Source organism: Duganella sp. Root198D2 (genome assembly GCF_001428585.1).
Lineage (GTDB): Bacteria > Pseudomonadota > Gammaproteobacteria > Burkholderiales > Burkholderiaceae_D > Rugamonas.
In genome coordinates, this window is record NZ_LMIC01000002.1 from 57,672 (window position 1) to 111,493 (window position 53,822).

The 53,822-nt window shown below is 62.1% G+C and carries 60 protein-coding genes (2 of these 60 cut by a window edge); 31 read left to right on the forward strand and 29 right to left on the reverse strand.

Annotation, left to right across the window (positions count from 1 at the left end; all coding sequences use genetic code 11):
• The 4 genes from ASE26_RS03130 to ugpQ form a co-directional block, all read right to left on the reverse strand.
• Positions 1 to 411, reverse strand: partial view of an electron transfer flavoprotein subunit beta/FixA family protein gene (locus ASE26_RS03130; protein ID WP_055936748.1) — the 5' portion only. The gene continues 339 nt to the left of window position 1, outside the view; 411 of the gene's 750 nt are visible here — the first part of the coding sequence; it begins with the start codon at positions 409 to 411; the stop codon falls past the left edge of the window.
• Between the two features lie 147 nt (positions 412 to 558).
• Complete coding sequence (locus ASE26_RS03135; RefSeq protein WP_055936746.1) at positions 559 to 786, reverse strand: sulfurtransferase TusA family protein; 228 nt, start codon at positions 784 to 786, stop codon at positions 559 to 561.
• A 189-nt stretch (positions 787 to 975) separates the two neighbouring features.
• A complete protein-coding gene (gene alaS / locus ASE26_RS03140; RefSeq protein WP_057245576.1) occupies positions 976 to 3,591 on the reverse strand; it encodes an alanine--tRNA ligase in 2,616 nt (871 codons plus the stop codon).
• An 87-nt stretch (positions 3,592 to 3,678) separates the two neighbouring features.
• Positions 3,679 to 4,431: a glycerophosphodiester phosphodiesterase gene (gene ugpQ, locus ASE26_RS03145; protein WP_057245577.1), complete on the reverse strand. Its 753-nt coding sequence runs from the start codon at positions 4,429 to 4,431 to the stop codon at positions 3,679 to 3,681.
• Between the two features lie 70 nt (positions 4,432 to 4,501).
• On the opposite strand from ugpQ, the gene ASE26_RS03150 reads away from it, so the two are divergent.
• Positions 4,502 to 5,728 carry a CaiB/BaiF CoA-transferase family protein gene (locus ASE26_RS03150; protein WP_055936738.1) on the forward strand — a complete coding sequence of 409 codons (1,227 nt, stop codon included), beginning with the start codon at positions 4,502 to 4,504 and terminating at the stop codon, positions 5,726 to 5,728.
• Positions 5,729 to 5,866: 138 nt separating this feature from the next.
• Here ASE26_RS03150 and ASE26_RS03155 read toward each other — a convergent pair whose 3' ends face one another.
• Complete coding sequence (locus tag ASE26_RS03155) at positions 5,867 to 6,196, reverse strand: hypothetical protein (protein WP_055936735.1); 330 nt, start codon at positions 6,194 to 6,196, stop codon at positions 5,867 to 5,869.
• Positions 6,197 to 6,269: 73 nt separating this feature from the next.
• Positions 6,270 to 7,469 carry an MFS transporter gene (locus ASE26_RS03160; RefSeq protein ID WP_057245578.1) on the reverse strand — a complete coding sequence of 400 codons (1,200 nt, stop codon included), beginning with the start codon at positions 7,467 to 7,469 and terminating at the stop codon, positions 6,270 to 6,272.
• Positions 7,470 to 7,545: 76 nt separating this feature from the next.
• On the opposite strand from ASE26_RS03160, the gene ASE26_RS03165 reads away from it, so the two are divergent.
• Positions 7,546 to 8,436: a LysR family transcriptional regulator gene (locus ASE26_RS03165; protein WP_055936729.1), complete on the forward strand. Its 891-nt coding sequence runs from the start codon at positions 7,546 to 7,548 to the stop codon at positions 8,434 to 8,436.
• A 38-nt stretch (positions 8,437 to 8,474) separates the two neighbouring features.
• Here ASE26_RS03165 and ASE26_RS03170 read toward each other — a convergent pair whose 3' ends face one another.
• The 4 genes from ASE26_RS03170 to ASE26_RS03185 are packed head-to-tail and all read right to left on the reverse strand — an operon-like array spanning position 8,475 to position 10,942.
• Complete coding sequence (locus tag ASE26_RS03170; RefSeq protein ID WP_055936726.1) at positions 8,475 to 9,347, reverse strand: hypothetical protein; 873 nt, start codon at positions 9,345 to 9,347, stop codon at positions 8,475 to 8,477.
• Positions 9,347 to 10,123 carry a hypothetical protein gene (locus tag ASE26_RS03175; protein WP_055936724.1) on the reverse strand — a complete coding sequence of 259 codons (777 nt, stop codon included), beginning with the start codon at positions 10,121 to 10,123 and terminating at the stop codon, positions 9,347 to 9,349. Before ASE26_RS03175 ends, ASE26_RS03170 begins: the two co-directional genes overlap by 1 nt.
• A 2-nt stretch (positions 10,124 to 10,125) precedes the next feature.
• Positions 10,126 to 10,626 carry a hypothetical protein gene (locus tag ASE26_RS03180; protein WP_057245579.1) on the reverse strand — a complete coding sequence of 167 codons (501 nt, stop codon included), beginning with the start codon at positions 10,624 to 10,626 and terminating at the stop codon, positions 10,126 to 10,128.
• A 22-nt stretch (positions 10,627 to 10,648) separates the two neighbouring features.
• The gene (locus ASE26_RS03185) at positions 10,649 to 10,942 is read right to left on the reverse strand and encodes a DnaJ domain-containing protein (protein ID WP_055936718.1); all 294 of its coding nucleotides are present in this window, start codon (positions 10,940 to 10,942) and stop codon (positions 10,649 to 10,651) included.
• Positions 10,943 to 11,209: 267 nt separating this feature from the next.
• Between ASE26_RS03185 and ASE26_RS03190 the strand changes: the two genes are divergently transcribed.
• The 3 genes from ASE26_RS03190 to ASE26_RS03200 all read left to right on the forward strand — a co-directional run bounded on the left by ASE26_RS03190 (position 11,210) and on the right by ASE26_RS03200 (position 16,243).
• Entirely contained in the window at positions 11,210 to 12,970 is a 1,761-nt protein-coding gene (locus ASE26_RS03190) for a glutamine--tRNA ligase/YqeY domain fusion protein (RefSeq protein ID WP_055936715.1), read from the forward strand.
• Positions 12,971 to 13,090: 120 nt separating this feature from the next.
• Positions 13,091 to 14,875, forward strand: coding sequence for a CHASE domain-containing protein (locus tag ASE26_RS03195; RefSeq protein ID WP_055936712.1), 1,785 nt, complete (start codon positions 13,091 to 13,093; stop codon positions 14,873 to 14,875).
• A 339-nt stretch (positions 14,876 to 15,214) separates the two neighbouring features.
• Positions 15,215 to 16,243, forward strand: coding sequence for a glycine-rich domain-containing protein-like (locus tag ASE26_RS03200; RefSeq protein WP_055936709.1), 1,029 nt, complete (start codon positions 15,215 to 15,217; stop codon positions 16,241 to 16,243).
• Between the two features lie 76 nt (positions 16,244 to 16,319).
• Here the strand turns inward: ASE26_RS03200 and ASE26_RS03205 are convergent, their stop codons facing one another.
• The 3 genes from ASE26_RS03205 to ASE26_RS03215 all read right to left on the reverse strand — a co-directional run bounded on the left by ASE26_RS03205 (position 16,320) and on the right by ASE26_RS03215 (position 17,928).
• The gene (locus tag ASE26_RS03205) at positions 16,320 to 16,562 is read right to left on the reverse strand and encodes a hypothetical protein (RefSeq protein WP_055936706.1); all 243 of its coding nucleotides are present in this window, start codon (positions 16,560 to 16,562) and stop codon (positions 16,320 to 16,322) included.
• Between the two features lie 211 nt (positions 16,563 to 16,773).
• Entirely contained in the window at positions 16,774 to 16,998 is a 225-nt protein-coding gene (locus ASE26_RS03210) for a hypothetical protein (protein WP_156409858.1), read from the reverse strand.
• 45 nt (positions 16,999 to 17,043) lie between these two features.
• Complete coding sequence (locus tag ASE26_RS03215) at positions 17,044 to 17,928, reverse strand: SDR family oxidoreductase (RefSeq protein WP_055936700.1); 885 nt, start codon at positions 17,926 to 17,928, stop codon at positions 17,044 to 17,046.
• A gap of 12 nt (positions 17,929 to 17,940) precedes the next feature.
• On the opposite strand from ASE26_RS03215, the gene ASE26_RS03220 reads away from it, so the two are divergent.
• The 4 genes from ASE26_RS03220 to ASE26_RS03235 all read left to right on the forward strand — a co-directional run bounded on the left by ASE26_RS03220 (position 17,941) and on the right by ASE26_RS03235 (position 21,325).
• A complete protein-coding gene (locus ASE26_RS03220) occupies positions 17,941 to 18,966 on the forward strand; it encodes a CDP-6-deoxy-delta-3,4-glucoseen reductase (protein WP_055936697.1) in 1,026 nt (341 codons plus the stop codon).
• Positions 18,967 to 19,032: 66 nt separating this feature from the next.
• On the forward strand, positions 19,033 to 20,256 hold the full coding sequence (locus tag ASE26_RS03225; protein WP_055936694.1) for an MFS transporter: 1,224 nt from the start codon (positions 19,033 to 19,035) through the stop codon (positions 20,254 to 20,256).
• 13 nt (positions 20,257 to 20,269) lie between these two features.
• Positions 20,270 to 20,914, forward strand: coding sequence for a DUF1345 domain-containing protein (locus ASE26_RS03230; protein WP_055936692.1), 645 nt, complete (start codon positions 20,270 to 20,272; stop codon positions 20,912 to 20,914).
• Between the two features lie 54 nt (positions 20,915 to 20,968).
• Positions 20,969 to 21,325 (forward strand): HPF/RaiA family ribosome-associated protein, encoded by a 357-nt coding sequence (locus ASE26_RS03235; protein WP_055936690.1) that lies wholly within the window; start codon positions 20,969 to 20,971, stop codon positions 21,323 to 21,325.
• A 3-nt stretch (positions 21,326 to 21,328) separates the two neighbouring features.
• On the opposite strand, the gene ASE26_RS03240 is transcribed toward ASE26_RS03235, so the two are convergent.
• Positions 21,329 to 22,102 (reverse strand): helical backbone metal receptor, encoded by a 774-nt coding sequence (locus tag ASE26_RS03240; RefSeq protein ID WP_057245580.1) that lies wholly within the window; start codon positions 22,100 to 22,102, stop codon positions 21,329 to 21,331.
• Positions 22,103 to 22,167: 65 nt separating this feature from the next.
• Here ASE26_RS03240 and ASE26_RS03245 point away from each other — a divergent pair, with 65 nt between their 5' ends.
• Positions 22,168 to 23,142, forward strand: a complete 975-nt coding sequence (locus tag ASE26_RS03245; RefSeq protein WP_055936677.1) for a GGDEF domain-containing protein — start codon at positions 22,168 to 22,170, stop codon at positions 23,140 to 23,142.
• Between the two features lie 65 nt (positions 23,143 to 23,207).
• Here the strand turns inward: ASE26_RS03245 and ASE26_RS03250 are convergent, their stop codons facing one another.
• A complete protein-coding gene (locus tag ASE26_RS03250; RefSeq protein WP_055936674.1) occupies positions 23,208 to 23,768 on the reverse strand; it encodes a DUF5610 domain-containing protein in 561 nt (186 codons plus the stop codon).
• Positions 23,769 to 23,818: 50 nt separating this feature from the next.
• On the opposite strand from ASE26_RS03250, the gene sbcB reads away from it, so the two are divergent.
• A complete protein-coding gene (gene sbcB, locus ASE26_RS03255; protein ID WP_057245581.1) occupies positions 23,819 to 25,264 on the forward strand; it encodes an exodeoxyribonuclease I in 1,446 nt (481 codons plus the stop codon).
• Positions 25,265 to 25,316: 52 nt separating this feature from the next.
• On the opposite strand, the gene pyrF is transcribed toward sbcB, so the two are convergent.
• The gene (gene pyrF / locus ASE26_RS03260) at positions 25,317 to 26,138 is read right to left on the reverse strand and encodes an orotidine-5'-phosphate decarboxylase (protein ID WP_057245582.1); all 822 of its coding nucleotides are present in this window, start codon (positions 26,136 to 26,138) and stop codon (positions 25,317 to 25,319) included.
• 124 nt (positions 26,139 to 26,262) lie between these two features.
• Here pyrF and ASE26_RS03265 point away from each other — a divergent pair, with 124 nt between their 5' ends.
• The 4 genes from ASE26_RS03265 to ASE26_RS03280 all read left to right on the forward strand — a co-directional run bounded on the left by ASE26_RS03265 (position 26,263) and on the right by ASE26_RS03280 (position 29,338).
• A complete protein-coding gene (locus tag ASE26_RS03265; RefSeq protein WP_055936667.1) occupies positions 26,263 to 26,853 on the forward strand; it encodes a LemA family protein in 591 nt (196 codons plus the stop codon).
• Positions 26,854 to 27,069: 216 nt separating this feature from the next.
• On the forward strand, positions 27,070 to 28,017 hold the full coding sequence (locus ASE26_RS03270; protein WP_057245698.1) for a YgcG family protein: 948 nt from the start codon (positions 27,070 to 27,072) through the stop codon (positions 28,015 to 28,017).
• Positions 28,017 to 28,541: a TPM domain-containing protein gene (locus tag ASE26_RS03275; RefSeq protein WP_055936666.1), complete on the forward strand. Its 525-nt coding sequence runs from the start codon at positions 28,017 to 28,019 to the stop codon at positions 28,539 to 28,541. Before ASE26_RS03270 ends, ASE26_RS03275 begins: the two co-directional genes overlap by 1 nt.
• A 32-nt stretch (positions 28,542 to 28,573) precedes the next feature.
• Positions 28,574 to 29,338, forward strand: a complete 765-nt coding sequence (locus ASE26_RS03280) for an SDR family NAD(P)-dependent oxidoreductase (protein ID WP_055936665.1) — start codon at positions 28,574 to 28,576, stop codon at positions 29,336 to 29,338.
• Between the two features lie 140 nt (positions 29,339 to 29,478).
• Here the strand turns inward: ASE26_RS03280 and ASE26_RS03285 are convergent, their stop codons facing one another.
• Entirely contained in the window at positions 29,479 to 30,012 is a 534-nt protein-coding gene (locus ASE26_RS03285) for a hypothetical protein (protein ID WP_057245583.1), read from the reverse strand.
• Between the two features lie 113 nt (positions 30,013 to 30,125).
• On the opposite strand from ASE26_RS03285, the gene ASE26_RS03290 reads away from it, so the two are divergent.
• From ASE26_RS03290 to ASE26_RS03300, 3 genes are all read left to right on the forward strand, one after another.
• Positions 30,126 to 32,009 (forward strand): methyl-accepting chemotaxis protein, encoded by a 1,884-nt coding sequence (locus ASE26_RS03290; protein WP_156398176.1) that lies wholly within the window; start codon positions 30,126 to 30,128, stop codon positions 32,007 to 32,009.
• Between the two features lie 143 nt (positions 32,010 to 32,152).
• On the forward strand, positions 32,153 to 32,551 hold the full coding sequence (locus ASE26_RS03295; protein WP_055936656.1) for a VanZ family protein: 399 nt from the start codon (positions 32,153 to 32,155) through the stop codon (positions 32,549 to 32,551).
• A gap of 75 nt (positions 32,552 to 32,626) precedes the next feature.
• Positions 32,627 to 32,959 (forward strand): hypothetical protein, encoded by a 333-nt coding sequence (locus ASE26_RS03300; protein ID WP_055936654.1) that lies wholly within the window; start codon positions 32,627 to 32,629, stop codon positions 32,957 to 32,959.
• On the opposite strand, the gene ASE26_RS03305 is transcribed toward ASE26_RS03300, so the two are convergent.
• From ASE26_RS03305 to ASE26_RS03315, 3 genes are all read right to left on the reverse strand, one after another.
• Complete coding sequence (locus tag ASE26_RS03305) at positions 32,956 to 33,897, reverse strand: TraB/GumN family protein (RefSeq protein ID WP_082507554.1); 942 nt, start codon at positions 33,895 to 33,897, stop codon at positions 32,956 to 32,958. The two genes, ASE26_RS03300 and ASE26_RS03305, sit on opposite strands and share 4 nt — an antisense overlap.
• Positions 33,898 to 34,029: 132 nt before the next feature.
• Positions 34,030 to 35,523, reverse strand: a complete 1,494-nt coding sequence (locus ASE26_RS03310) for a dipeptidase (RefSeq protein WP_057245584.1) — start codon at positions 35,521 to 35,523, stop codon at positions 34,030 to 34,032.
• Positions 35,524 to 35,527: 4 nt separating this feature from the next.
• Entirely contained in the window at positions 35,528 to 36,241 is a 714-nt protein-coding gene (locus ASE26_RS03315) for an ABC transporter substrate-binding protein (protein ID WP_057245585.1), read from the reverse strand.
• Between the two features lie 55 nt (positions 36,242 to 36,296).
• Between ASE26_RS03315 and ASE26_RS03320 the strand changes: the two genes are divergently transcribed.
• Positions 36,297 to 37,475, forward strand: coding sequence for an MFS transporter (locus ASE26_RS03320; protein ID WP_057245586.1), 1,179 nt, complete (start codon positions 36,297 to 36,299; stop codon positions 37,473 to 37,475).
• Here ASE26_RS03320 and ASE26_RS03325 read toward each other — a convergent pair.
• From ASE26_RS03325 to ASE26_RS03340, 4 genes are all read right to left on the reverse strand, one after another.
• On the reverse strand, positions 37,472 to 37,933 hold the full coding sequence (locus ASE26_RS03325) for a hypothetical protein (RefSeq protein WP_057245587.1): 462 nt from the start codon (positions 37,931 to 37,933) through the stop codon (positions 37,472 to 37,474). The two genes, ASE26_RS03320 and ASE26_RS03325, sit on opposite strands and share 4 nt — an antisense overlap.
• The gene (locus ASE26_RS03330) at positions 37,930 to 38,886 is read right to left on the reverse strand and encodes a DUF6160 family protein (RefSeq protein ID WP_229207279.1); all 957 of its coding nucleotides are present in this window, start codon (positions 38,884 to 38,886) and stop codon (positions 37,930 to 37,932) included. The genes ASE26_RS03325 and ASE26_RS03330 overlap by 4 nt, the downstream gene beginning before the upstream one ends.
• Positions 38,790 to 39,482, reverse strand: a complete 693-nt coding sequence (locus ASE26_RS03335) for a hypothetical protein (protein ID WP_200953856.1) — start codon at positions 39,480 to 39,482, stop codon at positions 38,790 to 38,792. The genes ASE26_RS03330 and ASE26_RS03335 overlap by 97 nt, the downstream gene beginning before the upstream one ends.
• 121 nt (positions 39,483 to 39,603) lie before the next feature.
• Entirely contained in the window at positions 39,604 to 40,116 is a 513-nt protein-coding gene (locus ASE26_RS03340; protein WP_055936636.1) for a DUF6160 family protein, read from the reverse strand.
• A 447-nt stretch (positions 40,117 to 40,563) separates the two neighbouring features.
• On the opposite strand from ASE26_RS03340, the gene ASE26_RS03345 reads away from it, so the two are divergent.
• The 7 genes from ASE26_RS03345 to ASE26_RS03375 are packed head-to-tail and all read left to right on the forward strand — an operon-like array spanning position 40,564 to position 46,822.
• Positions 40,564 to 41,331: a C39 family peptidase gene (locus ASE26_RS03345; protein ID WP_055936633.1), complete on the forward strand. Its 768-nt coding sequence runs from the start codon at positions 40,564 to 40,566 to the stop codon at positions 41,329 to 41,331.
• A 10-nt stretch (positions 41,332 to 41,341) separates the two neighbouring features.
• Complete coding sequence (locus ASE26_RS03350) at positions 41,342 to 42,349, forward strand: transporter (protein ID WP_057245588.1); 1,008 nt, start codon at positions 41,342 to 41,344, stop codon at positions 42,347 to 42,349.
• Positions 42,350 to 42,359: 10 nt separating this feature from the next.
• Positions 42,360 to 43,961 carry an OmpP1/FadL family transporter gene (locus tag ASE26_RS03355; protein ID WP_055936626.1) on the forward strand — a complete coding sequence of 534 codons (1,602 nt, stop codon included), beginning with the start codon at positions 42,360 to 42,362 and terminating at the stop codon, positions 43,959 to 43,961.
• An 11-nt stretch (positions 43,962 to 43,972) separates the two neighbouring features.
• A complete protein-coding gene (locus ASE26_RS03360) occupies positions 43,973 to 44,506 on the forward strand; it encodes a hypothetical protein (protein ID WP_057245589.1) in 534 nt (177 codons plus the stop codon).
• Between the two features lie 15 nt (positions 44,507 to 44,521).
• Positions 44,522 to 45,484, forward strand: coding sequence for an AraC family transcriptional regulator (locus ASE26_RS03365; protein ID WP_055936620.1), 963 nt, complete (start codon positions 44,522 to 44,524; stop codon positions 45,482 to 45,484).
• Positions 45,471 to 46,175 carry a hypothetical protein gene (locus ASE26_RS03370; protein ID WP_055936617.1) on the forward strand — a complete coding sequence of 235 codons (705 nt, stop codon included), beginning with the start codon at positions 45,471 to 45,473 and terminating at the stop codon, positions 46,173 to 46,175. Before ASE26_RS03365 ends, ASE26_RS03370 begins: the two co-directional genes overlap by 14 nt.
• On the forward strand, positions 46,172 to 46,822 hold the full coding sequence (locus tag ASE26_RS03375; protein ID WP_055936614.1) for a hypothetical protein: 651 nt from the start codon (positions 46,172 to 46,174) through the stop codon (positions 46,820 to 46,822). Before ASE26_RS03370 ends, ASE26_RS03375 begins: the two co-directional genes overlap by 4 nt.
• A 13-nt stretch (positions 46,823 to 46,835) precedes the next feature.
• On the opposite strand, the gene ASE26_RS03380 is transcribed toward ASE26_RS03375, so the two are convergent.
• The gene (locus ASE26_RS03380; protein ID WP_055936611.1) at positions 46,836 to 47,399 is read right to left on the reverse strand and encodes a DUF4019 domain-containing protein; all 564 of its coding nucleotides are present in this window, start codon (positions 47,397 to 47,399) and stop codon (positions 46,836 to 46,838) included.
• 12 nt (positions 47,400 to 47,411) lie between these two features.
• On the reverse strand, positions 47,412 to 47,651 hold the full coding sequence (locus tag ASE26_RS03385) for a hypothetical protein (protein WP_055936608.1): 240 nt from the start codon (positions 47,649 to 47,651) through the stop codon (positions 47,412 to 47,414).
• An 81-nt stretch (positions 47,652 to 47,732) separates the two neighbouring features.
• On the opposite strand from ASE26_RS03385, the gene ASE26_RS03390 reads away from it, so the two are divergent.
• Entirely contained in the window at positions 47,733 to 48,482 is a 750-nt protein-coding gene (locus ASE26_RS03390) for an FCD domain-containing protein (protein ID WP_055936605.1), read from the forward strand.
• Positions 48,483 to 48,712: 230 nt separating this feature from the next.
• Here the strand turns inward: ASE26_RS03390 and ASE26_RS03395 are convergent, their stop codons facing one another.
• Positions 48,713 to 49,273 (reverse strand): dihydrofolate reductase family protein, encoded by a 561-nt coding sequence (locus ASE26_RS03395; protein WP_057245590.1) that lies wholly within the window; start codon positions 49,271 to 49,273, stop codon positions 48,713 to 48,715.
• A gap of 59 nt (positions 49,274 to 49,332) precedes the next feature.
• A complete protein-coding gene (locus ASE26_RS03400) occupies positions 49,333 to 50,973 on the reverse strand; it encodes a M28 family peptidase (RefSeq protein ID WP_055937507.1) in 1,641 nt (546 codons plus the stop codon).
• Positions 50,974 to 51,090: 117 nt separating this feature from the next.
• Between ASE26_RS03400 and gluQRS the strand changes: the two genes are divergently transcribed.
• Together gluQRS and ASE26_RS03410 are read left to right on the forward strand one after the other, a co-directional pair.
• Positions 51,091 to 52,008, forward strand: coding sequence for a tRNA glutamyl-Q(34) synthetase GluQRS (gene gluQRS, locus ASE26_RS03405; protein WP_055936600.1), 918 nt, complete (start codon positions 51,091 to 51,093; stop codon positions 52,006 to 52,008).
• A gap of 47 nt (positions 52,009 to 52,055) precedes the next feature.
• The gene (locus ASE26_RS03410; protein ID WP_156398175.1) at positions 52,056 to 52,364 is read left to right on the forward strand and encodes a DUF4124 domain-containing protein; all 309 of its coding nucleotides are present in this window, start codon (positions 52,056 to 52,058) and stop codon (positions 52,362 to 52,364) included.
• An 8-nt stretch (positions 52,365 to 52,372) separates the two neighbouring features.
• Here ASE26_RS03410 and ASE26_RS03415 read toward each other — a convergent pair whose 3' ends face one another.
• A complete protein-coding gene (locus ASE26_RS03415) occupies positions 52,373 to 52,729 on the reverse strand; it encodes a hypothetical protein (RefSeq protein WP_156409860.1) in 357 nt (118 codons plus the stop codon).
• A gap of 206 nt (positions 52,730 to 52,935) precedes the next feature.
• Here ASE26_RS03415 and ASE26_RS03420 point away from each other — a divergent pair, with 206 nt between their 5' ends.
• On the forward strand, positions 52,936 to 53,721 hold the full coding sequence (locus tag ASE26_RS03420) for an alpha/beta fold hydrolase (RefSeq protein ID WP_057245592.1): 786 nt from the start codon (positions 52,936 to 52,938) through the stop codon (positions 53,719 to 53,721).
• 49 nt (positions 53,722 to 53,770) lie between these two features.
• Positions 53,771 to 53,822, forward strand: partial view of a hypothetical protein gene (locus tag ASE26_RS03425; protein WP_055936590.1) — the start only. Its footprint extends 134 nt past the window's final position; only the first 52 of its 186 coding nucleotides appear in the window; its start codon is at positions 53,771 to 53,773; the stop codon falls past the right edge of the window.

The following is a 53,822-nucleotide window of genomic DNA, read 5'->3' on the forward strand; positions in this document are numbered from 1 at the left end:
CCAGCCCAGCAGCGCTGCCAGCATCTGGCCAACCTGGTTGGAGTCGTCGTCGATTGCCTGCTTGCCCAGGATGATCAGTTGCGGTTGCTCTTTATCGGCAACAGCCTTCAGCAGCTTGGCCACAGCCAGCGGCTCCAGCTCAACGCCGGTTTCGATCAGGATGCCGCGGTCGGCGCCAATCGCCATGCCGGTGCGCAGGGTTTCCTGGCACTGGGTCACGCCGGCGGATACGGCAACCACTTCGGTTACTTTGCCGGCTTCTTTCAGGCGGGTCGCTTCTTCCAGTGCGATCTCGTCGAACGGGTTCATCGACATTTTGACGTTGGCGATATCTACGCCAGTGCCGTCGGATTTGACGCGCACTTTCACGTTGAAGTCGACGACGCGCTTGACAGGTACCAGGACTTTCATAGGTGTGCCTTTGAAAAAGAGATAAGTAAAATTAGTGGGCTAGATTATATTGGAATTCGATATCACTTATCGAATAAAAGCACGATCGTGCGTTTTTTAAATACAATCCGGCGCCGAAAATCAGCAACCGGTAGCATACCGCAGTTTTTACTTGCGGCGCATCAAAAACGTAAATTCAGTGCCCTGCTGGATGTGGGACAACAATGCATTGCCAGTCTGCTTGGCAAAGGCCTGGAAGTCACGCACTGACCCTGGATCGGTCGCCACGATACGCAATACCTGGCCGCTTTCCAATTCCGCCAAGGCTTTCTTGGCTTTGAGGATAGGCAGCGGGCAATTCAGGCCGCGCGCGTCGAGGTCCTTATGAAATTCCATGGTCTCGGACTCGAGAGTAAGAGTTTCGCTCATCAATATCTCGCTTCTGTACAACTGGTTCCGACATACTACTCCAATTTTGTGCGTCTGACGCACTGCACCAAAATAGTTAATGTTGCGTTGCAAAATCACAACGACATTGCCATGCCGGAAAGGCCCGCCCTAGTAGGCGCGGGCCCGCAGCAGCTCTTAGATACGCGACTCCACCCATGCTGCAACGCCACCGAGCGCACCTGGCAGTGCGTCCGGATTGGTGCCGCCGGCCTGCGCCATGTCAGGGCGGCCACCGCCCTTGCCGCCCACTTGTTGTGCAACGAAGTTGACCAGCTCGCCTGCCTTGACCTTGCCGACGGAGTCAGCAGTCACGCCGGCGATCAAGCTGACTTTGCCATCGCTGACGGAGGCCAGCACGATGGCGGCGGACTTCAGCTTGTCTTTCAGCTTGTCCATGGTTTCGCGCAGCGCGGTGACGTCGGCGCCTTCCATGGTCGCAGCCAGGACTTTCAGGCCCTTGACGTCGACTGCCTTGTTCACCAGTTCGTCGCCCTGGCCGGAAGCCAGCTTCGACTTCAGTGCAGCCAGTTCTTTTTCCAGCAACTTCACCTGCTCTTGCACGGCGCCGATCTTGGCGGTCAGTTCTTCAGGATTCGACTTCAGCGCGGCGGCAGCTTCATTCAGCTTGCGCGCCATGCCCTGCACCAGCGCCAGCGCGCCTTCGCCGGTCACGGCTTCCACGCGGCGGATACCGGCTGCAACGCCGCCTTCCGAGACGATCTTGAACAGGCCGATATCGCCGGTGCGGTGCACGTGCACGCCGCCGCACAGCTCTTTCGAGGAACCGATGTCCATCACGCGCACTTCGTCGCCGTACTTCTCGCCGAACAGCGCCATGGCGCCGTGCTTCACAGCGTCATCGAAGGACATGTTATGCGACTGGGTCGCAGCGTTGGCCAGGATCTCGGCGTTGACGATAGCTTCCACCTTGGCGATTTCCTCGGCGGTCATCGGCGCATTGTGAGAGAAGTCGAAACGCGCCTTGTCCGGATCAACCAGCGAGCCTTTCTGTGCCACGTGGCCGCCCAGCACTTCGCGCAGGGCTTTGTGCATCAGGTGGGTTGCCGAGTGGTTGCGGATGGTGCGGCCGCGCGCATGCTGGTCCACTTCCGCGCCGACAGCGTCGCCAACCTTCAGCGCGCCGGATGCCAGCACACCGTGGTGGCCGAACACGTCGGCCTGGATCTTCAGCGTGTCTTCCACTTCGAACTTTGCGCCGGCGGCCTGGATCAGGCCCTGGTCGCCCACCTGGCCGCCGGATTCGGCGTAGAACGGGGTGGTATCCAGGACCACGATGCCCTGCTCGCCTGCTTTCAGTTCCTGCACCGGTGCGCCGTTGGCGTACAGGGCGATCACTTTCGAGTTGTGCTGCAGCTGGTCGTAGCCGACGAACTTGTTCTTCTCGCCGCTGTATTCAACATTGGCCGCCATCTTGTTCTTGAACTTGCCGCCTTCGCGCGCCTTGCGCTTCTGCTCTTCCATCGCCAGGTTGAAACCTGCCTCGTCCAGCGTCACTTCGCGTTCGCGGCAGATATCGGCGGTCAGGTCCAGCGGGAAGCCGTAGGTGTCGTACAGGGTGAAAGCGGTGGCGCCATCGAGGTTCTTCGGATCCTTGGCCAGCTGCGCTTCCAGGATCTTCATGCCGTTTTCCAGCGTCTCGCCGAAACGCTCCTCTTCCGCTTGCAGCACCTGGGCAACGCGGTCCTTGGCCTCAGCCAGCTCCGGATAAGCACCGCCCATTTCAGTGTTCAGGTCTGCCACCAGCTTGTAGAAGAATGCCTTGGTCTGGCCCAGTTTATGGCCGTGGCGCAGCGCGCGGCGGATGATGCGGCGCAGGACGTAGCCGTGGCCTTCCGGACCAGGGATGATGCCGTCGACGATCATGAAAGCAGAAGCGCGGATGTGGTCAGCGATCACGCGCAGGGATTTGTTTTCCAGGTCGGTCGCGCCGGTTTCGCGGGCGGCAGCCTTGATCAGGGCCTGGAAGGAATCGATCTCATAGTTGGAGTGCACGTGCTGCAGCACTGCGGCCAGGCGCTCCATGCCCATGCCGGTATCCACGCAAGGCTTCGGCAGCTTGTGCATCACGCCCGCTTCGTCGCGGTTGAACTGCATGAACACCAGGTTCCAGATTTCGATGAAGCGGTCGCCGTCTTCCTGCTCCGAGCCTGGAGGGCCGCCCCAGATGTCGGCGCCGTGGTCGTAGAAGATCTCGGTGCAAGGACCGCAAGGACCGGTGTCGGCCATCTGCCAGAAGTTATCCGACGCGTAGCGCGAACCCTTGTTGTCGCCGATACGGATGATGCGCTCTTTCGGCACGCCGATTTCGTTGGCCCAGATGTCATAGGCTTCGTCGTCTTCGATGTAGACGGTGACGGTCAGCTTTTCAGGCGGCAGGCCGTAGACCTTGGTCAGCAGCTCCCAGGCGTACTGGATCGCATCGCGCTTGAAGTAATCGCCGAAGCTGAAATTGCCCAGCATTTCAAAGAAAGTGTGGTGGCGCGCGGTGTAGCCGACGTTTTCCAGGTCATTGTGCTTGCCGCCGGCGCGCACGCAGCGCTGCACGGTGGTGGCACGGGAATACGGGCGCACGTCCTGGCCGAGGAACACGTCCTTGAACTGCACCATGCCGGAGTTGGTCAACAGCAGGGTCGGGTCGTTGCCTGGCACCAGCGAGCTGGAACGGACAATCGTGTGACCCTTGGATTCGAAGAACTTCAGGAACTTTTCGCGAATTTCAGCAGATTTCATGTCGTAAAAGGTAGGTTGCAGGCTGGTGCAAAGGGTTGATTATACGTGAACAGCCCGCCGTTGCGGTGGGCGTCGGCCTCTAAGCCGCTAGTCGAAGTCCGGCCCGATCAGGTCGATGCGGTCGGTGCAAAAAGCGTCCACGCCGAGGGCGAGGATTTCCCGCGCTCGCTCAGGGGAATTCACGGTATAGCAAAACAGGCCCAGGCCCGCCGCCTTCACCGCCCTCGCCTGGTCCGGCGTGAGGTATTTGTGATTGGTATGGATCGCCACCGCGCCAAGCTCGCGCACCGTTGCCAGCCAATTCGCAGGAATATTATCGAAAAGACAAGCGCGCGGCAGGTCAGGCGCCGCATCACGCGCGGCCGCCAAAGCAGGCATGCTGAAGGAAGACAGCAAAGGCATTTGCGCCGGATCGCCCGCCGCCACTTCGGCGGCAAAGCGGGCACGCGCGGTTTGCGCCACCCAGCGGCCAGTCGCCTCGTCATGGCCCTCCGCCGGCTTGATCTCGATGTTCATCCAGATCTTGTGCTCTTTGCAGTAATCGACCCATTCCAGGAACAAGGGCACGGGCTCGCCGCGGAACTCAGGTCCGAACCAGCGGCCCGCATCCATCTTCGCCAATTCCGCAGCCGTGAAGTTAGGCAGAAAACCGTCGCCGTACACAGTGCGGCCGAAATGCGAGTCGTGCATCACCACACCGATGGCATCGGACGACAGCATGACGTCGAATTCCACCGCGCGGAAACCATAAGCCAGGCCAGCGCGCAGGCCGGCGATAGTATTTTCCGGAGCGAGCGTACCGCCTCCGCGATGCGCAACGATTTTTGGGTAGGGCCACATAGGATTAAGACACTAACACGGTTGGATGCGTTAAGCTAACGCTCCCTGAAAACAGTAGGAAGAAGACAACATGACGCCGAAGGCCCTTGGACACATTCGCGTACTGGACTTAAGCCGCGTACTGGCTGGGCCTTGGTGCTCGCAGAACCTGGCCGACCTTGGTGCGGACGTGATCAAGATCGAACGTCCTGGCGCCGGAGACGACACGCGTGCCTGGGGTCCGCCATACGCCAAGGACGCCTCCGGCGCCGACACCACCGAAGCGGCGTACTACCTGTCCGCCAACCGCGGCAAGCGCTCCGTGACCTGCGACATCTCCAAGCCTGAGGGGCAGGCCCTGATCCGCGAACTGGCCAGGCAGGCCGACGTGGTGCTGGAAAATTACAAGGTCGGCCAGCTGAAAAAATATGGGCTGGACTACGACTCGCTGAAGGCTGTCAAGCCGGACCTGGTGTACTGCTCCGTGACCGGCTTCGGCCAGGACGGACCGTACGCACACCGCGCCGGCTACGACTTCCTGATCCAGGGCATGGGCGGTTTGATGTCCGTGACCGGCGAGCGCGACGACCTGCCCGGCGGCGGCCCGCAAAAAGCCGGCGTCGCGCTGACCGACCTGATGACCGGCATGTACTCCACCATCGCGATCCTGGCCGCATTGACCCACCGCGACCGCACCGGCGAAGGCCAATACATCGACATGGCGCTGCTGGACGTGCAAGTGGCCATGCTGGCCAATATGGGCTCCAACTACCTGAATAGCGGCAAGGCGCCTAAGCGCTGGGGCAATGCCCACGCCAACATCGTGCCCTACCAGACCTTCGCCTGCGCCGACGGCTACATCATCGTCGCCACCGGCAACGACGGCCAGTACCAGAAGTTTGTCGAAGTGGGCGGCCGCGCCGACCTGGCTTTCCACCAAAGCTACGCTACCAATCCGCTGCGCGTAAAGAACCGCGACGAGCTGGTGCCGATCCTGGCCGACATGGTGAAGTCGCAGCCACGCGACTGGTGGATCGAGCAGTTGGAAGCGGTGGGCGTGCCATGCGGCCCGATCAACGACCTGCATGACGTGTTCAAGAACCCGCAAGTACAAGCGCGCGGCATGATGATCGAAACCGACCACCCGACCGCTGGCAAGGTAAAACTGGTGCGCAACCCGATGCGCCTGAGCGCCAGCCCGGCCGAAACCGACATGGCCCCGCCCCTGCTGGGCCAGCACACCGACGAAGTACTGCGCCAAGTCCTCGGCCGCAGCGAAGAAGAAATCGCCACCCTGCGCAGCAAAGGCATCCTGTAAAAGCGATACGGCCGAGCCCGTGTCACACCGTGGGGTCACACCCCAGGTGTGACACGAGCCCGACCGTGCTAAGGAAGAGCCCGTGTCACACTTAGGGTGTGACCCCATGGTGTGACACGGGCTCGGCTGGTGCGGCTTTTAGTGCAGGTGCTGTTTGAAGTCGAACAGTTCGCGGTGCATGTGGTTCACGACGGCTTTCATCTCGGGGGTGACCTGCATGCGCTCGCTGGCGCAGACGCGGCGGGCGCGGGCGCCGAGCAGCTCCATATCGTCTACCAACTTGGGTACGTTGGCGTAGTCTTCACTCACCAGCATTTCGCTGATGTCGTCGGAGCGGCGGTCCAGCTTCTGGATCGTGTCGCGCAGCTCGCCAGTCAGGTGGCGTTCGGCCGATAGTGCTTGCGCGGCCTGGCTCACTGCCATTTGGATGTTGCTGAGCCTGATACGGATTTCTCGATCGTGCATCATGATGATCTCCTCGCTCAAAACGGCACCCAGCGTGCCGGTCGGACTTGGAGATCATTCTCACCCGGCGGTTCAATCACCCTGCCTCAGCTTTGATCTGGCTCAACATTGGCGCAATGGGCGTCAACCGGCGCAAGTGGATAGCAATCGCAACAGCTCCCACCAAACAGCTGGCGAGCAGCGCGACAACTCCAGTCCAGCCCGCCCTCCCCCACAATATCCCCGCAGCCCAGCCGATCACGCTGGAACCAAGGTAATAGAAGAACAGGTACAGTGCCGAGGCCAATGCCGCCCCGCGAGCGCGCCTGCCTACCCAGCTGCTGGTCATCGAGTGCGATGCGAAGAAGGCGAAAGTGAACAAGGCCAAGCCCCCCACGACCAACGGCAGCCAGCTCGACAAGGTGAGTACGATTCCGGCCAGCATCAGGCTGAGCACCAGATAGAGCACACCCTTGCGCCCGTAGCGGTCGGCCAGCTTGCCGGCCCAGACTGAGCTGAAAATCCCGAGCAGGTACAGCAGCGAGATCCCGCCGACCACACTCTGGCGCAAATCGAAAGGCGCGGCCAGCAGTCGGTAGCTGATGTAGTTGTAGGCGCTCACCATGCAACCCATCAACAGGAAAGCCAGGGTGAACAGCCACGGCAGTCCTTCGTCACCCAGGTGCCGGCGCGCTTGCTCCGGCAGTGCGCGCCAACCTCCGGTTGAGGGGCGGAAGCGGCGCGATTCCGGCAGGCTGCGCCAGAACTCGGCAGCCGCCAGCACGCCGGCCACGCCCATCGCCACCAGGGCGACGCGCCACGAGAAAAAATCGCTCAGCACGGAAGTCACCATGCGCCCGACCATGCCACCGAACGCGCTGCCGCTGATATACAGGCCCATCGACAGGCCCAGTGACTCGGGCTCGATTTCCTCGGCGAGGTAGGCCATGGCGACGGCGGGCATGCCGCCCAGTGCAATGCCAAGCAGGACGCGTGCGGCGAGCAATTGGCCGTAGCCACCGGCCAGTGCGCACAGCAATGTCATCAAGGCGGAAATCGCGAGCGCACCAACCATCAAGGGCTTGCGGCCGAAACGGTCGGAGATCGCGCTCGACACCAGCAGCGAGACCGCCAAGGCGGCCGTCGACAGGGAGAGCGACAGGCTGCCCTGGGCCGGCGTCAGCGCAAATTCGTGGGACAGCAGCGGCATCAGCGGTTGTACGCAGTACAACAGTGCGAAACAGGAGAAGCCGCCAAAGAACATGGCGCGATTGGTGGGGTGGCTCAGGGCTTTCATGGTGAATCCATCTTAGGATTGCCCAGTATTACTGTCCAATATATATTTGAGGCGTTATTAATCGCTTCAACATATTATGGAATTGCGTCACCTGCGTTATTTCGTGGCTGTCGCCGAGGAGCTCAGCTTCACTCGCGCTGCCGAACGGCTGCATATCGGCCAGCCGCCCCTCTCCCAGCAAATCCAGGCGCTGGAGGCGGAAGTGGGCGCGCGCCTGTTCGACCGCAGCAAGCGCTGGGTGCGATTGACCGAGGCCGGCAAGCTGTTCCTGGAGGACGCACGGGCTATCCTGGCGCAGTCCGAGCGTGCGGCGGAACGGGCGCGCCGGGCGCAGCGCGGCGAGGCCGGCGAACTGCGTGTTGGCTTCACGTTTTCAACGCCATTCACCCCGCTGTTTGCGCGCACCATCCGCCGCTACCGGCAGCTTTATCCGGACGTGGCGCTCACCTTGCATGAGATGACGACGCTGCACCAGATCGATGCGCTGGAGGCGCGCAAGATAGATCTTGGTTTTGTGCGTCCGCCCGAGGTGGCGTTGCCGGAGCACTTGGCGCTGACTACCCTGCGCCGGGATGCGCTGCTGCTGGTCCTCGCCAGCGATTCGCCGCTGGCGCGCAAGCGCAAGATCAAAGTGGCTGACCTGGCGGAGCTTCCGTGGGTGATGTATCCGAAGGAGTCCGGCGTGGGCATTAATCACGCGATCCTGGGCATGTGCCGGGCGGCAGGCTTTGTGCCGCAGGTGGCGATGGAGGCGGGCGAGGCGGCAACCATTATCGGACTGGTTGCGGCGGGGATTGGGGTGTCGGTGCTGCCGTCGCCGTTCCAGTCGATGCATTTGGAGGGCGTGGCGTTTCGTCCGCTGGATGATGCGGGGGCGGTCACTTCGCTGCAACTGGCGCAGCGGCGGGCGGATGGCGGGGCGCTGGTGGAGGCGTTTGTGCGGGTGGCGCTCGAAGAGAACCGGTAAAACCGGGTCAGGCCCTTGGGTCTGCCCCCAGCCAAGGTTCAGTCGTAGTCGGCGTCGAGCTCGGAGCCGGCGTAGTTTTCCAGCTCGGTCCACAGCGTCTTCATTGCGAAACGCCCCGGCAGCTTTTGCAGTACGGTGCAGGTGCGGCGATACAGGTCGATCCGGTTCAGCAGCACTGCGCGATGCTGCTCCGGTACCGCTGCCACCAGCGCCTCCCAGCCTGCCTCGTAATCCGGCTTGGCTTTGCGCACAGCCTTGACGAAGCGTTCAAACTCTTTCTGGCCGGTGCGGGCGACAATGCGGCCGCCGCCTTCCACCGCGAAGATGATCGCCAGCGCAATCACGCCTTCCGCGTTCAGGTCAGGATCCTTGATCGCGCCTTCCAGGTTATGCCGGCGCAGCCAGTTCGCCAGCCGCACCACGGCCTGCACTTCCTGCCGCTGCTTCAACTGGGTCTGGTATTTGGATGGACCATCCCAGTTGGCGCCCGGCTCGGTAAAGCAGATGTCGAAGAACAGGTCGCGCAGGCGGCGCTGTGCGTACATCGGGTCGTTGTCGTACTCACCGATCAGCGTATCTTCCGGCATCGCCGCCAGGTCCTTCAGCTGGACGAAGCCGGCCTGGAACGCCAGCTCGGCGCCCTGCTCCACCAGGAAGTCCAGCGCCAGCTCGTCGGAGTCGACGGTCAGCAGCTGCTCCAGGCCGAGCGAAACGCCGCCAACAGTCAGGTTGACTGCCCTCTGGATGCCTTCCGCCGTGCGGTTGTTGGTGAACTTGTCCGCCACCATGGCCGTGATGCCGCTCAATTCTTCCGCCAGGACGACGGCCGCATCTTCGCGGTCGTCGCCGGGCAGCAGTTTGATGGCGCGGGTCAGTCGCGGCAGGTTTTCTTTGACGAGTGCGGGCAGCATCAGCCGAAGATCCCCGTGCCGATCGAGCGGCGTGCGCGTTCACGGCCGGTGCCGCTGCGGGTGGTCGGCACTTGCTTGCGCAGCCGGTACAGCAGCTCTTTGGTCGAGCGCTGCAGGTGCTCAGGCTCTTCGTCCGGATCGTCGCTGAATTCAGCATCGGCCAGGTCGGCGCTGTGGCGGAATTCCGGGAACAGTTCGAACAGCGCTCGGTCCCAGCCGTCTTCATTGGCCTTCGCCAGGGCGACGGCAAGCGGCACGATGTCGTTGTCCGACGCGGTCTGGCCGGTCAGGTAGGCGCCTTTCGAAATCACCTCGCCCGCCACTTCCAGCACTTCTTTCGGCGCCAGCGAGAACAGGATCGCGAATGCGGTGCAGCCCCAGTCGGTAGCCGAGGCTTCCTTCAGCAGTTCGGAGCGGCGCTCCTCGTCTTCGGTGCCGAAGACAACGCCGTGGATGTGCGCGAACAGCGATTCGGCGATGCGTTCAGGATCGTCTTCGATCATGTCGTCCGGCCAGGTCGCTGCCAGGTAGGCCAGGCTTTCGGCCCACTGCTTCGGCGGCACCAGCAGCGTCGCCAGCGACATCTTGCCGCCGTCGAAACCGGACATGTGCAGCGCCGTCACGTGCGGCGGCAACTCCTGCAGCACTTCCACCACGGCCAGGTCGCCGTGGGTGTCGGCTGCTTCGGCAAAGGCGCGTTCGGCGTGCTCCAGGGAGCCTGCCAGAACGAGTTCGGTGACCTGCTTGCGAATGGCTGGCAGATTCTTGTCGGTCATGCTCAATCCTCCTGCTGGTCAAAGATGCCGGTGAAGTCGTCGGTTGCGACATCATCCGAGTAATCGTCTTCATCATCGCCCTCGTCGCCTTCAGCCAGGCGGTCGAGCGACGTGTCCTCGTCGTCCCACATGCGCGGATGCTTGTGCAGCAGCGCGGTGATGATGGCCTGGCGTGCCAGGTCGGGGTGGTTCTCTTCCAGCGCTTCCAGCAAGCCTTCCGCCTTCGGGCAGGTGGCTGCACCGAACACGCGGGCCGGGTCGCCGTGTTCGAAGTCTTCGGCGTCGGCAAAAGTGGCCTTCGGGTCGTGGAATTCAATCACGTCCACCAGGGCGAAAGCCATCATGTTCAAATCGTCGATGCCGCCGCCGTTCAGGTATTCGGTGCGCAGGGCTTCGACCATCTTCTTGTAGTTCTTGTGGTCAGGCGGATCGCCGAGGATGCCCTCGATCTGCCCTTCCAGCTCGCGCGCCTGGTAGGCGAACTCTGGGTGTACTTTTCTCATTTGCTGCTGTCTTTCTGTTGATTCAGGCGGCGGGGATCGTCACGCCGTTGACGCTGAAAACGGATCGCCACTGTTGGTAGGCTTCCGCTTCCGGGTCGATGATGATGCGGTGGTGCACACTCTGGTTGTATTCTTCCCGTTTCTCGGGGTCGGACAACACTTCGTAAGCTTTGACGATGGCCTTGAAGCGGGCATCTGCGCCCGGTTCCTGGTTGCGGTCCGGGTGGAAACGCATGGCCAGGGAACGATAGACCTTCTTGATTTCCTCGTCAGAGGCATTAGGCGCGACACCGAGCACATTATATAAATTTTCCATATTGCAACTCCGGGCCGGTTTTTAAACGCGTAAGGACGAATTATCCTATAAAATGCCCTGTTTACGCTGAATATCACCCTAAAACCGGTAAACCTGGGTCTGACCCAAGGGTCAGACCCAGTCTACTCAACGGCTAGCGGTTGGGTTTAAGGCTTTTGATCTTCGTCAAAAGTCAAAGGCCAAGAACCCGAACCCCTGGCGACAGCACAGACAGGGTCAGACCCTTGGGTCTGACCCAGGTTTACCGGTTTTAAACCAAGAACATACATGAGCAACGACAAAAAAACTGCCGCCCCGGCCCCAGCGCCGAATTTCCTGCGCAATATCGTTGAAGCCGACCTGGCCTCCGGCGTCAATAAGCGCGAAGGCCTGCCGCCGGTCATTACCCGCTTCCCGCCGGAGCCAAACGGCTACCTGCACGTCGGCCACGCCAAGTCCATCTATACCAACTTCGGCCTGGCGCGCGATTTCGGCGGCCGCTGCCACCTGCGCTTCGACGACACCAACCCTGAAAAAGAAGAACAGGAATACGTCGACTCCATCATCGACAGCGTGCGCTGGCTCGGTTTCGACTGGAACTACAAAGGCCCGGTTGGCGCCGGCGATCACCTGTATTACGCCTCCGACTACTTCGACAAGCTGTATGAAATGGCCGAATACCTGATCAAGGTCGGCAAGGCCTATGTCGACAGCCAGAGCGCCGAGGAAATGAAGAGCACCCGCGGCGGTTTCGGCGCCGCCGGTACCAATTCGCCTTTCCGCAACCGCTCGGTGGAAGAAAACCTGCAGCTGTTCCGCGACATGAAGGCGGGCAAATACAAGGATGGTGAGCACGCACTGCGCGCCAAGATCAGCGAAGATGCCATGTCCTCGCCGAATATGAATATGCGCGACCCGGCGATCTACCGTATCCGCCATGCCCACCATCACCGCACCGGCGACGACTGGTGCATCTACCCGATGTACGACTACACGCACCCGATCTCGGATGCGCTGGAAAACATCACCCATTCGATCTGCACCCTGGAATTCCAGGATCACCGCCCATTCTACGACTGGCTGCTGGAAACCTTGTCGGAAGGCGGCTTCTTCGCCAAGCCGGTGCCGCACCAGTATGAATTCGCGCGCCTGAACCTGACCTATATCGTCACCTCCAAGCGCAAGCTGCGCCAGATGGTGGAAGAAGGCATCGTCGACGGCTGGGACGACCCGCGCCTGCCGACCATGGCCGGCATGCGGCGCCGCGGCTTCACCCCGGAAGGCATCCAGTTGATGTGCGAACGCACCGGCGTGACCAAATCCGACGGCTGGATCGACTTCGGCGTGCTGGAAGGCGCCGTGCGTGAAGACCTTGACCCAAAAGCACCGCGCGCCATCGCCGTGCTGCGCCCACTGAAGCTGATCGTCGAAAACTTCCCGCAAGGCCAGTCGGTCGAGTGCACCTCGCCGGTTCACCCGCACCACCCTGAACTGGGACATCGCACCTTCCCGTTCACCCGCGAACTCTGGATCGAAGAAGAAGACTTCATGGAAGTGCCGACCAAAGGCTACTTCCGCTTCACCCCTCCTGCCGGCGACCAGCCTGGCGCCCGCGTGCGCCTGAAATACGGCTACGTGGCCGAATGCACCGGCTTCGACAAGGATGAGAACGGCAAGGTCACTGCGGTGCGCGTGAAATACTTCGAAGATTCCAAGTCCGGCACCCCGGGCGCCGACACCTACAAGGTGAAAGGCAATATCACCTGGGTCAGCGCCGAAGCGGCCCTGGAAGCGGAAGTGCGCCTGTACGACCGCCTCTTCACCGAAGAGAAACCGGATGCCGGCGGCAAGGACTTCAAGGAATTCCTGAATCCGAAAGCACTGGAAATCGTGAAGGCTTACCTGGAGCCGGGCTTGAAGGATGCCCCCGCGGAACAGCGTTACCAGTTCGAGCGCCATGGCTATTTTGTGGCCGACCGCGTGCTGTCGCAGCCCGGCAAGCCGGTATTCAACCGCATCGTCACATTGAAAGACAGCTGGGCCAAATAACTGACCCGAACTGTGACAAAAAAGCCGCCTGCGGGCGGTTTTTTATTGTTCGTTTGATTTCAATCAAAGTGGTGTTTTTGCAACTTGACCTTGAAGCATGGAAATTCTTATAGTCAGGCAATGACGCGCTTACAGCTCAGCCTGTTTTCCCCCACCAAGCCCTTGTGGTGGCTAGGCATTGTGCTGTCGCTGGCCGTGGCGCTCGGACTCCATACGGTTGCCACGCGTTCCGTCGAAAGTGAAGCGCGCGCCCGTTTCCACAACCAGGCCCGCAACACGCAGTTCAATATCAACGCCAGCATCAAGGCATATACCGATGTCTTGCGCGCCGCCGCCAGCTATTTCCAGGCCGGCGGCGAAGTCACCCGGGAAACCTTCCACCGCTATGTGCAGGGACTGGACCTCGAGCACAATTACCCGGCCATCGACAACATCAACTTTGCCGAGTACTACACCGATGCCCAGCGCCCCGCGGCGGAAGCCCGCCAGCGCCAGCTTACCGACAACCTTTATCCCTCCTACCGCCTCCATCCAGAAGGAAAACGTCCCGAATACGCGGTGCTGACCCTGATCGAACCGCTGGAAGGGTTCGGCGACCGTTACGGCCTGGATATCGCGGCCCGCCCCGGCGTGGCAGGCGCACTGTTCGCAGCGCGCGACCAGGGCGCCTTGAGCAGCTCCGGCCAGCCCATCCCGCTGCGCAGTGCGCCAAGCCATGTGGGCATGGCAATGCGCATTCCCATCTACCGCAACAGCATGCCCATTACCACGATCGAAGAACGGCGCCTGGCCTGCATTGGTTCAGTAGGGCTGGGGTTCAGCGTACCGCGCCTGGTCGATGCGGCACTGGGTGAAATGCCGGTGCGCACGGTGCGCGTATCGCTGCGCGACAGCAGCAGCATTGGCAAGCCGCCTGCCCAACTGTTCGATAGCCAGCCTAATATGCCAAGGGCGGACAGCGACCATTTCGTTACCGAGCTGCCGGTGCAGTTTCATGGCCGCACCTGGCATGCGCAGTTCAGCGTGCCGAAGCGCGCCTTGTATTCCAGCTTCGACCAGTTTCTGCCCGCGCTGGCGGGCAGCATGGGTTTCGGCGCGAGTGTGCTGATCTATGCGCTGTTCATAACGCTGGCTTCTTCCCGCCGCCGCGCCGTGAAGCTGGCGCGCGCCATGACGCGCGAATTGCGCGACAGCCAGGCGCGCCTGCAACTGTCGCACCATCGCCTGCGCCGCCTCGCTGCGCACGCGGACCACATCAAGGAAGAAGAGCGCAAGCGCATCGCGCGCGAAATCCACGATGACCTGGGCCAGAACCTGCTGGCCCTGCGCATTGAGGCCGATATCCTCGCCACGCGCACCGAGAAAACCCACCCGCGGCTGCATGCGCGGGCACGCGCCACGCTGCACCAGATCGACAACACCATCCGCAGCGTCCGCCAGATCATCAACGACTTGCGGCCGAATGTGCTGGACCTCGGCCTGTCGGCAGCGGTGGAATGGCAGATCGCGCAATTCCGCCTGCGCTCCGGCATCAAGTGCGAATTCATTGAAGATGCCGTGGCCGACCATGGCGTCGACGACCATTGTGCGACCGCTTTCTTCCGCGTGCTGCAGGAATCGCTAAGCAATATCCACCAGCATGCATCGGCCACCATGGTGCGGGTCGAACTGCAACAGATGCACGGCATGCTGCGCATGACCATCAGCGACAACGGCATCGGCATCAATACCGCCAGCCGGCACAAGGCCGGCTCTTTCGGCCTGGTCGGCATCGAAGAGCGCATCAGCCTGCTCGGCGGGAACTGCTCGATCAACAGCCTGCCGCATGGCGGCACCACGGTCAGCATTGCAGTGCCGGTCGGCTACCGGGTGGCGCCTGCCGACGATATGCGCCTCAGCGCTTAGGCGTTTTTACCACTTGCTAAGACTTTACCTGCCGCTGTTGATCCATATCAAACTCCCTTTCCACAGCTCAGCAAAAATGCATTTGTAACATTTGACGGCGCGACAAGCTATTGATTTGAAAGGATCTTCGCCTGTGTTGTTTATTCCGCGCACGTGTAAATTGTTACTTGCATTGCCGGGGGCTAAGTCTATACTTGAGCTAGTTGATCTACATCAACATCTGTGTTCCCAACTCCGAACACACCAGATGCCTGGCACCACAACACCAGCCCCCTAGAACGGCGTCTTCTCTCTCTCAGTCAGTCTTAAATTCGCTCACTTTTAAAGGGATTGTCACTCATGATTTCTGCTGAAAGCTTCAAGGCTATTGCCGATCTGGACCTGGAACCTATCAAGGTGAAACTGATGCACGTGGAGTCCGGCGAGGGCTGGTCGCTGGAAAAGGTCAACGCTACCGAATTCGAATACCGCCGCTTCCTGTACCTGATGAAAATGTTCCCTAACGAGCAAACCGCTCCCCTGATGGACGTCGACATCTTCTGGCACTATCACATCCTCGATACGATGAAGTACTTCATCGACTGCGAGAATGTGTTCGGCTACTACCTGCATCACTTCCCATACATCGGCCTGCGCGGCGAGGACGACGAAGAGGCGCATGAACGCGTAGGTAATCGCATGAAGGAGCTGTATGAAGAAACCTTCGGCGAAGACTATTTCCGTAGCGCCGTTGCTTACTCGGGTCGCGTCGCTGTCGAGGCTGCTGCAGACGGCTCCCAGGTTGCCTACTCGGGCCGCGTGGCAGACGAAACCGGCCAGCAGGTAGCCTACTCCGGTCGCGTTGCCGCCGAAGCTGGTGCGCAAGTCGCCTACTCGGGCCGCGTGGCTATGGAAGCCGCACCGCAAGTAGCCTACTCGGGCCGGGTCGCTGTGGAAGCTGCACCGCAAGTGGCTTACTCGGGCCGTGTCGCAGCCGAAGCCGCACCGAAAGTTGCTTATTCCGGCCGTGTCGCGGTTGCCTACTCCGGCCGCGTGGCGGCTGAAGCTTCGCCGCAAGTGGCTTACTCCGGCCGCGTCGCTACCGAAGCTGCACCGCAAGTCGCCTACTCCGGCCGCGTGACAGCCGAAGCAAAGACGGCCTACTCCGGCCGTATAACGACAGAAGCGAAAACGGCGTACTCCGGCCGTGTCGCAACTGAAGCACAAACCGCTTACTCCGGCCGTGTCGCGGCTGAAGCGCAAACCGCCTACTCCGGCCGCGTTGCCGCCGGTGCCCAAACCGCCTACTCCGGCCGCGTCAGCGCCGAGGCCCAGGCGGCATCGCAATCGCTGTTCTACTCCGCCCGTCCTCGCCTGGCAGGCGCCTGAGCCTGATCGAGCACGCAAATAAAAACGGCCGCACCTGATAACAGGTGCGGCCGTTTTTTTTCGTCCGGACGAAAGCTTAGTGCGCCATCAGGTCGCGCAGTTCACGGATGCTGAAATCGCTGATTTCATGCATGCGGATCAGGATCGTCGCGCCGATAGGCAGCGTGTTGTGACGGATCTTGCTGATCACTGGTGGGGCAACTTCCAGCGCGCGGGACAGGGCTGCGTCATTTTTCAGTTGCAGCTTTTCAATGATAGCGTCCAGGACGCGGTTCGGATTGTAAGACGACGATGCAGTAATTTCTTTCAGAGAGCTCATGACTATACTTTTTCAGTGTGTTGCGTGGTCGCAACAAAATTATTGGCGGAATTTTCGACAAAGAGCGCCAGAAAAAGCCGTTGTTGACGCAATTTTCGGCACACGGACGGTATCATACACCGTTTAATTGCCGTTCGCTTAACGCCGTGAGATTTTGATAGATTCTAGCGCGTAAAGCTGTGCTAGGAATTCATATAGTTTAACAAAAAGACTACTTCTGGTCGTTTGTTGCTAAAGTAAATGGCAAACACAGCCAGGCAAACGTGATCCAGACCAGGGCGGGAGGGAGGTACATCAGGGCCGCGGGCATTGGAGTGTACTCCGAACGCCAGTCAAGGCGGCGCCTGATTTCCTCAGGCGAAGGCGGGGGAAGATGGGCATGGCCACGCTGGGCCAGGTAGGCACGGACTTGCTCCTTGGTGGGATGGCTGTACATGGCGCCCTCCTTGGCAGGCATTGGCACAAGATAGCGCCGGCAGCATCACGGGCGCTTGATGCAACTCAGGGCGGCTGCAACATCCGGGAACCGCAGCCGTACCAGCAACTCCTCCTTCATGCGCCGGTTCGCCAGCCTGCGCGATTCCGACATGAAGGACAACAGGGTTGGCGTCACAGCCTGCGCCAATGCTGCACGATCCAGGCGAGGTGGGCGCGGCAAGCCGAAATGATCGGCCACCATGTCGAAATAGTCCCCCATTTTGAGTTCCGTGTCATCTACCGCGTGATACACACGGTTACAACTTCCTTTGCGTAAGGCCGCCAATACAACACGTGCCAGGTCGTCGGCGTGGATATGGTTGGTGTAAACATCGTCTTGTGCACGCAGCGCGGGAGTACCTTGCTGCAGGCGCTTGAGCGGCAGGCGGTCCGCGGCATAGATACCCGGCACGCGTAGGATGGACAGCCGACCCTGGGCTCGGCGCGCCCATGCCCGCAATACGTTCTCCGCATCGACCCGCCGCAGCGCCCGTGCATTGCGTGGCGCAACGGGCTGGGTTTCGTCCGCCCAGCGCCCGGCCAGGTCGCCGTACACGCCGCTGGTGCTCACATAAACCACTTGCGCCCGGTCAGGTAAAATGGCGGTCACATTGCGGGTGCGCCGATCCAGCCCGCCCTCGCCCGGCGGTGGAGCCAGGTGCACGACCTGGTGCGCCAGCCCGGCCAGGCGACGCAGCGATTCAGGCTGGTCCAGGTTGGCCAGCACCGGCACGGCGCCCGCCGCACGCAATTCGGCAAAGCGCTCGCGCTGGCTGGTCACGGCAAATACGCGGTAATGCGCGCGCACCAAAGGCAGCAAACGCATGCCTACATCGCCGCAACCAATGACCAGCAGGCGCGGCTTGTTGAATTTTTTACTGATTTCCATATTTAAGATTGTATGTCTTTCCAAATTACTGTTCAGCCTAGCGGCCACCAATTCATCTGCGAAGACGACGAAACCGTGTTGGCCGCAGCCATGCGCGCCGGCGTCGGCCTGCCATACGGCTGCAAGAATGGCGCCTGCAGCTCCTGCAAAGGCAAGGTGGTGTCGGGCTCGGTCAGCCACAAATCGCACCAGCGCCGCGCCCTGAGCGAGGAAGAAGAAGCGGCCGGCATGTCGCTGTTCTGCTGCGCGATTCCACATTCCGACCTGGTGCTGCAGGCGCGCGAAGTGGTGGGCAGCGGCGAATTCCCGATCAAGAAAATGCCGACCCGCGTCAACTCGCTGGAGAAATTGGCGCCGGACGTGATCGTGCTGACGCTGCAACTGCCGGCCAACGAGACGTTCCAGTACAAGGCCGGCCAGTACCTCGAGTTCCTGCTGCGCGACGGCAAGCGCCGCGCCTACTCGATCGCCACCGCACCAGAGGGCGGCGCGCTCACCCTGCACATCCGCCATATGCCGGGAGGCTTGTTCACCGACCAGGTGTTCAGCACCATGAAGGAACGCGACATCCTGCGCTTCGAAGGCCCGCTGGGCACCTTCTTCGTGCGCGACGATTCCGACAAGCCGATGGTGCTGCTGGCATCGGGCACCGGCTTCGCGCCGATCAAGGCGATTGTCGAACATGAACGCGCCAGCGGCTCCAGGCGCCCAATGACCCTGTACTGGGGCGGCCGCCGCCCGCAAGACCTGTACATGGATGCGCTGTGCCGCCAATGGGCGCAAGAACTGCCGAACTTCAAGTACGTACCGGTGGTTTCGGACGCCCTGCCGGAAGAAAACTGGAGCGGCCGCACCGGTTTCGTCCACCAGGCCGTGATCGACGACCTGCCGGACATGTCGGGCTACCAGGTCTATGCATGCGGCGCCCCGATCGTCGTCGAATCGGCCAAGCGCGATTTCGTCAAGGATTGCAAGCTGCCGGAAGACGAATTCTTTGCCGATGCCTTCACTTCCGAAGCAGACCTCCAGCAACCTTAAGACTTTCCCCGCGCTGCGTGCCGTGGGGCGCGCGGCGCCCCACGGCTTCCCCAAGCACGCAAACGTATGTCATCCAACGGTTTCTCAGTCCTTCGCCACCGCAACTTCGCCTTCTACCTGTCAGCCCGCCTGCTCGGCACCATCGCCGTGCAAATGCAGAACGTCGCCATCGGCTGGCAAGTCTACGCACAAACCAAGAACCTGTACTACCTCGGCATGATCGGCCTGGCGCAATTTGCGCCCTTTCTGCTGCTGATCCTGTACGCCGGCCACGCCGCAGACCGCTACAACCGCCGCAATATCATTGCCACCTGCCTCGGCGCGCAACTGGTATGCGGGCTGGCGCTGCTTGGCTACACGCACAGCGGCTTCAGCGCCGTATGGCCGATCTTCGCTGTGCTGGTGCTGTACGGTAGCGCTCGCGCTTTCATGAGCCCCGCCACGCAAGCGGTCCTGGTGAACATGGTGCCGACCGAAGATTTCAGCCGCGCCGTGGCGCTCTCCAGCTCCACTTTCCAGGTTGCCGTGATCCTCGGCCCAACGCTGGGCGGCCTGCTGTACATCTATGGGCCCGGCACCGTGTACACCGTCACCTCGCTCATGCTGCTGTCAGCCGTGGTGCTGGTGATCCTCACCCGGCCCGCCCCGCAAGCCACGCGCAAAGAGCCCGCCACCTGGCACAGCGTGCTGGAAGGGCTGCGCTTCGTCTGGTCGCGCCCCATCATGCTGGGCGCGATTTCACTCGACCTGTTCGCCGTCTTGTTTGGCGGCGTGACCGCCCTGCTGCCGGCGTTGGCGCACGACGTGCTGCATGTCGGACCAACCGGCCTGGGCCTGCTGCGCACCGCCCCCGGCGCAGGTGCGGCCATCACCTCGATTGCGTTGGCGTTCTGGCCGATCACGCGCCGTGTCGGCGCCTGGATGTTCGGCGGTGTCGCAGTCTTCGGCATCTGCACCGTCATCGTAGGCTTCACGGACAGCTTCGTCATTGCCCTGGCCTGCCTGCTGGTGCTCGGCGCCGGCGACATGATCAGCGTGTACGTGCGCCACCTGCTGGTGCAGTTCGAGACGCCGGATGAAATCCGCGGCCGCGTCAGCGCCGTGAACGCCGTCTTTATCGGCGCTTCCAACGAACTCGGTGAATTCGAATCCGGCGTCACCGCCGGCTGGCTGGGACTCACGCGCGCAGTGATCTTCGGCGGCGTCGCCACGCTTGCGGTCACCGCTATCTGGGCCTGGCGCTTCCCTATCCTGTCGCGCATGGACCGCTTCCCCCATCACGACAAGTAGTAAGATTTGCCGCATGAGCTACCACATCGTTCGCAGCCGCCCCCACCTGAGCGCCGCCATCGCGGTCGGCGCGCTGGCCGGCGTGTTCCTGCCCTCGCACTGGAAGCCGCTGCTGCGCGTGCTGACGGCCTGGGATATCGCGGTCTGGATGTACCTGCTTACCGTGGGCTGGATGATGATGCGCGCCGACCACCGCGAGGTGAAGCGCATCGCCGCGCGCCAGGATGAACGCGCCGCGACCATCCTGGCCAGCCTGGTCGTCGCCACGGTCGCCAGCATGATCGCCATCAGCAGCGAACTGGCCAGCCTGCGCGATATGCCGGCCAACGAACGCGGGCTGCATTATGCCTTCGTGGTGATCACGCTGGTGGGGTCCTGGTTCCTGGTCGGCACCCTGTTCTGCTTCCATTACGCCCACCTGTATTACAACGTCGAGGGACGCCCGTGCCCCCTGTCCTTCCCGGGCGGAGAAGCCCAGCCGGACTATTGGGACTTCCTTTACTTCTCCTTCACGATCGCGGTCGCCGCCCAGACTTCGGACGTATCCGTGCAATCGTCCTCGATGCGCAAGCTGGTGCTCGGCCAATCCGTGCTGAGCTTCTTCTTCAATCTTCTTATCCTGGGTTTATTTGTGAATATGGCGGCTTCGCTAATGTAGGAGTAAGATTAAATCGCGTGGCAACACGTTTTGGTTAACAAACGGGAGCAGCATATGCAAATCAGTGTGAACACCGACAAAACCATCGAACGTACTGCAGGCCTGGATGACCATGTGAAAGAAGTGGTCCAGACTGCACTCCACCGGTTCGGCGAGCACATCGGACGCGTCGACGTCCACCTCAGCGAAGGCAATGCACAGAAGTCCTCTGACGGCGATATCCGCTGCATGATCGAGGCGCGCGTCAACGGCTACCAGCCGATTGCCGTGACCGACCACGAGGCAACCCTGCATCAATCCATCCATGGCGCAGCAGACAAGCTGCAACGTGCTATCGAAAGCGCATTGGGCCGCCTGAACGATAGCAAGCGCCACACTTCGCAGCCCAACTTCGAAGAGGCTGAGGAATAATCCTTAGTCCGCGGCGGCCAGGCCCTTCAGGTACCGGATACCTTGCAGGGCACGGCTGCCGTACCAGGACATCATTTCCCCATCGACCAACTGTACCGGCTTGCCGATCTGGCGCTCCAGTGCGTCCACGTGTTCTTCCGTGAAGCGGTAAGGCTCGGACGACAACAGCACCCGGTCCACGTCGCGCACCAGCGCATCGCTCCATTGGAAACTTGGATAGCGCGCGTCGCCGATTTCAGGAATCGACCAGCCGATCAGCGCCAGCATGCGCGCGATATAGGTATCGCGCGACACTGTCATCCACGGATCTTTCCAGATGCAGTACAACACGCGCTGCGGACGGCCCGCATGCACTTGCGCCAGCTCACTTTCGAACTCGCGGCACCAGGCGTCCGCGCGCTCCTGCGCGCAGAACACGCCGCCCATCAACTGCACCAGCGCCAGGTTATCGCGCGGTTCGATCGGATGCGTCACCACGATGTTCGGCACGAATTCAGCCAGTTTGTCGACGGTAGGCTTTTCGTTCTCGTCGATGTTTACCACCAGGTGGGTAGGCGCCAGCTTGCGGATCTTCTCGATGTTGACGTCCTTGGTGCCGCCCACTTTCGGGATATCGCGCACCTCGTCCGCGGGATGGATGCAAAATCCGGTACGCCCCACCAGTTGCGGCGCCAGGCCGAGGTCGCACAGCAGCTCGGTAATCGAAGGCACCAGCGACACGATGCGCGCGCTCGGGGCGGCCGCATGGTGCTGGCCGAGGATGTCGGTAAAAGTCATGGGCGATATTGAACCACACTTAGGCTATCATTAACACTGTTGATACCGCAGCAAGAAAGTTCATTTTGAAACCGATTGGCACCTTCGGCGCTTCCGCTTATCAGATCCAGGCCTTGCAGCTGTTCCGCGGCGCCGACAGCCTGCGCATCGCACCGCTGTTGAAAGAATGCCCGATCATGCTGGTCGAACAAGGCGAAGCGGTCGCAGACCCGCAACGCGCCCGTTTCTACATCGTGCTGCGCGGCGCCCTGTCGGTAGCAGCGGACATGAGCACCGGCATGTCCGACGGCAGCACCATCAGCAAAGTGCTGCCCGGCGAGAGCGTCGGCGAACAGGCCGTGCTCGACGAAGAAGCCAACCAGGCCGCCATGACCGCGCTGGAGCAAAGCGAATTGCTGGTGATTGAGTCGGAACTGGCGTGGCAGCTGATCGACGCCGCCAACGGCGTCGCGCGCAACCTGCTGCGCATGCTGTCCTTCCGCATTCGCGCCGCCAATGCGCAATTGCGGCGCCGGCAAAAGCTGGGCGAGTTCTATCGCCAGCTGTCGATGGTGGACGGCCTGACAAGCCTGTACAACCGCGCCTGGCTGAACGACTTCCTGCCGCAACTGATCGCCAGTGCCCAGGCCACGGGCCAGCCGCTGTCGCTGATCATGCTCGACATCGACCACTTCAAGAAATTCAACGACAGCCACGGCCACCTGCAAGGCGACGAAGCGCTGCGCACCGCCGCGCACGTGCTGACCGGCGCCCTGCGGCCGACCGACTTCGCGGTGCGCTACGGCGGGGAAGAAATGATGGTGGTGCTGCCCGACACGAATCTGCAGGTGGCCGAAGTCGTCGCCGGCCGCCTGTGCCAGCGCATGCGCGAAGCGGTCGTCTTCAGCGACATACGCCAGCCGCTGCCGCACATCACCAGCTCCTTCGGCGTCGCCGCTTTGGGCCCGGCCCAGGACGAAACCGCCCTCATCGCCGCCGCCGACGCAGCGCTCTACCGCGCCAAGGAAAGCGGCCGCAACCGCGTCGAAGTCGCAAAATGAAAGTCGGGGTCAGGTCTGGCAATCCGCCATTTTGGCGGATTGCCAGACCTGACCCCGACTATTTTTTATGCTACTTTGCCGCTCTGGGCTTCGTCGGTCGATGAAGCCTGCCTTTGACTCGACACAAAGGAGTCCAGGCCTTTCTGCACCAGCTCGTAAGTCTTGTCGATATTCGAGGCAATGTCGCCGCCCAGTACCTTCAAGCCCTTCAGGATATCGCGCGCTTCCTTGAACCCTTTTTCGATGCCGCCCTTGATCGTGTCCATGAAGCGATCCAGGGCGTCATCGCCTTCCAGCCCGGAATGCTGTTGCTGGAAAGCGCCGAAGAAGGCCGTGGACAGCGATACAATGCGGCCCGCCGTGCCTTCGGGCGAGTTGTCCTGCCCGCTGGCGTTCTGGATCGCATCGGGACCGAAATCGGCCTCCAGCTGCTCATTAATCGAGGTAATTGCCGATTTGTAGACCAGCGCCAGCGGGTCGTTCTCGGAATTCAGCGAAACCGAGGCCGATTCCTGCAGGATCGACACGTTTAGCTGCATCTTGGCGCGGGTGGACGCCGAAATAGCCGTGTCATTGCTCGCCGTGGCGGGCGTGGCACGGGTGTTGACGGAAATGGGATTTGACACAACAGTCCTCCTTGCCTCAGCATTCGATAACGAGAACCAACATTTGCACCATGAGCAACCATACCTTCCTGTGGCATGACTACGAAACCTTCGGCGCTGTGCCACGCCGTGACCGCCCCGCCCAGTTTGCCGCCATCCGCACCGATGCAGAGCTGAACGAAATCGGCGAGCCGATCATGCTGTTCTGCCAGCCGGCCAACGATTACCTGCCGGACCCGGTTGCCTGCCTGATTACCGGCATTACCCCGCAGCAAGCTTTGCAGCAGGGTGTGCCCGAGCATCAGTTCGCCGCAACTGTCGAGAAGGCCTTTTCAGAGCCTGGCACCATAGGCGTAGGCTACAACACTATCCGTTTTGACGATGAAGTGACGCGCTTCTTGTTCTGGCGTAACCTGATCGACCCGTATGCGCGCGAGTGGCAAAACCAATGCGGACGCTGGGATTTGCTGGATGTGGTGCGGATGACCTATGCGCTGCGCCCCGAAGGTATTGAGTGGCCTCTTAATGATAGCGGTAAACCGAGCTTCAAGCTTGAGCATTTGACCAGGGCCAATGGCCTGGTCCATGAGGCGGCGCACGATGCGCTGTCCGACGTGCGCGCCACCATCGCCCTGGCCCGCCTGATCCGGCACAAGCATCCGAAGCTGTTCGATTTCTGCCTGGCCTTGCACAAGAAAGACCGCGTGGCCGAGGAGATCGGCCTGCACCTGGCGCGCGAGCTGCGCCAGCCTTTCCTGCATGTGTCGGGCATGTTCCCGGCGGAGCGCGGCTGCCTGGCGCTGGTGTGGCCGCTGGCGCCGCATCCGTCCAACAAGAATGAACTGCTGGTGTGGGATTGCACCCATGACCCGCAGGAGCTGTTTGCGCTGGATGCGGAGACGATCCGTCTGCGCATGTTCACCCGCGCCGATGCCATGCCGGAAGGGATGACGCGCCTGCCGATCAAGAGCATCCACCTGAACAAGTCGCCGATGCTGGTGTCGAACCTGAAGACGCTGCGGCCGGAAATGGCGGAGCGCTGGGGGCTGGACCTGGAGTCCGCTCGTGCCAACGCGGCGCGGGCTGCGGCGGGGCCGGATATGTCGGCGGTCTGGGATCAGGTGTTCTGGCGTCCGGTCGCGGAGCCGGCGGACGTGGACGAGGATCTGTACGGCGGCTTTGTCAGCAATGGCGATAAGCGCTTGCTGGAGTCGCTGCGGCGCGAGCCTCCGGCCAAGCTGGCGTCGGCGTCACCGCATTTCCAGGATGACCGCTTGGGGGAGCTGTTCTTCCGCTATCGCGCGCGTAACTTCCCGCAGACTTTGTCCGAGGAGGAGCATGAGCATTGGGAGCAGCATCGTGCGGCGCGCCTGTTTGAGGGCGCTGGCGGGGCGCGCACTGTCGATGAATTGTTTTCGGAGCTGGATCGCCTGGGGGCGGAGACCGACAAACGGGGACAGGAAGTGCTGGCAGCCCTGTATGACTACGTGGAGATGATTGTGCCGGAGCGCTACTGAAACCGGTAAACCGATGTCCGCCCCGCAGGGTCAGACACCGGGCTCACCGGTCTTAAGCGCGGTGCGCGTTGATCGCGTCGCGCGTCTCCTGCGCCACGCGGCGTGCGGCAGCCGCAAAATCTTCCCCGCCTTGCGGCGTCGCGTACAGGATGGCGCGCGACGAATTGATCATCATGCCGGTACCGTTGTAAGTACGGCCGGCCTTGACGGTCGCCTCGATATCCCCGCCTTGCGCACCGATCCCCGGCACCAGCAGCGGCATGTCGCCCACGATTCCGCGCACTTGCGCCAGCTCCTCTGGGAAGGTGGCGCCCACCACCAGCGCGCACTGTCCGTTGGCGTTCCACTTTTCCGCCACCAGCTTGGCAACGTGCTGGTACAGCGGCTTGCCGTCGACCTTCAGGAACTGCAGGTCGGAACCGCCCGCATTCGAGGTGCGGCACAGGATGATTACGCCGCGGTCGCTCCATTCCATGTACGGTTCAACGGAGTCGGAGCCCATATACGGATTTACGGTCACCGCATCGGCGCCGTAGCGGTCGAAAGCTTCGCGCGCATACTGTTTCGCAGTAGCACCGATGTCGCCGCGCTTGGCGTCCAGGATCAGCGGGATGTGCGGATAGTTTTCCTTGGCGTAGGCGCAGATCTTCTCAAGCTGGTCTTCCGCACCCAGTGCCGCGAAATATGCGATCTGCGGCTTGAACGAACACGCCAGGTCGGCAGTGGCGTCGATAATCCGGGTGCAGAACTGGTAGATCCCTTGCGGGTCGTTTTGGAATTGCGCAGGCAGGCGCGCCATATCCGGGTCCAGGCCAACGCACAGCAGGGAATCGTTGGCTGCCCAGGCAGCGGATAATTTTTCGATAAATGTCACAGCGGGCCTCTTTATTCTTTGCGTTGCAAACCCTACATTATAACGGGCCGGGTGTGTGCACTGCCGCACATGGCCTGCGGTCGATTGCGTGTATATTTCGATAATACGTTCCAAGGGGCGAATAATGCGAAACTTTCTGGCAATGGGTGTGCTGGCGACGGTTCTCTTGTCCGGCTGTGGATACAACGATTTCCAGGCCAAGGACGAAGCGGTCAAGGCCCAGTGGGGCGAGGTGGTCAACCAGTACCAGCGGCGGGCCGACCTGATCCCGAACCTGGTCAATACGGTCAAGGGCTACGCCTCCCACGAGCGTGAAACGCTGGAGGCGGTGACCAAGGCGCGTGCTTCTGCCACCAGCATGCAGGTGACGCCTGAAGTGCTGAATAATCCCGGCGCGCTGCAGAAATTCCAGCAGGCGCAGGGTGAATTGACCAATGCCTTGTCGCGGCTGATGGTGGTGGCCGAAAAATATCCCGAGCTGAAGGCGGATGCCAGCTTCCGCGACCTGCAATCGCAGCTCGAAGGCACGGAGAACCGCATCACCGTGGCGCGCCAGCGTTACATCGCCTCGGTGCAGGACTTCAATATCCTGGCGCGGCGCTTCCCGACCAACCTGACAGCGAAGATGTTCGGCTATGACGTGAAGCCCAGCTTCACTGTCGAGAACGAGAAATCCATTTCAAACGCTCCAACGGTGGACTTCAACAAGAAGTAAGGAGTCGCAATGGCGACCACACCTCGGCAAACGCGCGGCGGCGGCAAGGCTTCCAGCCGCGACGAAGATCGGTTGAGCGATCCGCTGCTGGACCGCGACCTGGCGCGCCGTACCGGCGGCCTGGCGGAGAATGCGCGGCGCTGGACTATCCTGCCCGGCTCCCCGTGGCTAAGGGTGGTGGCCGGGCTGGCGATCCTCGCGCTGCTGGTTCTTGTCATGACCGGCGCCCGCGCGGCCGACGGCTTCGTTGCGGTGCCGGCACATGCGGCGCGCGTTACCGACCAGGCAGGCATGCTGACCGCGCAGCAGCGCTCGGCCCTTGACGGCGTGCTGGCCGATTACGAGCGCAAAACGGGCAGCCAGATTGCCATCCTGCTGCTGCCTTCCACGGCGCCGGAAGCGATCGAGCAATACAGCATCCGCGTGGCGGATGCCTGGAAGCTCGGGCGTCAGGGCGTTGACGATGGCGTGCTGCTGGTGGTGTCCAAGGATAATCCGTCCGCCCTGCGCAGGCTGCGGATCGAGGCCGGCCGCGGAGTCCAGGGGACGCTGACCGATGCCCAGTCAAAACGCGTTTTGCAGGATGTGATTGCACCGCATTTTCGGCAAGGCGACTTTTATGGCGGGCTGGCGGCCGGTGTGAGTTCGATCGCTGCTTTGCTGGATAAGGAACGCTTCCCTGCTGCGCCGGGCGCTGCGGCTGGCGGTGCGGCCGCTGGAAGTGGCGGTATGGCCGGCATGGCGGAAGCGGCCGGCGCAGGCGCGATTGCCGGCAGTGGCGGCGCGGGCACGGCGCGCAGCGCGGCGGACAGCAGCGGCAACGCACGCGCACCCGGCGGCCCGGACAACGGCACGGGCCAGGGTGGCCGCCGCGCTGAAGGTGGCAGCTGGTCGGCGGGTTGGCTGTTTCCCCTGCTGCTGTTTGGCGTCTTCGTCGTCCTGCCCATGATGCGCGGCGGTTCGCGCCGCGGCCTGCGGCGCGGTGGCTGGGGATCGGATGCCACCGGCGTGCTGATTGGCGCCGCGCTGGGCAACGCCCTGGGTGCCGCCGCAAATCGCGGCAGCAGCGGCGGCAGCTGGGGCGGCGGTGGCGATTTCGGTGGCGGCGGCTTTAGCGGTGGCGGCGGCAGCTTCGATGGCGGCGGCGCCTCGGGAGACTGGTGATGACGACCGAAGCAACTTCCTTCTTCGGCCGCTGCCAACGCGCCTGGCGCCATATGGTTAGCGGCACCGGCGCCGGCAAACGCGCCTTCCCGCCGGCCACGCTGCAGGCGATCGAACAAGCCATCACGCTGGGCGAGCAACGCCACCGCGCCGAAGTGCGCCTGATCGTGGAACCGGGACTGGACGCCCGCTCGGCCTTCCACAACATGAGCAACCGCCAGCGCGCCCGCGCCCTGTTCGCCCAATACGGCGTGTGGGATACCGAAGAGAACTGCGGAGTCCTCATCTACATCAACCTGGCGGCGCGCGAGGTCGATATTGTCGCCGACCGCCACGTCGGCAAACTGGTCGCAGACACCGAATGGCAAACCATCTGCCGCACCATGACCACCGGTTTCGCCCAGGGCGACTACCACTCCCCCACCCTGTCCGCGCTGGAACAGCTCAATACGCTCTTGGCGCGCCACTACCCGGCCGACGGCAAACGCCCCAACCAACTGCCCAACGACGCGGTCATCCTCTAAAATAAGCTTCCTAACCGACAAGCGGAAGCAACATGAAATTAACGAATAAAGTAGCCATCGTCACCGGCGCCACCCAGGGTATCGGCCTGGCCTGCGCCCAGCGCCTCATTACCGAAGGGGCCAAGGTCATGCTGGTGGACATCAAGCCGGAAGGCGCCCAGGCCGCCGAAGCCCTGGGTGGGCAGGCCCGCTTCTTCGCCGCGGACGTCAGCCAGAAAGCCGATGTCGACGCGCTGGTCGCTGCCACGCTGGCCGCTTTCGGCCGCATCGATATCCTGGTCAACAACGCGGGCGTGACCCACAAATGCAGCTTCCTCGACCTGGCGGAAGCCGATTTCGACCGGGTGCTTGGCATTAACCTGAAGTCCATGTTCCTGTGCGGCCAGGCCGTGGCGCGCGAAATGGTCAAGCAGCAAAGCGGCTGCATTATCAATATGTCAAGTGTGAACTCGGAACTGGCGATCCCGGACCAGGTGCCGTACGTGGTGTCGAAAGGCGGCGTCAATCAATTGACCAAGGTGATGTCGCTGAACCTGGCGCCTTATGGTATCCGCGTCAACGGTATTGGCCCGGGCACCATCCTGACCGAACTGGCAAAACAGGCGGTCCTGGCCAGCCCGGAAGCCAAACGCACCATTTTGTCGCGCACTCCTTTGGGGCGTTGCGGCGAGCCGGAAGAGGTCGCTTCCATATGCGCTTTCCTCGCTAGCGACGATGCCAGCTACATGACCGGTCAGACGCTGTTCGTTGATGGTGGCCGCTTGGCGCTGAATTACGTTGTACCAGTTAAAGAATAGTTATACGGAATATGAATAACGATTATCGGAAACAAAAATTGGACTGATATGCGGCGGCGCACCATAATTGCACATGTCTCCACTATTCTCCTCCAAGAAAATAGTTTAAGCCCGCTTTAACCAGCGGGCTTTTTTTTTGCTTACTCGGGCACGTAGATATACAGGTCGCCGCTGCCAAGCGTCTTGGCCCCTTTGCCTGTCGCCCCCTTCAATGCTGCCTTGATTGCCGGGTTCTTCCTGGCATCCAGGCTCGAACCCAGCACTTTGCCGTCCCAGCTGTACACCTGTTGCCATTCGCATTGGGCGCAGTTGCCGCCATTGCTCATCATGATCACGATGAACTTCTCCCTGGACGGAGTCTCAGCACAGGTGACCTCGCTCAGGCGCTCTGCAATGACAGGATAGGCTTCGCCCGGCTGCAACGCGGCAGGCTTGAAAACCTGGCTACCCAGTTCGCGACCGGTGGCGATATCGCTGATGCTCAGGCTCTGCTTGGTACAGGACAAGCCGGCAATGCCATCTTGCTGGAAACATTCGCCCTTCAGTTCAATCTTGCGCTCTGCACATTGCATGGCAGCGCTGCGCTTGAGCAGGGGCACTTTGCCAGCTGCCGATGCAGTTTGCGCCAGCCCAACCGCTAGCAAGAGTCCTACGAATACAGTAATATTTTTCATGATTAGTTGAGTAATAAGCAATTTTTCCGCGCGGAATTATAGCGCGCCTGGCGGTATCGGGCCGCGTAATTCCCAGCTACACTGTCGAGACCTGCCAATCCTGGGAGAACGCGGTGGCCACCCTGCTCGATAGGATGAAGCTATGGCAACGTTTTCTATTGCTGGGAATGTTGGGCGTGCTGCTGGTCGCGCCGCCGTCCTATCTGTTCCTGCGTGAGAACAGCCACAGCATCCATTTTTCCACACTCGAACAGACCGGGCTCAAACCCGGCGCCCAGGCCCTCGACCTCCTGCAAAGCATCCAGCAGCACCGCGGCCTGTCAGCCGCCTTCGTTGGCGCCGGCCAGCTGGCCAGCGAGCGCAGCGCCAAAGAAGCGGAAGTCAATCGCCTGCTGCTAGGCATGTCAACAATGCTTACCGATGGCGATGGGCAGGAGCACAAAATGCTCGCCCGCATCCGCGACGAATGGACTGCGCTGGCGCGCGACGTCAGCACGCGCAGCCTGGCTACAGTAGAAAGTTACGAACGCCATACCGCACTGTGTGAATTTACCCTGCTCTTCATCGAACAACTGGCCGACCAGTCCGGCCTCTCGCTCGATCCCGATGCCGATTCCTATTACCTGATGCGCGCCACCTATTTCGACCTGCCGCGCGTGGCGGAAGACCTGGGACAGATGCGTGCGCGCGGCGCCGGATTCCTGGCCACGCGCAAGATCGATATCGAAGGCCGCGCCATCATGTACAGCCTGCTCAGCAAGGCGCGCCATGCCAGCGCCAGCATGCAGCGCACCATCGGCAAGGCTTATGCCGCCAATCCCGTACTGAAGCAGAAGCTCGATATCCCGGTCGCCGCCGCCGCTGCCGCCGCCGCCGAAGTGACGGAGCTGGCACGCACGCGCATCGTCATGGCCGACACGCTGGAATACGCCGCGCCGGATTACATTGGCGCCACCACCCGCGCCATCGACCAGCAATTCAGCGCGGACGATGCGGCCTTTGCCCTGCTGTCTTCCCACATCGAGCAGCGCCTGCATGCGCAGGATGAGACCCGTCAATTGCTGGCCGGAGGCATCATCGCCATTGCTTCGCTGGCGATCCTGGCCGGCTACGCGATCAGCCACCACCTGGTCTACCAGATTGGCGGCGAGCCATCGGAGGTATGCGAGGTGCTGCACCAGGTCGCGCAAGGCGACCTCACGCAGCGCATGCGCTTGCACAAGGACGATCGCCGCAGCCTGGCCTATATGGTGCAGGACATGGCGCAGCGCCTGCACGCCACCGTGACCAGCGTGCGCCAATCGGCAGATGCGCTGGCCAATGCGGCGGCACAAGCCAGCGCCACCGCACAGGCCCTGAGCACCAGCTCCACCGAGCAGGCGGCCAGTGTGGAACAGACCAGCGCATCGATCGAAGAAATGAGCGCCTCGATTTTCCAGAACCATGAGAACTCGCGCGTCACCGACGACATGGCGGCACGCGTCGCCGTCTATGCGGTGGAAGGCGGCGATGCCGTGGCACGCACCGCCACGGCGATGCAGCAGATCACCCGCGAGATCGCCATCATCGACGACATCGCCTACCAGACCAACCTGCTGGCGCTGAACGCCGCCATCGAGGCGGCGCGCGCAGGCGAACATGGCAAGGGCTTCGCGGTGGTGGCGGCGGAAGTGCGCAAGCTGGCCGAGCGCAGCCAGGCCGCCGCCCAGGAGATCAGCGGGGTGGCGCAGGACAGCGTCGCGGTGGCCAACCAGGCCGGCATGCTGCTGAAGGAGATCGTGCCCGGCATCCGCAAGACTTCCGAACTGGTGCAGGAAATCAACGCGGCATCGCGCGAACAAAGCAGCGGCGCCAGCCAGATCAGCGAAGCGATCAACCAGCTCAGCGACACCACCCAGCGCAATGCCGCCGCGGCCGAACAGCTTGCAGCCACCGCCGAAGAATTGACGGGCCAGGCCGATACCCTGCTCGACGCTGTTGCATTCTTCAAAGTTTGACCGAAGCTTGATTTATGTCATGGTGCTGTCACAGCCAATCCCTATAATGGACTCATCTGCTGCACACGCAATCGATATGCGTGGCGGCAGAAGGTGCGCCGGCCTAGTGCCGGCGCAACCGCTTCCGTGGTATCTTCCCACCCATGCAAAAATTCCTGACCCTGCTGTTCCTCAGCGACGCCCACGCACGCTTGCGTTTCTGGGGCGCCATCACCTTGTTCGTGCTTAACTGCATTATCGGATCGATCCCCGGTGCCCGCGCTGAAGCGGCAGAATACGCCAGCGGCCTGGTGCTGCACAGCTTTGGCTATTCGGTGCTGGCTTTCTTGCTGTTTACCGGCTGCCAAGGCGAGCCGGCGCAGCGCGCGCTGAAGGCCGTATCCGGCATCGCCATCATGGGCGCCATCGATGAGATCGTTCAATCCTTCTTCCCTTACCGCCATGGCTCAGTCGACGACTGGCTGGTCGACATGGCAGCCGCGATCATTGCCTCGACCGTGATGTGGGCCTTGTGGAGCTTGCGTAAGCATCCTGCTGCTTGAAGTGCGTCGGCCGTTTTCGGAACGGCGTACACTTCCCGGACGCGCGGACCTTACGTGGCTTCTTATGGAGGATGTATGAAACTTTCCGTAATCATGCTGGTGAGCCTGGCCCTGGCGGGCTGCGCCCATGACAGCAGCAAGAAAACCGCCAGTGTGGATGAAGGCAGCAACAGCTCGGTGGCCGCCAATTGGGATGGCGTGGTACAGTCGATCGATCCGGCAGGCGCGATGTCGGCCGGCGGCGCGGTTGGCGCAGCTGCGGCCGGCAGCGCCGGTGGTTACCGCGTCACTGTGAAAAAGGCGGATGGTTCAATCGAAACCTTGAATGTGGACAGCATGCCCAGCTATCGCGTGGGCGACAATGTCCGCTATTCGAGCGGTTCGCTGAGCACCAGCCCGAAATACTAGTAGACCTTTTCGACCTGGTAGCCGTGCTGGCGCAGCAAAGCCGGCACGCCTTTGTCGCCGACCAGGTGCAACAGGCCGATGCCTATGAAGGCGTCGCCCTTGCGCATGATCGCTTCAATATTCGCTGCCATTTCCGGATTGCGCTTGCCCAGCAAAGTGCGGTCCATGAAGCGGGCGGACACCGAGTCGCCCGTGGTCAACTCGCGCGTCAGCGTCGCGATGCGCGACGCATCTGCAGCGCCCCATGCCTCCACCAGGCCAGCCGATTTGCGCAGCGCCGCACCGCTGTCGATATCGGCGATATTTTCCAGCAGGTAGGCTTCCTGTTGCGCGTCGCTCAATGAGGCGAACAGGCCGAGCTGGTAGTCCGCGGTCTCCAGTTCCTGCAAGGGTTTCTTCTGCTGCGTGGCGTTGCTCAGCAAATAGCCTTCCACACCCAGGCCGCGGTTGAAACCGCTCTTTTCGATCTCCTGCCCGACCAGGATATTCGCCACCACCCAGGGGCGGTAATGCTGGACGCTCGACAGCGGCAGCTTGACCTTGTCGAGCGCTACCTGCAGCCTGGCCAGTGCAGCCGGCGACAGATGGTCGCGGATCGATTGCCCGGCCGGATATTGGCCGTGGCGTTCCAGCGCCCGATAGTAAGGCGCACTGGCGCGCACATCGATTTCCAGCACCAGCGAACTGGACTTGGCCAGCGCTTCGGTCACTTCAGGCTCGAGCGGGAAAAAATCCTGCTTGCCCACGTGGATGGTGCCGAACAGGTAAGAAGTTTTGCCTTCGTGATGCACACGGTACAGCGAGCCGCGGCGCGGCACATCGTTGACCTGGAGGGCATCGGCGGACGCGGCGGAATTCGCCGGCGGGATACTCATATCCATGGTGTGTGCCGACAAGGAAAATGACAATGCAGTCAGGAAGACAAGCTTGCGGAACATGGCATCTTTTCATGGGATGCCTGTGTCGCAGCCAGGCATGGGCTGTAGGCTTCCAGTGCGAAAGCCTTGTTGCCCATGGTAATGTCATTTACTGCCGTAAGGCAATACTCATTTCACCAACAATGTCGACAATTACTTCGCTAATTCCACCAGCACCGCGGTGTACATTTCCAGGTTGAGAAGTAATTGCTTTTCCGTCATATGCTCGTGCTCGGAGTGGCCGGTATAGACCTTGCCAGGCATGGTCGGGCCGAAGCTGACGGCACGCGGGAACAGGCGTGAATTGGTGCCGCCGCCGACTGAAACCGGCTGTGGATCCTTGACGCCGGTGTAGTGCGAAAACACCTTCATCAGGGTCGGCAACTGCGGCGCCTTGTCCTGTATCCAGGGCTCGCCGATCTGCGCGGCCAGGGTGGCGCGCGGCTGGTTTTCCGCCTTCCACACATCGAATGCCTGGTTGATTTCCGAAGTCAGCTGGGCTGTTGTTTTTCCGCGCGGACGGCGCAGGTTGATGCCCAACACCAGTCCCGTGTCGCTCGCCTTCAAGGTGGTTGGCGACACGGTCATCGGACCCATGAAGTCATCGCTGTAGGCAATCTTGCCGAACCGCTCACCTTGCAGGCCGGTGCCGATCATGTCGTTGACGAAATCGACCATCATGCCGGCCTGGCTGGCGCCCCAGTGCTGCACGTCCAGCGCATCGGCCAGCATGGCGATGGCGTTGACGCCGTCTTCCGGTTTCGAGGAGTGGGCGGCAAGGCCCTTGCCGGTGACGGTCAGGCGCGTGCCCTGCCATGCGTACTGGTAGCTCATGCCCTTCTGCTGAGCGGCGCGGGTGCGGATCGCCAGTTCCAGCGCCGGGTCGGCGTTGTCGATGACGGCCCGCGCATCTTCCGGAATCTGGCTGTCGAAGAAGCCGCCGGTGAAGCTTTGGACGACCGCACCGCTACCCGGCGCCGGCGCCATGTCCGGCAAGGTGACGCGTACCGCGCCCCAGCCTTTTTCCGCCGTCACTGCGGGATATTCGGCGTCGATGGTGATATTGGTTTGCGGCGGCGTATGAGTCTTGAGGAAGGCTTCCAGCGGCGCCCAGTCCGATTCCTCTGCCATGTAGATATACAGCTCGATGCGCTTTTTCAGCAGCACATTGCGGTCCTTGATCGCCTTCATCGCATACATGGCGGTGGCGATCGGGCCCTTGTCGTCTTCGGTGCCGCGCCCCAGCAGCAGGCCCGGTTCGCTGCTGCGATCGAGCTTGAACGGCGACTGCTTCCACTTGCCCGGGTCAACCGGCTGCACGTCGCCGTGGGTGATCACGCCAACGCGTTCCTTGCCTTCGCCCAGGCCGACCACCATGATGTAGCCATGGTCGGTAAAGTCCAGCCCCAGGCGCGATGCTTCCTGCTTGATGAAGCGCTTGAAGCCGATGTGCTGGGGGTTCTTCTCGAACGGCACCTTCTGGTCGGCGACGGTGTTGAAGCTGACCATGTTCGCCAGGCTCTCGATCACCTTCTCGCCATAGGTCTGGCGGGCGTAGCGCGCGGTTGCGGTGGCATCGCTGCTGAGGGGAGCGGCATGGGCTGTGGCAAAAGCTAGCGTAGTGGCTAGTGCAAGTCTCTTGATCATTATGCTATTGGTAGTTGGACAGGATTTTGTTGATGGCGCCTTCGCGCAGCAACTGGGTGATGGCGGCATCGACTTCCGCCAGGGCCACGCGGCCCTTTTCCGAAACGGCGCAGCGCGTATGGTAGCTGCGCACTACCAGCGGTTCATGGACGTTGACTTTTTCGCCCTTGTGCAACTGGTAGTCGTAAAACGATTTGATGGTGGCGACGTGGCGCAGGCGGCCGGCTGCCAGCTTGCGCAAGTTGGCCAGGTTGGAATGGGCATCGGTGCGAACGAAGCCGGTGCCCATGGCTTTCTCCATTTCCGGATACTGGAAGCCAAGCACGGTGCCGATCGGCTGGCCCCACAGGTCGAGCAGGCTTTGGGGCTGCGCCACTGTCAGTGAAGTGATGACTGTTTCGGTCTGCGGCATGAACGCTTGCGTCCAGCCGAAACGCCCCGGCAGCCACTCGGGCAGGTACATGCACAGTACGTCGCCCTGCCCCGCTTCGAGCGCCATCGAGATGCGCTTGCGAGGCATCGAAAGCGTGACCGGTGTGCGACCCATTTTTTGCGCCAGCGCCAGCGCCAGGTCCTTGTGGATGCCGCCCACCACTTCGCCGTTGCGGATATCTGCCATCGGCATTTCAGTGCCGGTGTCGACCAGTATGATGACTTTTTCGGCACGTGCCGAAGCGGCAGTCAAAAGGGCGAGCGTGATGGCGGAAATGGCTTTCATTTAGAAATATTAACCCACCAGCAGCCTTTTTGTTTCAGTGCTATCCTGCACCCGCATGAAACAAGCGCACCAGATCACCCCCGCCATGATCTTGCTGCTGGCTGTTGCCAGCGGCCTGATAGTCGCCAACCTGTATTACGCCCAGCCGCTGGTGGGCCCGATCAGTCGCGCCACCGGGATCGATCCCGGCGCGGCAGGCCTGATCGTCACGCTGACCCAGGTCGGCTATTGCCTTGGCCTGGCTTTTATCGTGCCCCTCGGCGACCTGCTGGAAAACCGCCGGCTGACCGTGACGCTGCTAGGCGCAACCTCGCTGGCGCTGCTGGGCGCGGCGCTGGCGGGCAATGCGGCGACCTTCCTTGCCGCCGCCTTCTTCATCGGGCTTTGTTCGGCAGCGGCGCAGGTACTGGTGCCGTTTGCCGCGCACATGTCGGCGCCGGAGCGCCGTGGGCAGACGGTCGGCACGGTGATGAGCGGGCTGCTGCTGGGGATCATGCTGGCGCGGCCCGTTTCCAGCCTGGTGACCGATGCACTGGGATGGCATGCGATCTTCTTCATCTCCACAGCGGCCATCGCCGCACTGGCAGTGGTGCTGCAACTGCGCCTGCCGCAGCGCCGGCCCGAGGGCGGTTATCGCTACGGTGCGCTGCTGGCCTCCATGTGGACGCTGTTGCGCACCACGCCGGTCCTGCGCCGCCGCGCCGCCTACCAGGCCTGCATGTTCGGCGCCTTCAGCCTGTTCTGGACCACGGTGCCGCTGGTGCTGGCCAGCCCCGCCTTCAACCTTTCGCAAACCGGCATCGCGGTCTTTGCTCTGCTGGGCGTAGCCGGTGCGATTGCATCGCCGATCGCCGGACGGCGCGCCGACCAGGGCAAGTCCCGTTCGACGACCCTGATGGCGCTGCTGGCCGCCGCGGCGGCGTTTGCCGCGCCGCTGCTGCTGCACGGCAGCCGCGACTTCACGCTGGTGCTGCTGGTGTTTTGCGGGATCGTGCTGGACATGGGAGCTTCGGGCAACCTGGTGCTGGGACAGCGCGCCATCTTTGCCCTGGGCGCGGAAATGCGCAGCCGCCTCAATGGCCTGTATATCTCGATCTTCTTCGCCGGGGGAGCCTTCGGCTCGTGGCTCGGCGGCTGGACCTGGGCGCATCATGGCTGGAATGGCGTGCTGCTGGCAGGCCTGTCGTTCCCGCTGCTGGCGCTGGCGCTGTTTGCCACCGAACGTCGCGATTAATGCGCCCACATCCGGAACTCGCCCTGCATCTGCAGGCTGCCGTTGATATTGACGCTGCCAAGATTGCCGGTGACGGCGGCATTGGGGTCGTTTTGCACACTCATTGATTCGAAGCCGAAATTTGTGTAGCGCATTTGCGACGGCAGCGTAATGGCGATGTAGTCGCCGTTACCGTCGGGCCTTGCCTGCACATTGAGGCCGACGGCAAACATGTCGACCGTGCCGCGCACATTGCGCAGCACGATGTAGCGCGGCTGCCCGCCATCATGGAAGCCAAGCGAGAGGCGGCTGTCGGTTACGGCGCCGACCAGGGTCGGATCGTTCACCACCACGTGGGCCGCGAAGCTGATGCCGTCGCGGGCGCTGACGCCGGAAAGTTCGCTGTCTTCAAGCGGCTTGGGCGGCGCGGCCTGCAGCATGGCCGGAAGCAGCAGCAACAGTGCGGCGAGTCTCGTCATTGGCGGAATTTGATATCAAGGTAGTTGATCTGGATATTGCCGATGCGGGAAGAACCCAGGTCCATATTGCCACTTGGCGCTGTGAAGCTGATCTTGCCGATCTCAATGCCGCCGCTGGCTGCCTGGCCGGTGCCGTACTGCGCGTCCGGCGCGCCGATGCCGATGTGCAGGCGCGGACCATTTTCGTCGGCCAGGGCATTGACCAGCGCCGGCTGGCGCGCGACGTCGGCGATTACCCATGGCTGTCCGGTGAAGTTGCCGTTTTCGTCGGTGGCTCCGATGCGGATGTTGTCGAGCGCCAGCTGGCCTACCGTATTGGCGCGTCCGTTCGGGCGCAGCGCCCACTGGCCGATTTCCATGCGCATCGCCACGCCCAGGGCCAGGCCGTCCTGGGTGCGTGGCGTGGAGAACTGCCAGCCGCCCCCGTACAAGGCCAGGTCGCTCACCACAATTGCGCCGCCATCGCGGTCGATGCCATCGGCGTTGACGCCGAAGTCGTGGGCAAGCTGCCATTTCTGCTCGCCGTTGACGTTTTGCGGCAGGCTGAATTGCGCGACGTCGGCCAGGCCGTTATTGCTGCGTAAGATGTCGAAGCGGTAGGGATCCGAGAATGGTGTCGCGCTGTCGCTGCGCGATGCACTGGGGTTGCCAGCCCAGATGCTGGCGCCGTCCGGGCGCGTATACGTCACGCGCAGGTCGCCATTCATCGAAAAGCCATTCAGGTCGAAGCTGACGCCGTCGCGCCCCCGCACGTCGGAAAGGGCGCTGTCGTTCAGTGGGCGCAGGCCGCCGGCCAGCGCCAGCGGTGACGCCAGCGCGATGCACGCGGCCAGCAGGGAGCTGCGCGCGCCCAGCATCAGCGCCCCCCCGGCATGAGCGGTGCTACCGGTGCCGGAACCGGTGCCGCAGGCAGGTTGGTAAGCGACACCAGCTTGTCGCGCCAGTTCAGCCATACGCCCGACTGGGCTGCATCGGGCATCTGCGTCGTGCCGCTCGGCGCCTGGAACTGCACACCCGACTTCAGTACGGAGATCCAGAAATCCCGGCTCGGCCCGGAGGCATCGCCCGCGCGCACGCCGACCAGGGAGCTGGCGCCATCCCAGCGCTTGCCGCCGCCCGCATCGGCATGCGAATCGATGGTTGCCGGCTGGCCGTTCGCGTCGACGCCGCTCACCAGCAGCGAACCGGAAAGACCGTTCACCTTCAGGCCCACATCGCCCTTGATGCTGTCGAAGCCCATGCGCATGCCCACCACTTCGCGCGGTGCAGCGGTATCACCGGTGTTGCGGTACACGACTTCGAAGTACGGATCGGTAATCGAGACCTTGCTGCCGTTCTGCCCGAACTGCAGCGAGGGCATGTCGATATCGGCGCCGGTCCCTTCACGCGAAGGAAAGCGGTAATCGCCCAGGCGGATATGTCGCAGGCTGGCATTCAATTCCACGTCCGCATCCAGCGCGATGCGCGTGAAATCAAAGCCGCCAAGCGTGCTGTTGCTCACTGCCAGCAAGCCCTGCCCGCGTGCGCGCGACAAGTCGTCGTCGCTCATGGGCCGCAGCTGCGCAGAAGCCGGTGCGCAGAAAAAGACGGCCGCCAGGGCGGCCGCAAAGAGACGGGATTCCATCATCAGGAAAGTCGCAGAGCGGCCGCTCCCACGGCCGCAACTGCGATTAGTGTGCCCAGATCCACACTTGGGTGCCACGCAGGTCAAGCTGGTTCATGGCCATCGAACCGTAGGAAGCATTGCTGCCGCCCATCTTGATTGCGTCAACGGAGATGTTCAGCAGTTTGCCTGCTGCCACCTGCACGTCGGCCGGGATCGCGATTTGCACCACGTCGCCGCCGGTTGCCGGGTTGTAGAAGGTGCCTGGGTTGGTCACGCCGGCAGCGCCGGCAGCCTGCAGGAACGAATTGCGCGACAGGATGTCGATGGTCGCAGCGATCAGGCCATTGACCTTGATGCCGTTGAAGCTCACCGAACCGCCGCCCAGGCCGTTGGCATCCACTGCGTCGGTGTCGGTGTAGACGAAGGATTCGACTTTGACGTTCAGGTTGGCGCCGATCGACACGCCGTCCTGGCCGGTAACGGCGCTCAGTTCTGCGTCTTTGATCGGGGTCATGGCCGATGCCGACAGGGCCAGGGTGGACAGGGCGATTGCTACAGCGGTGGTAATGCGTTTCATATCGTTGATCTCCGTTCGAATAAGAATTGTCGTTTGGTCTTGCTCCTGTATGCCTCCTTGCCGGTCGCGGGCCTGGTGGGCCCGGTGCAGCGAGGCACCGTCTTAATATTGTCGCAATATTAATTAAATTTATGATAGGTGGCGCCACCGGAAAGGGTCTAGCGTTTCACACTGACCGCACAGGCCAAACGCTTGTCCTGGGGAGCCAGCCAGAGGAAGAGCGCCGTTCGCCGCATGTTGCCTGCATTAGCATAAGTTTTCGTGTGCGAACTAGAGGTGTGCATCTAATTTTTATGCAACGTGCGCTGCGTGAAACGTGCGTAAATAAATAACAAAAGAGCAAGGACGAACGTTCGTCCAAATTAATAACGGAGACGCCATGGGTGCAGAATTCGACGCGCGCGCGACGCGCAAGGGCAGCGCTTACCCCAACGATCGGGAGCTGCCATGCTGATGCTGTTAATGGGGGTCCTGGCAGCCCTGATTGGCGGTTCCGCCGCCCTCTCGCGCCACGACGTGCAGGAGCGTCCCAAAGACCAGTACGAGATGCCGCAAACCATGCTCGGCGGCGGCAGCTACTCGCAGGCCGTGAGCATGGAGCCGTTCTCCGAGCTCAAATACCGCCACATCGTGCGCCAGGCTTACGACTACAGCTGCGGTTCGGCGGCGCTGGTCACCATCCTCAAATTCCACCTCGGCCTCGACGTCACCGAACAGCAAGCCATGGAAGGCATGCTGGATAAGGGCGAAAAGGAAAAGATCATCGAGCGCCGCGGCTTTTCGCTGCTGGACATGAAGCGCTACGCCGCTTCGCTCAACGTGCCCGCCGCCGGCTACAAGGCCGAAGTGAAGGACTTGCTGACGCTGGAAGAACCGGCCATCGTGCCGATCGACTACGCCGGCGCCAAGCACTTCGTGGTGCTGCGCGGCATACGCAACGGCGTGGTCTACATCGCCGATCCCTCAGCCGGCAACCTGGCCTTCTCGGTACAGGAATTCGCCACGCTGTGGGACAAGAACACCTTATTCATCCTGTCCGCACCGGCCGGGCAGAAAGCACCGGCACAACTGGCGCTGAATGACCAGGAACTGGGCGTGGTCGACATGGACCGCGTCACTAACCATGGCCAGCTCGATCCCTTCAACAACACCACGCAACTGCTGGAACGTGCCGTCAACTCCGGCCCGGCCCGCACCTGGATGCACCGTCAATAAGGAAACGCGAATGAAATATCAGTACCTGCCATTCATGCTTGCCACCGCCCTGCTGGTGCATTCGACCGCCGGCGCGCAGGAAAGCACGGCAGCCACCAGTACCGCCGCGGCACGCGATGCGCTGGCGAAAAAAGAGGGCGAAGGCGACCAGAGCGCCCTGCTGAAAGAAACCCTGACCGCAGTCGACAAGCAGTATTCCCTGATCCGCAAAGGCAAATCGCAGTACACCTACGACTTGAATTACACCTACATCGGCCAGGAAAAGCTCGTCACCGACATTACGGCCGAAGGCCTGACCCTGTTTGAAATCGAAAACGTGTCGGCCCACGTCGTCACCAACACCCTGTCGGTCGACTACGGCGTGCGGGACAACCTGACCGCCAACGTGACCCTGCCCGTGATCGGCAAGTTCTCCGAGTCGCGCAACGGCAACAACACCTCGTTCTCGCTGGGCGACGTCGCCATCGGCGCCCGTTACCAGCCATGGGAAGCGCGCCGCGACCGCGCCAACTTCACCGCCACCAGCAACCTGCGCCTGCCCACCGGCCGCAGCCCGTTCAAGATCATCGCAGGCAGCGGCGAAGCAACCGGCAGTGGCGTCGCTGCGCTCTCGCTCGGCATGAACGTCAACCGCATCGTCGATCCGGTAGCGCTGTTCGGCTCCCTGTCGCTGACGGCCAGCACCCAGGCCACCGGCCTGCACCAGGTCAACGGCACGCGCGTGCTGACCCGTGTAGCGCCAGGCACACAGTTTGGCTTCGGCATGGGCTTCGCCTATGCCCTGTCGTATGGCATTTCTACAACGATGTCCTTCCAGGGTGCGATTGCGCAGGGCGCGAAGTTGCGTTTTGCCGACGGCCTGAACGTGCGCACCAACACCCAGACTTCAGCGATCCTGAACTTCGGCATGGGTTACCGCATGTCGCCGAAGAACACGGTCAATATGTCGGTTGGCATTGGCCTCACCAGCGACTCGCCGAACTTCTCGGTGGGCCTGAACCTGCCGCTGGCTTTCTGACGAGGCAGCAATGCGAGCCCCGTTCCGCCTGGCGGCATGTGCCGCCGCGCTTGCCCATGTTCTGCCCGCGCACGCCGCGCTGGTGGAAAACCTGACCACCAGCGTGGTGGCCATGTCGCTCGGGAACGCCGTCACGGCCGACCCGCCCGGCATCGACTCGGTGCATTTCAACCCTGCCGGCCTGGCTCGCCTGCAGGGCGACAGCATGCAGCACACCGCGTTCGGCGCGTCGATCCGCGCGCGTGCCGGTTTTTCCGCGCCGGCCGGCTTCGATATCGGCGGCTGGAAGGACGACCCGCTCAGCGGCACCCACACCGGGCCGATGCGGCAAGCCATGTACGTGCCCGGTTACGGCATGCCGGGGTGGCGCCTGCCTGGCGTGATCGTGCCTACCTTCGGTTTCGCCTGGAACAATCCCGGTTCGCCGTGGACCTTCGCCACCAATTCCTATATGGCGCAGGCGATCAGCCTTGACCGCACCAAGGATCCGGACGACCCGGGCCGCTTCGACGGCCGCCAGATCCAGCTGCAAAGGCTGGTGTGGGCCTCGCCTGCCGTCGGCTACAAGTTTTCGGACACGCTGCGCTTCGGCGCCGCCGTGCCGATCGCCCACTCGGCCTTCGTCGTCGACACGCATATGCGCTTCCCCAACCAGTTGCTGGGCATCTTCGGCAAACTGCAGGAAGGCTGGTGCCCGGAAGAAGGGGGCAACATCATCGATACCTTCGGCTTTGGCCTGTGCGGCGGCGGCAAGGCCGGCATGGTCAATCCCTTCAAGAAGGCTGCCGCGATGCGTCTGGAAATGACTGCGCCGGTCGATCCAACGCTGAACCTGGGCGTGCTGTGGGAACCAAAACCATGGTTCGCGCTGGGCGTGGTCTACCAGGGCGGCTCGAAGACCCGCTATACCGGGCATTACACCTTCGAAACCGAACCGATGCTGCGCAACTTCGTCAAAGGCCTGAATTCCAGCCTGTTCGGTCCCGTGGCAGGCGCCATCCTTGGCTTGCCGCAGTCGATCCCGGAAGTCCAGCATGGCAATATGTCGGCCAGCATCCCCTTCCCTGCGCACCTGCAGGTCGGCGTGAAGTTCAAACCGATGCGCTACGTGCAGTTGAATGTGGATGCCAGCTATACGCGCTGGAGCGACTGGAACCAGCTCGTGTTCGAATTCGACCAGAGCATCAAGCTGCTGGAAGTGGCGCGCCTGTATGGCGTTCCCGACTCCGGCAAGCTGAAGATACCGCGCGGCTACAAGAGCGTGCTGAATATGGGCTACGGCCTGCAATTGTTCCCGTTTGAACGCTTGGCGCTGCGCTTTGGCTACGAGCCGCGCAAGACGTCGGTCCCGGCCAACAAGATCGACCTGATCGCGCCGCTGCCGGACACGAAGCTTTTCAGCGTCGGGATGAACTGGCGCATCAACAAGAAGTATGAGCTGAACCTGGCTGCTTCCTACATGCGGGGCAAGTTCAATGCGCCAGCCGAATCGTCGGACAATATGAACAGCAGCAAATTCCTCAACATTATTTACAACCCTTATGCCGGCCAGGACGTGGCCGGCGATATCAAAGTCCGGTACGCCGGATTCAGTCTTGTTGAACATTTCTAGGAGCGCTTGAGATGAAAAAACTCGCGACAATGATCGCCGCCCTGGCCATCGGGGGCTCAGTGCATGCAGCGCCGGTTCCGGCCGCGAAACAGGAATTGGTCAACCGCGTGCTGCAGCTATGGCACCCGGAAAGCATCGGGGAATCGATGCTGCAGGCGCCGGTAGGCGATGCGGTACAACAGGCGCGCGCCGTGCTGCAGGGACGCGTGTCGCCGGAGAAGCGCGATGCCGCGCTGAAGGAGATCGTGGCCGATGCCCGCCAGTTCATGGACGAGAACAAGCCGCTGGCCCAGGCCAGCGCGCATAAGCTGGTGGGAACCACGGTGGCCCCGATGCTTGCGGAACGCTTTACGGAAGAAGAACTGCGCCAGATCATCACCATCCTCGAATCGCCGGTGAAGAAGAAATTCGAAGGCATGGTGCCCGAGCTGCAGAAAAAACTGGGCGAAGGCGTTGCCGCCGATACGCGTGCCGTGATGGACCCCAAGCTGCAGGAACTGCAGCAGCGCATCGGCATGCGCCTGCGCAGCGCGGTGTCGCCCTAAGCGGGAGCACAGGCCATGAGCTATTCTTCGGCTCTTCACCTGGTGCGCGGTGTGAAATCGCGCCTCTCCCATTCCGGCGTTGAAGCGGAAGCGCTGTTCGAGCAGGCCGGCCTGAATGAAGGCGACGGCCTGGCTTGCGATGCGCTGGCGCTGTCGGACAAACTCAGCCACCTGTGGGAGCTGGTGGTTGAACATTCAGGCGATCCGCTGATCGGCCTGAAGGTCTCCACCCCGCACCGCCTGGGCTGGCTGGGCGTGATGGGGCATATCATGCTGCTGTCGCCGACCGTGCAAAGCACGATCGAGCGCTGTCACGGCCACACGCGCGTAGGCATCCTGCTGCCCGGCTTGCAGCGCGTAGTGCCGCGCCAACGCTACGATTTTGTGTGGTGCGTGCTGCTGCGCACCCTGCGCTGCGCCTCCGGCCGCGATGACGCGGTGCCGGTCAAGGTGGAATACGCCTTTCCGGAACCCGCCAATTCGGCGTACTTCGAAAACACCTTTGGCTGCCCGGTGCATTTCAACCGGCCGCACAACGTGATGGAGTTTTCCGATACCGACATGGTGGCAGCGCTGCCCCATGGCGGTATGCCGCCCCCGGGTGGCCCGCAGCCGATCCTGGCGCAACTGGCGGAAGCGCAGCCGCCGGCGTTCACCGCCCGCGTGCAGGAAATCCTCGCTTCGCTGCTGCCAAAAGGTCCGCCGCACCGCGACGCCGTCGCCGGTCTGCTGGCCATGAGCGAGCGCACCTTGCAGCGCCGGCTGGCCGAGGAAGGCACCAGTTTCTCCAACGTAGTGGACGACACGCGGCGCGCGTTGGCGCGGCAATCGCTTGAAGCTGGCGAACTGTCGCTGAAGATGCTCAGCTTCCAATTGGGCTTTTCCGAACCGAGCGCGTTTTACCGCGCATGCAAGCGCTGGTTCGGCATGACGCCTTCCGACCTCGCCAATCATGGAGAGAAACATGGCATGGTATAAAGCGGAGCATCCTGCGCAACTGTTTGGCCAATTGCTGGTCAAGCACAAGCTGGTCACCGACGAGCAGCTTCAGCGCGCAATCGAACACCAGCGGCAGACCGGCCAGCGCCTCGGCGAGATCTTCGCCGAATGGGAGCTGGTAACCCACCAGCATGTGCAGGACATCCTGCTCAAGCAGCGCCGTGTGCGCATGGCCGCTGCGCTGATCGGGGCGATCTTCGCGCCGCTGGAGGCCTATGCGGCCGAAACGCTGGCGGCTGCACCTGCAGCCATCAGCGCGCAAGCAGCGATCCTGCCGCGCGAAGGTTCCCTTGCGGCGCTGGCGGAGCACGAGCTGGACGCGGTCACCGCGCAGGGCCTCGACGATGACCTGGTGCGGCAGGTGCGCGACCAGTTGAAGCGCAACGGGGTGGAAGTGAGCGGCGACCTGGCGAAGCTGGTCAATCCTATCCTCGGCGTGGTGGAATCGGACGCCAGCGTGCACAATGTGGTGTACGCACCGAATCGCGCAGCGACCACCGTCAATCCCGACGGCTCGTTGTCGCTGAACCTGCCCACCACCATCGGGGAAATCAACTTTAATAACATTCGCGTGCAGGGCGCGGCAGCCGGCGCACCATCCTTCGGCAGCATCTCCATCCGCGGCATCGACCTGACCGGTACCGTGATCACACTGGCGCTCAAACGATGAAGCCCGCATTCAGTCCCTCCACAACGCGCGCGCACCTGGCTTGCTGGTCGCCCCTGATCGCAGCTCTCGCCGCCGCCGCCGCAACTGCGAGTACCGCTGCGCCGCCGGTGCCCGACTTGGCCTCGCTGACCGGCGGCACGATCCACGTGGCGGAAGCGCCCAGTCCCGGCCATCCCGGCAAGGCCTTCACCGCCTGGACACTGGCCCCCGCCACCGTCCCACGCCTGTGCGCGATGGTGCAGGACTACGCTTCCTACCCTTCCTACATGCCGAACACAAAAAGCGCGCTACCGGTAGGCGAAGTTGAAGGATACGTCCTGGTCGACATGACACTGGACCTGCCGCTAGGACAGCAAAAGAAATACCGCCTGCGCCTGGAACAGCAACAGCAGCCTGACGCAGCCCAATGCAAACTGGCTTGGCAGCTGATCCCAAGCGGCGTGGCACCCGCAGACACCATTGCGGACACCTCCGGCTACTGGCTCTTCACGCCAATTCAAGGCGAAAGCGGCAAAACGCTGATCGAGTACCATGTCTATGCCGATCCCGGCCCGGTGCCTTACGGCTTCGGCTGGATCGTCGAGATGATGAGCAAGCGCAGCCTACCGCGCACGCTGGAGGCCTTGCGCGCGCAAGCCGCCAAATAGGCGCGGCAGCGCATCAATCAACGCAACGGAACACGCCTTTCATGTTCGCGCGCTGCCCGGCGGTCAACCGCGCAGCCGTCGCGTTGTAGATATAGTTCTCCTCTTCCCGCATCAGCAGGAAACTGCCGTCCGCCTGCTCGCTCCAGACCAGGTAGCCGCAATAGGTGTCGGCATTGGCAAAGCGGCCGGTAAAGTCCACCGCAGCATAGGTGCCCGGCGTGCCGCTTTGCGAGCTACGATAGATTGTCACTTTTTTCAGTTCGCGCTGCTGCATGGCTCCTGCACGTGCAGCGCTGGCGACTGCAGCATCGCGCCATCCCTCGAAGGTCCACTGCTGCCGTAAGCCCGCGCCCAGGCGCTCCCATGCCCTGGCATAGTGCGCCGCGTCCTTCTCGGCAAAGTAAGCCTTGCTCAACTCCTCGACGCGCGTTTTCTGCGAAGTGCTTGGCTGCCACGATGGCGCAGGGCCAGCGGCCATGGGTGGCGCCAGCGACTGCTGCAGCGCCGTATTCATGCGGCGGAATTCCTCCAGCATGCTGTCGCAGGCTTCCTTTTTCGCCTCGCACAACGAATTCATTTTGATCGACAGCTAGCCATTTTCCATGACTACTGTGCGCCGCACCGCCGCCGGATGCGCCGGATGGCCCGGCAGCGTGAATGACCACAGGGTGCCATTTACCTTGTCGTCCACGGTAGTCCAGCCGCCGCCCTCGGAGATCGTGACACCGCCGCGCGCTTTCAACGCCTCCAGCGCTGCCGGGGCGGAGCTATAGCCAATGCCGTCCGGCGTCGCTGTCATTGCAGCCAGCACTATCAGGAAACCAATCATGCGTTGCAATATAGACCACGGCGCCGCAAAAGGTCAATTGTGGTAGCATCCGGCGGTCTTACCACTCATCCAACAGCCGCCATGCAATCCGCCCAACGCTTGTCAGATGTCGTCGCCACCGAGCTGGAAACCCGGATCCTCGAAGGTTCGCTCAAACCCGGCGACCGTTTGCCTTCCGAGCGTGAGCTGGCGGTGGAGCTGGGCGTATCGCGCCCCTCCCTGCGCGGTGCCTTGCAATCGCTGGTAGCCAAAGGCCTGCTGATCACGCGCCACGGCGGCGGCACTTTCGTGACCGATTCGATGCAGGCGGCATTCACCGACCCGTGGCAGCAGATGCTGAACGACCATCCGGATATCCACGGCGACATGCTGGAATTCCGCCACATGCTGGAGGGGCAGGCAGCGCAACTGGCGGCGGAACGCGGGACGAAAGAAGATTTCGAGCGCATCCGCACCTGCCATGAAGCACTGGAGCGTGCGTTTGCTGCGCAGGACCTGGACCAGTGCATCAAGACCGACGTGGAATTCCACCAGGCGATTGCGGAAGCTTCGCACAATGTGCTGATCGGGCATCTGAGCTCCAGCCTGCACAAGGTAATGGAAGGCCATGTGCAGAGCAACCTGGAATACCTGACTGCCCGGCCGGAACTCTGGGCGCAGCTTCAAACGCAACACCGCGCGATCTGGGACGCGGTACGGGAACGCAGGATGGATGTAGCGGCACGCGCTGCCCACCAGCATCTGGATTTCGTGCAGCAGACCATGCGCGAAACCCTGAAGAACGAAGAGCGCCGCAATGCTGCGACGCGGCGGCTGTCAGCCAACTTGTAGGAGTGTCAAAAACCTGCCGCGTCTACTTCGGTCTAATTCAGACCGTCCGAGTTCCTTTTGCGGACGACTTCTCCGGCGCCAGAGTGCCGTAGTATTTGTTACGCGTTTCGTTGTAAGTGGCAGCGCGGGTACCGACCTCTGAGCAGAGAAGGCGGACCGCAAATTTGTGCGGCATCACAGAAAGTTCGGCTTCCGCCTTGTCGAGTACTCGCTCGCGCTGAATCCGGTTTTTAGCCGCGCTCGCGACGGTAATGCATGGCTACTGCACCGTTGTTGAGCGGTTTCGCCGAGAGCAATGCAAGCCGTCGCGTGCTGGACAGCCCGCTCTGGTACAGGGTCGGACCGTGACCGGCAATCCTGGGGTGAATGAGGAACAGGTACTCATCGATGAGATCCAGCCGGTCCAATTCGGTCGCGAGCTTCCCACTGCCAAGGAGAACGCCAGCCGGGGTCGCATCCTTGAGTTTTTGCACGCCCAAGCGCAAGTCGCCGCCGATGTGGTGGCTGTTAGTCCAGGGGAAGTCCATTCGCGTTGAAGACACGACGTACTTCGGCTTGATCTCCAGCTTGGCCGCCCATTCACGCACAGCCGGCAGAGCCGTTACATCGCCACGCGCGACCGCCGGCCAGTAGCCCTCCATCATCTCGTAGGTAGTACGCCCCCATAGCATCACCCCATTCTCGTCCATGAGGCGCGTGAAGAAGGCGTGCGTCTCGCCGTCAGCGATTCCCTCCTGATGGTCGACGCAGCCGTCCAAAGTGACGTTGAGGCTGAAGGTCAGGATTCCCATGTGAATCTCCTCCGAATTGGGGAAGGGGCGTCCCCCCTCTTCCCTGACGTTGATACTCCCTATTTGGTGCGAGCCTTGCCAAAAGCATCTCCGGCTTTCCACTCCGGCATCTTCGGCGCATCGGCCACGATTCGGCCCAGGTTAAGGGTGAATTGCGCCATCTGCGTCATGCCTGCCATCGACCAGTTAGGATCGTATTCGTCGCTGACCTGGTGATAGCTCTTGCGATAGGCCGCGCGCATCTTTTCGGCCTTCTCCTTGTCACCAAGGTAGTCGCTACCCGAAGTGATCGAAAACGCCGGCACACCTGCCTTGGCAAAGCTGAAGTGGTCGGAACGGAAGTAACCGCCCGCCAGGTCCGGCTTCTGTTTCGCGATCACCATTTTCATGCCTTTGGCCGCGGCTTCAGCCATCTTGCCCAAGTCGGTACGCTCGCTGCCGGCCGTGCCGATATCGTGCGTGGTGCCGATCCAGTTCAACGAATCCAGGTTCAGGTTCGCTGCGGTTTTAGCCAGCGGCCACAGTGGCGCTTCGGCATAGGCCGCGCTACCGAGCAGGCCTTGTTCTTCCGCAGCTACCCACAGGAACATCTGGCTGCGCTTGGCCGGCGCCTTGACTGCTTCCTGCGCCATGGCCAGCAGGGCTGCGCTGCCCGATGCATTGTCGACCGCGCCGTTGTAGATGGTGTCGCCCCCGGTGCCCTGCTTGCCCAGGTGGTCCCAGTGCGCAGAGTAGATCACCACTTCATCTTTCAGCTTCGGATCTGTGCCCGGCACCACGCCAGCCACGTTGAACTGTTCGACGTTGCGCACTTCCGCCTTCATGTCGCCCACCAGCTTGGCCTTCAACGCCACCGGCTGGAAGTCCTTGCGTTCGGCGGCTGCGCGCAACTGGTCCAGGTCCTGGCCTGCCGCCTTGAACAACGCCACGGCAGTATCGTTGGTCAGCCAGCCTTGCAGCTCAGTGCCCGGCGTGCCTTGTGCGAGCTGGAAGCGTTCTACGCCATCCCAGCTGTTTTTCACCACGCTGTAGCCATACGAAGCCGAAGCATCAGTGTGGATCAGCAGCGCGCCGATCGCACCTTTGCGCTTGGCTTCCTCAAATTTGTAAGTCCAGCGGCCGTAATAGGTCAGCGCCTTGCCCCCAAAACGGTTTGGCGCTTCGGCCGTCGGCATCGGGTCATTGACCATCATCACAATGACCTTGCCTTTCACGTCCTGGCCCTTGTAGTCGTCCCAGCCCTCTTCCGATGCCGTGATGCCGTAGCCGACGAATACCAGGTCGGCGTTGAAGCTGTGCGCGGACTGCGCATCACCCGGCGCATACACCCAATCCTTGCCAAAGCTCGCCGGCAGCGCGACGCCATTCGCTTCCAGGCGCAGGTTGGACGCTGCTGCATCGGTCTTGACGCCGGCGATCTTCACCAGTTGGCGGTAGGTGACCCCGTCGACCGGTTTCAGTCCCACGGCCAGTGCCTGGTTTTCCAGGTAGGAGACGGTCAGGTCGCCGCCACGCTGGCCGGTGCCGCGGCCTTCCAGCAGGTCGCTGGACAGGAACGCCAGGTGAGCGCGCAGCGGTGCTTCCTGCACGGTCGGCTGCATTGCCTTGCCGCCTTTGACGCCTGCGGCATGAGCCGGGGACAGCGCCAGCGCAATGCTGGCCGCCAAGGTGGACGCTACGAAGGTGATGGATTTAGTCATGTCTTTGTCTTTTGGATTGTCCATTGGGCACGGCTGATGGCCGCGCGGGCATTCTATCGGATTTGCCGCGCGCGCCAAGCTGCAGCGCAGCATACGGAATGGTATGCTACGCCCCGTATGAAACACACGCCTTACATCGGCCGCTTTGCGCCCTCTCCGACCGGACCACTGCACCTTGGATCCCTGGTGGCAGCCATGGCCAGCTATCTCGACGCCAAGGCCCATGGCGGCCAATGGCTGGTGCGCGTGGAGGATGTCGACCGCGACCGCAACGTGGAAGGCGCCGACCAGCACATCCTCGGGTCGCTGCAGCGCTGCGGCATGCAGTGGGACGGCGAAGTGACCTGGCAAACCAAACGCGAAGACCTGTACGAAGCGGCGCTGCGCCAGCTTGGCAACAACATCTATCCCTGCGGCTGCTCGCGCAAGGAGATTGCGGATTCCCAGCTTCGGCAGGGCCAGGCCGGCAACCCCAGCCTGGTCTATCCCGGCACCTGCCGCAACGGCCTGGCGCCCGGCCGCACTGCACGCGCACTGCGCCTGCGCACGCCGCAGGAACCGCATTGCGTGGTCCACTTCCACGACCGCTTCGCCGGTGACATCAGCCAGGACATCACGGCCGACGTGGGCGACTTCGTGGTGCGCCGCGCCGACGGTTTCTGGGCCTACCAGCTTGCCGTCGTGGTGGACGATGGCGCGCAGGGCATCACCGACATCGTGCGCGGCGCCGACCTGCTCGACTCGACTCCGCGCCAGATTTTCCTGCAACAATTGCTTGGCTTGCCGCAGCCACGCTACCTTCATTTGCCACTTGTGGTTAATGCCGACGGCGAGAAACTATCCAAGCAGACCGGTGCGCAGGCGTTCGACAGTGGCGCCCCTGCCGCAAGCCTGCTCGGCAGCGCGTTGCTGCCAGCCGCGCAGTTCCTTGGGCTCGAGGTCAGGGCCGACAGTATCGATGCTTTCTGGCGCGCGGCGATACCTGCGTGGGCAGCGGTGCTGTGCGCCCACGGTGAGGCGCCGCACAGACCATAAGCAGGGTCCGCGGCATACTGGCTCCACCAAGCGAAAGGAGGTGGGCCATGCGGCACTTACTGATCTCTTGCGCCTTGTGCGCGATGGCGCTGCCGGCAACCGCCGAGGAGAATTTTTTCCGCTGCGTCGACAGCCAAGGCGTGGTCATGCTGACCGACCGTCCTTGTGAGAACCTGCCGAACGGTGCACGGCCGGTCATGGAAAAGGAGCACTTCGTGCTGCCGGCATCCGAACAGGCGCGCAGCCAGTTCGTCAATAAGCCGCCGGTCCATGTATCGCCAAAAATCGATGTGCAAACCTTGCGCATGGCGCGCCAGGCCCTCGAGTTGCGCGACAAAGTCGCCAGCGCACGCTAGCTTCGGGCCTAAGCCTGGCCGTCCCCGTCTTCCAGCGGAAGCAAGAGCATGCAGGCTGCCGCTGCACCATGCACGATCGGCAGCAGCAGCAGGGTAACCTGCGCCGGAGCATCCGGGTCGCTGACAGAAAAGTAAGTGATAGCTACCGCCATCACAATAGGTGCCAGCGGCAGTACTGCCGCCGACACGGTGGCAGGATTCAGGCGACGCACCGCCAGCAAGTTCAGCAGCAACGCCACCAAATAAAGGGTGCGGTACACCCATTCGGAACGCACGCTGGAAAAATGCACCCCCGCGAGCATCCCTTGCATAAGCAACCCGAGCAATAGCGTCAGCAGAAGCGCGGGCAAGGCAGAGCGTTCCATGATCACTTTTAGCCTCCATCGTCACTAACAGTAACAAAGCAGGTTCTGTGCCACGCTTATGTGTCAAGGGGAACGCGCCCATGCGTTGAGGAATTTGTAGATTTCTGTAAGGAATTTCGACATTGAACGGTTGAAGCGGAAGGGCGAATGCTGCGGCGCGGTATAATAGCGGGCTTGCCTTTTGGATATCGGTTTCAGAGAAGAAGATGCACACTACGCCAGACACCCGCCCCGCCGTTGTACTGCTGCACAGTTCGCTTAGCTCGCGCAGCCAGTGGACCACCCTGATGGCCGAGCAAGAAGCCAACTACCGTTTCATCGCAATCGATCTGTTGGGCTATGGCAAATCCGCCTTCCCGACCGAAGCGGCTGCCGCCGGCTATACCCTGGCGCACGAAGCCGACGCCGTGGCCGCTGCCCTTGCCTCGCACCTTGATGCCGGCGAGCAATTCCATCTGATCGGCCACTCCTACGGCGGCGCCACCGCCTTGCGCCTGGCGCGCCAGATGCGTGAACGGGTACTGTCATTGTCCATGTTCGAACCGGTCGCCTTCCACCTGCTGCCGGCCAGCGATGCGGGCCGCCAGGAAATCGAGGCCGTGGTAGTCAAGATCAACGCTGCAACGACCGCGGAAGACGCGACCCGCGCCTTCATTGATTACTGGAACCGCGCCGGCGCCTTCGACTCCCTGCCGGAAGTGCAGCGCCACCGCTTCACCAACGGTATCGCCAAGGTCAAGCTGGATTTCGTTGCCCTGCTGGGCGAACCGGCGCGCGTGGCCGACATGGTGCAACTGGACCTGCCGGCGCTGGTGATGGCCGGCGCCAAAGGCCCGGTATCCACCCGCCGCGTAGCCGAAACCTTGGCTGCCGCCCTGCCGCAAGGGCAGTTCACGCTGACTGCCGGCGGCCATATGGCGCCGATCACCCACGCGGCCGACGTCAACCAGGTACTGCTTGGCTTCCTGGAAAACCAGCGCTTGCTCGCCTGATCCCGTTGTTCGATAATGACCCGATAACAATCCGGCAGGAGCGAGCATCATGAGCGATACACGCTATGACCAGCAAATGGCGGTCCAGGTCGACAAGGGCA

Bases quoted from the DNA above. Each gene is read 5' to 3' on its own strand.
- ASE26_RS03135 (WP_055936746.1), bottom strand. From the start codon at position 786: ATGGAATTTCATAAGGACCTCGACGCGCGCGGCCTGAATTGCCCGCTG.
- alaS (WP_057245576.1), bottom strand. From the start codon at position 3,591: ATGAAATCTGCTGAAATTCGCGAAAAGTTCCTGAAGTTCTTCGAATCC.
- ugpQ (WP_057245577.1), bottom strand. From the start codon at position 4,431: ATGTGGCCCTACCCAAAAATCGTTGCGCATCGCGGAGGCGGTACGCTC.
- ASE26_RS03150 (WP_055936738.1), top strand. From the start codon at position 4,502: ATGACGCCGAAGGCCCTTGGACACATTCGCGTACTGGACTTAAGCCGC.
- ASE26_RS03155 (WP_055936735.1), bottom strand. From the start codon at position 6,196: ATGATGCACGATCGAGAAATCCGTATCAGGCTCAGCAACATCCAAATG.
- ASE26_RS03160 (WP_057245578.1), bottom strand. From the start codon at position 7,469: ATGAAAGCCCTGAGCCACCCCACCAATCGCGCCATGTTCTTTGGCGGC.
- ASE26_RS03165 (WP_055936729.1), top strand. From the start codon at position 7,546: ATGGAATTGCGTCACCTGCGTTATTTCGTGGCTGTCGCCGAGGAGCTC.
- ASE26_RS03170 (WP_055936726.1), bottom strand. From the start codon at position 9,347: ATGCTGCCCGCACTCGTCAAAGAAAACCTGCCGCGACTGACCCGCGCC.
- ASE26_RS03175 (WP_055936724.1), bottom strand. From the start codon at position 10,123: ATGACCGACAAGAATCTGCCAGCCATTCGCAAGCAGGTCACCGAACTC.
- ASE26_RS03180 (WP_057245579.1), bottom strand. From the start codon at position 10,626: ATGAGAAAAGTACACCCAGAGTTCGCCTACCAGGCGCGCGAGCTGGAA.
- ASE26_RS03185 (WP_055936718.1), bottom strand. From the start codon at position 10,942: ATGGAAAATTTATATAATGTGCTCGGTGTCGCGCCTAATGCCTCTGAC.
- ASE26_RS03190 (WP_055936715.1), top strand. From the start codon at position 11,210: ATGAGCAACGACAAAAAAACTGCCGCCCCGGCCCCAGCGCCGAATTTC.
- ASE26_RS03195 (WP_055936712.1), top strand. From the start codon at position 13,091: ATGACGCGCTTACAGCTCAGCCTGTTTTCCCCCACCAAGCCCTTGTGG.
- ASE26_RS03200 (WP_055936709.1), top strand. From the start codon at position 15,215: ATGATTTCTGCTGAAAGCTTCAAGGCTATTGCCGATCTGGACCTGGAA.
- ASE26_RS03205 (WP_055936706.1), bottom strand. From the start codon at position 16,562: ATGAGCTCTCTGAAAGAAATTACTGCATCGTCGTCTTACAATCCGAAC.
- ASE26_RS03210 (WP_156409858.1), bottom strand. From the start codon at position 16,998: ATGTACAGCCATCCCACCAAGGAGCAAGTCCGTGCCTACCTGGCCCAG.
- ASE26_RS03215 (WP_055936700.1), bottom strand. From the start codon at position 17,928: ATGGAAATCAGTAAAAAATTCAACAAGCCGCGCCTGCTGGTCATTGGT.
- ASE26_RS03220 (WP_055936697.1), top strand. From the start codon at position 17,941: ATGTCTTTCCAAATTACTGTTCAGCCTAGCGGCCACCAATTCATCTGC.
- ASE26_RS03225 (WP_055936694.1), top strand. From the start codon at position 19,033: ATGTCATCCAACGGTTTCTCAGTCCTTCGCCACCGCAACTTCGCCTTC.
- ASE26_RS03230 (WP_055936692.1), top strand. From the start codon at position 20,270: ATGAGCTACCACATCGTTCGCAGCCGCCCCCACCTGAGCGCCGCCATC.
- ASE26_RS03235 (WP_055936690.1), top strand. From the start codon at position 20,969: ATGCAAATCAGTGTGAACACCGACAAAACCATCGAACGTACTGCAGGC.
- ASE26_RS03240 (WP_057245580.1), bottom strand. From the start codon at position 22,102: ATGACTTTTACCGACATCCTCGGCCAGCACCATGCGGCCGCCCCGAGC.
- sbcB (WP_057245581.1), top strand. From the start codon at position 23,819: ATGAGCAACCATACCTTCCTGTGGCATGACTACGAAACCTTCGGCGCT.
- ASE26_RS03265 (WP_055936667.1), top strand. From the start codon at position 26,263: ATGCGAAACTTTCTGGCAATGGGTGTGCTGGCGACGGTTCTCTTGTCC.
- ASE26_RS03270 (WP_057245698.1), top strand. From the start codon at position 27,070: ATGACCGGCGCCCGCGCGGCCGACGGCTTCGTTGCGGTGCCGGCACAT.
- ASE26_RS03275 (WP_055936666.1), top strand. From the start codon at position 28,017: ATGACGACCGAAGCAACTTCCTTCTTCGGCCGCTGCCAACGCGCCTGG.
- ASE26_RS03280 (WP_055936665.1), top strand. From the start codon at position 28,574: ATGAAATTAACGAATAAAGTAGCCATCGTCACCGGCGCCACCCAGGGT.
- ASE26_RS03285 (WP_057245583.1), bottom strand. From the start codon at position 30,012: ATGAAAAATATTACTGTATTCGTAGGACTCTTGCTAGCGGTTGGGCTG.
- ASE26_RS03295 (WP_055936656.1), top strand. From the start codon at position 32,153: ATGCAAAAATTCCTGACCCTGCTGTTCCTCAGCGACGCCCACGCACGC.
- ASE26_RS03300 (WP_055936654.1), top strand. From the start codon at position 32,627: ATGAAACTTTCCGTAATCATGCTGGTGAGCCTGGCCCTGGCGGGCTGC.
- ASE26_RS03305 (WP_082507554.1), bottom strand. From the start codon at position 33,897: ATGTTCCGCAAGCTTGTCTTCCTGACTGCATTGTCATTTTCCTTGTCG.
- ASE26_RS03310 (WP_057245584.1), bottom strand. From the start codon at position 35,523: ATGATCAAGAGACTTGCACTAGCCACTACGCTAGCTTTTGCCACAGCC.
- ASE26_RS03315 (WP_057245585.1), bottom strand. From the start codon at position 36,241: ATGAAAGCCATTTCCGCCATCACGCTCGCCCTTTTGACTGCCGCTTCG.
- ASE26_RS03320 (WP_057245586.1), top strand. From the start codon at position 36,297: ATGAAACAAGCGCACCAGATCACCCCCGCCATGATCTTGCTGCTGGCT.
- ASE26_RS03325 (WP_057245587.1), bottom strand. From the start codon at position 37,933: ATGACGAGACTCGCCGCACTGTTGCTGCTGCTTCCGGCCATGCTGCAG.
- ASE26_RS03330 (WP_229207279.1), bottom strand. From the start codon at position 38,886: ATGGCTGAACTGGCGCGACAAGCTGGTGTCGCTTACCAACCTGCCTGC.
- ASE26_RS03335 (WP_200953856.1), bottom strand. From the start codon at position 39,482: ATGAGCGACGACGACTTGTCGCGCGCACGCGGGCAGGGCTTGCTGGCA.
- ASE26_RS03340 (WP_055936636.1), bottom strand. From the start codon at position 40,116: ATGAAACGCATTACCACCGCTGTAGCAATCGCCCTGTCCACCCTGGCC.
- ASE26_RS03345 (WP_055936633.1), top strand. From the start codon at position 40,564: ATGCTGATGCTGTTAATGGGGGTCCTGGCAGCCCTGATTGGCGGTTCC.
- ASE26_RS03350 (WP_057245588.1), top strand. From the start codon at position 41,342: ATGAAATATCAGTACCTGCCATTCATGCTTGCCACCGCCCTGCTGGTG.
- ASE26_RS03355 (WP_055936626.1), top strand. From the start codon at position 42,360: ATGCGAGCCCCGTTCCGCCTGGCGGCATGTGCCGCCGCGCTTGCCCAT.
- ASE26_RS03360 (WP_057245589.1), top strand. From the start codon at position 43,973: ATGAAAAAACTCGCGACAATGATCGCCGCCCTGGCCATCGGGGGCTCA.
- ASE26_RS03365 (WP_055936620.1), top strand. From the start codon at position 44,522: ATGAGCTATTCTTCGGCTCTTCACCTGGTGCGCGGTGTGAAATCGCGC.
- ASE26_RS03370 (WP_055936617.1), top strand. From the start codon at position 45,471: ATGGCATGGTATAAAGCGGAGCATCCTGCGCAACTGTTTGGCCAATTG.
- ASE26_RS03375 (WP_055936614.1), top strand. From the start codon at position 46,172: ATGAAGCCCGCATTCAGTCCCTCCACAACGCGCGCGCACCTGGCTTGC.
- ASE26_RS03380 (WP_055936611.1), bottom strand. From the start codon at position 47,399: ATGAATTCGTTGTGCGAGGCGAAAAAGGAAGCCTGCGACAGCATGCTG.
- ASE26_RS03385 (WP_055936608.1), bottom strand. From the start codon at position 47,651: ATGATTGGTTTCCTGATAGTGCTGGCTGCAATGACAGCGACGCCGGAC.
- ASE26_RS03390 (WP_055936605.1), top strand. From the start codon at position 47,733: ATGCAATCCGCCCAACGCTTGTCAGATGTCGTCGCCACCGAGCTGGAA.
- ASE26_RS03395 (WP_057245590.1), bottom strand. From the start codon at position 49,273: ATGGGAATCCTGACCTTCAGCCTCAACGTCACTTTGGACGGCTGCGTC.
- ASE26_RS03400 (WP_055937507.1), bottom strand. From the start codon at position 50,973: ATGACTAAATCCATCACCTTCGTAGCGTCCACCTTGGCGGCCAGCATT.
- gluQRS (WP_055936600.1), top strand. From the start codon at position 51,091: ATGAAACACACGCCTTACATCGGCCGCTTTGCGCCCTCTCCGACCGGA.
- ASE26_RS03410 (WP_156398175.1), top strand. From the start codon at position 52,056: ATGCGGCACTTACTGATCTCTTGCGCCTTGTGCGCGATGGCGCTGCCG.
- ASE26_RS03415 (WP_156409860.1), bottom strand. From the start codon at position 52,729: ATGGAACGCTCTGCCTTGCCCGCGCTTCTGCTGACGCTATTGCTCGGG.
- ASE26_RS03420 (WP_057245592.1), top strand. From the start codon at position 52,936: ATGCACACTACGCCAGACACCCGCCCCGCCGTTGTACTGCTGCACAGT.